The sequence below is a fragment of the Spirillospora sp. NPDC049024 genome (assembly GCF_040649235.1).
Lineage (GTDB): Bacteria > Actinomycetota > Actinomycetes > Streptosporangiales > Streptosporangiaceae > Spirillospora.
The window spans coordinates 285,274-342,944 of the sequence record NZ_JBEZFD010000005.1; the positions used below are offsets into that span (position 1 = coordinate 285,274).

The 57,671-nt window shown below is 72.3% G+C and carries 48 protein-coding genes (2 of these 48 only partly in view); 18 read left to right on the plus strand and 30 right to left on the minus strand.

Translation table 11 applies throughout. The features are described from left to right. The 6 genes from AB0C21_RS11710 to AB0C21_RS11735 form a co-directional block, all read right to left on the minus strand. On the minus strand, positions 1-695 hold the 5' portion of the coding sequence (locus AB0C21_RS11710; RefSeq protein ID WP_500203981.1) for a cytochrome P450. Its footprint begins 613 nt before the window's first position; 695 of the gene's 1,308 nt are visible here — the first part of the coding sequence; it begins with the start codon at positions 693-695; its stop codon lies beyond the left edge, outside the window. After that, a complete protein-coding gene (locus AB0C21_RS11715; protein ID WP_500203982.1) occupies positions 692-1,327 on the minus strand; it encodes a GTP-binding protein in 636 nt (211 codons plus the stop codon). The genes AB0C21_RS11710 and AB0C21_RS11715 overlap by 4 nt, the downstream gene beginning before the upstream one ends. Next, positions 1,308-1,670 carry a DUF742 domain-containing protein gene (locus AB0C21_RS11720; protein ID WP_500203983.1) on the minus strand — a complete coding sequence of 121 codons (363 nt, stop codon included), beginning with the start codon at positions 1,668-1,670 and terminating at the stop codon, positions 1,308-1,310. Before AB0C21_RS11720 ends, AB0C21_RS11715 begins: the two co-directional genes overlap by 20 nt. Continuing rightward, a complete protein-coding gene (locus AB0C21_RS11725; protein ID WP_500203984.1) occupies positions 1,667-2,071 on the minus strand; it encodes a roadblock/LC7 domain-containing protein in 405 nt (134 codons plus the stop codon). The genes AB0C21_RS11720 and AB0C21_RS11725 overlap by 4 nt, the downstream gene beginning before the upstream one ends. A 130-nt stretch (positions 2,072-2,201) precedes the next feature. Beyond that, a complete protein-coding gene (locus tag AB0C21_RS11730) occupies positions 2,202-3,854 on the minus strand; it encodes a sensor histidine kinase (protein ID WP_500203985.1) in 1,653 nt (550 codons plus the stop codon). A 242-nt stretch (positions 3,855-4,096) separates the two neighbouring features. After that, complete coding sequence (locus tag AB0C21_RS11735) at positions 4,097-5,317, minus strand: cytochrome P450 family protein (protein WP_500203986.1); 1,221 nt, start codon at positions 5,315-5,317, stop codon at positions 4,097-4,099. A gap of 354 nt (positions 5,318-5,671) precedes the next feature. Between AB0C21_RS11735 and AB0C21_RS11740 the strand changes: the two genes are divergently transcribed. From AB0C21_RS11740 to AB0C21_RS11765, 6 genes are all read left to right on the plus strand, one after another. Further along, complete coding sequence (locus tag AB0C21_RS11740) at positions 5,672-6,460, plus strand: DeoR/GlpR family DNA-binding transcription regulator (RefSeq protein ID WP_353820647.1); 789 nt, start codon at positions 5,672-5,674, stop codon at positions 6,458-6,460. A 226-nt stretch (positions 6,461-6,686) separates the two neighbouring features. Further along, a complete protein-coding gene (locus tag AB0C21_RS11745; protein ID WP_500203987.1) occupies positions 6,687-9,356 on the plus strand; it encodes an alpha-L-rhamnosidase in 2,670 nt (889 codons plus the stop codon). A 79-nt stretch (positions 9,357-9,435) separates the two neighbouring features. After that, positions 9,436-10,716, plus strand: a complete 1,281-nt coding sequence (locus AB0C21_RS11750) for an ABC transporter substrate-binding protein (RefSeq protein WP_500203988.1) — start codon at positions 9,436-9,438, stop codon at positions 10,714-10,716. Between the two features lie 3 nt (positions 10,717-10,719). Further along, positions 10,720-11,691, plus strand: coding sequence for a carbohydrate ABC transporter permease (locus tag AB0C21_RS11755; protein WP_500203989.1), 972 nt, complete (start codon positions 10,720-10,722; stop codon positions 11,689-11,691). Next, positions 11,688-12,515: a carbohydrate ABC transporter permease gene (locus tag AB0C21_RS11760; RefSeq protein ID WP_149261511.1), complete on the plus strand. Its 828-nt coding sequence runs from the start codon at positions 11,688-11,690 to the stop codon at positions 12,513-12,515. Before AB0C21_RS11755 ends, AB0C21_RS11760 begins: the two co-directional genes overlap by 4 nt. Positions 12,516-12,618: 103 nt before the next feature. Beyond that, complete coding sequence (locus AB0C21_RS11765) at positions 12,619-16,317, plus strand: glycosyl hydrolase (protein WP_500203990.1); 3,699 nt, start codon at positions 12,619-12,621, stop codon at positions 16,315-16,317. A gap of 35 nt (positions 16,318-16,352) precedes the next feature. Here the strand turns inward: AB0C21_RS11765 and AB0C21_RS11770 are convergent, their stop codons facing one another. Continuing rightward, positions 16,353-17,936: an alpha/beta hydrolase gene (locus tag AB0C21_RS11770; RefSeq protein ID WP_500203991.1), complete on the minus strand. Its 1,584-nt coding sequence runs from the start codon at positions 17,934-17,936 to the stop codon at positions 16,353-16,355. 348 nt (positions 17,937-18,284) lie between these two features. On the opposite strand from AB0C21_RS11770, the gene AB0C21_RS11775 reads away from it, so the two are divergent. Beyond that, on the plus strand, positions 18,285-20,792 hold the full coding sequence (locus tag AB0C21_RS11775; protein WP_500203992.1) for a collagenase: 2,508 nt from the start codon (positions 18,285-18,287) through the stop codon (positions 20,790-20,792). Positions 20,793-20,850: 58 nt separating this feature from the next. Here AB0C21_RS11775 and AB0C21_RS11780 read toward each other — a convergent pair whose 3' ends face one another. The 5 genes from AB0C21_RS11780 to AB0C21_RS11800 are packed head-to-tail and all read right to left on the minus strand — an operon-like array spanning position 20,851 to position 26,420. Next, positions 20,851-21,807, minus strand: a complete 957-nt coding sequence (locus AB0C21_RS11780; RefSeq protein WP_500203993.1) for an ABC transporter ATP-binding protein — start codon at positions 21,805-21,807, stop codon at positions 20,851-20,853. After that, positions 21,804-22,772 (minus strand): ABC transporter ATP-binding protein, encoded by a 969-nt coding sequence (locus tag AB0C21_RS11785; RefSeq protein ID WP_500203994.1) that lies wholly within the window; start codon positions 22,770-22,772, stop codon positions 21,804-21,806. The genes AB0C21_RS11780 and AB0C21_RS11785 overlap by 4 nt, the downstream gene beginning before the upstream one ends. 50 nt (positions 22,773-22,822) lie before the next feature. Further along, entirely contained in the window at positions 22,823-23,812 is a 990-nt protein-coding gene (locus AB0C21_RS11790; protein WP_500203995.1) for an ABC transporter permease, read from the minus strand. After that, a complete protein-coding gene (locus AB0C21_RS11795) occupies positions 23,809-24,756 on the minus strand; it encodes an ABC transporter permease (protein WP_149261516.1) in 948 nt (315 codons plus the stop codon). The genes AB0C21_RS11790 and AB0C21_RS11795 overlap by 4 nt, the downstream gene beginning before the upstream one ends. Then, positions 24,756-26,420 (minus strand): ABC transporter substrate-binding protein, encoded by a 1,665-nt coding sequence (locus tag AB0C21_RS11800; RefSeq protein WP_500203996.1) that lies wholly within the window; start codon positions 26,418-26,420, stop codon positions 24,756-24,758. Before AB0C21_RS11800 ends, AB0C21_RS11795 begins: the two co-directional genes overlap by 1 nt. Positions 26,421-26,519: 99 nt before the next feature. Here AB0C21_RS11800 and AB0C21_RS11805 point away from each other — a divergent pair, with 99 nt between their 5' ends. Then, complete coding sequence (locus AB0C21_RS11805) at positions 26,520-27,965, plus strand: aminopeptidase P family protein (RefSeq protein WP_500203997.1); 1,446 nt, start codon at positions 26,520-26,522, stop codon at positions 27,963-27,965. Positions 27,966-28,044: 79 nt separating this feature from the next. On the opposite strand, the gene AB0C21_RS11810 is transcribed toward AB0C21_RS11805, so the two are convergent. The 3 genes from AB0C21_RS11810 to AB0C21_RS11820 form a co-directional block, all read right to left on the minus strand. Then, the gene (locus AB0C21_RS11810) at positions 28,045-29,316 is read right to left on the minus strand and encodes a S1 family peptidase (RefSeq protein ID WP_500203998.1); all 1,272 of its coding nucleotides are present in this window, start codon (positions 29,314-29,316) and stop codon (positions 28,045-28,047) included. Between the two features lie 184 nt (positions 29,317-29,500). After that, complete coding sequence (locus AB0C21_RS11815; RefSeq protein ID WP_500203999.1) at positions 29,501-30,169, minus strand: GntR family transcriptional regulator; 669 nt, start codon at positions 30,167-30,169, stop codon at positions 29,501-29,503. 91 nt (positions 30,170-30,260) lie between these two features. Then, entirely contained in the window at positions 30,261-31,217 is a 957-nt protein-coding gene (locus tag AB0C21_RS11820) for a LysR family transcriptional regulator (RefSeq protein ID WP_500204000.1), read from the minus strand. A 273-nt stretch (positions 31,218-31,490) separates the two neighbouring features. Here AB0C21_RS11820 and AB0C21_RS11825 point away from each other — a divergent pair, with 273 nt between their 5' ends. Beyond that, the gene (locus AB0C21_RS11825) at positions 31,491-32,033 is read left to right on the plus strand and encodes an ATP-binding protein (RefSeq protein ID WP_500204001.1); all 543 of its coding nucleotides are present in this window, start codon (positions 31,491-31,493) and stop codon (positions 32,031-32,033) included. Positions 32,034-32,069: 36 nt separating this feature from the next. Here the strand turns inward: AB0C21_RS11825 and AB0C21_RS11830 are convergent, their stop codons facing one another. The 6 genes from AB0C21_RS11830 to gcvPA all read right to left on the minus strand — a co-directional run bounded on the left by AB0C21_RS11830 (position 32,070) and on the right by gcvPA (position 38,335). Next, positions 32,070-32,735, minus strand: coding sequence for a GntR family transcriptional regulator (locus AB0C21_RS11830; RefSeq protein WP_500204002.1), 666 nt, complete (start codon positions 32,733-32,735; stop codon positions 32,070-32,072). Between the two features lie 78 nt (positions 32,736-32,813). Next, a complete protein-coding gene (locus AB0C21_RS11835) occupies positions 32,814-33,458 on the minus strand; it encodes a GntR family transcriptional regulator (RefSeq protein WP_500204003.1) in 645 nt (214 codons plus the stop codon). Positions 33,459-33,492: 34 nt separating this feature from the next. Beyond that, entirely contained in the window at positions 33,493-34,251 is a 759-nt protein-coding gene (locus tag AB0C21_RS11840) for an SDR family NAD(P)-dependent oxidoreductase (RefSeq protein WP_500204004.1), read from the minus strand. A 25-nt stretch (positions 34,252-34,276) separates the two neighbouring features. Beyond that, the gene (locus AB0C21_RS11845) at positions 34,277-35,383 is read right to left on the minus strand and encodes an ATP-NAD kinase family protein (protein ID WP_500204005.1); all 1,107 of its coding nucleotides are present in this window, start codon (positions 35,381-35,383) and stop codon (positions 34,277-34,279) included. 10 nt (positions 35,384-35,393) lie between these two features. Continuing rightward, entirely contained in the window at positions 35,394-36,974 is a 1,581-nt protein-coding gene (gene gcvPB, locus AB0C21_RS11850) for an aminomethyl-transferring glycine dehydrogenase subunit GcvPB (protein WP_500204006.1), read from the minus strand. Further along, positions 36,971-38,335, minus strand: a complete 1,365-nt coding sequence (gene gcvPA / locus AB0C21_RS11855) for an aminomethyl-transferring glycine dehydrogenase subunit GcvPA (RefSeq protein WP_500204007.1) — start codon at positions 38,333-38,335, stop codon at positions 36,971-36,973. The genes gcvPB and gcvPA overlap by 4 nt, the downstream gene beginning before the upstream one ends. Before the next feature lie 98 nt (positions 38,336-38,433). Here gcvPA and AB0C21_RS11860 point away from each other — a divergent pair, with 98 nt between their 5' ends. From AB0C21_RS11860 to AB0C21_RS11880, 5 genes are all read left to right on the plus strand, one after another. Beyond that, entirely contained in the window at positions 38,434-39,783 is a 1,350-nt protein-coding gene (locus AB0C21_RS11860) for an ABC transporter substrate-binding protein (RefSeq protein ID WP_500204008.1), read from the plus strand. 4 nt (positions 39,784-39,787) lie between these two features. Further along, positions 39,788-40,732, plus strand: a complete 945-nt coding sequence (locus AB0C21_RS11865) for a carbohydrate ABC transporter permease (protein ID WP_353820635.1) — start codon at positions 39,788-39,790, stop codon at positions 40,730-40,732. After that, positions 40,729-41,574 (plus strand): carbohydrate ABC transporter permease, encoded by an 846-nt coding sequence (locus AB0C21_RS11870; protein ID WP_500204009.1) that lies wholly within the window; start codon positions 40,729-40,731, stop codon positions 41,572-41,574. Before AB0C21_RS11865 ends, AB0C21_RS11870 begins: the two co-directional genes overlap by 4 nt. A 104-nt stretch (positions 41,575-41,678) precedes the next feature. Then, complete coding sequence (locus AB0C21_RS11875) at positions 41,679-43,688, plus strand: beta-galactosidase (RefSeq protein WP_500204010.1); 2,010 nt, start codon at positions 41,679-41,681, stop codon at positions 43,686-43,688. Positions 43,689-43,690: 2 nt separating this feature from the next. Continuing rightward, positions 43,691-45,841: an MGH1-like glycoside hydrolase domain-containing protein gene (locus tag AB0C21_RS11880; RefSeq protein ID WP_500204011.1), complete on the plus strand. Its 2,151-nt coding sequence runs from the start codon at positions 43,691-43,693 to the stop codon at positions 45,839-45,841. Between the two features lie 58 nt (positions 45,842-45,899). On the opposite strand, the gene AB0C21_RS11885 is transcribed toward AB0C21_RS11880, so the two are convergent. Next, the gene (locus AB0C21_RS11885) at positions 45,900-46,754 is read right to left on the minus strand and encodes an SAM-dependent methyltransferase (RefSeq protein WP_500204012.1); all 855 of its coding nucleotides are present in this window, start codon (positions 46,752-46,754) and stop codon (positions 45,900-45,902) included. A 289-nt stretch (positions 46,755-47,043) separates the two neighbouring features. On the opposite strand from AB0C21_RS11885, the gene AB0C21_RS11890 reads away from it, so the two are divergent. After that, positions 47,044-47,205 (plus strand): hypothetical protein, encoded by a 162-nt coding sequence (locus tag AB0C21_RS11890; RefSeq protein WP_500204013.1) that lies wholly within the window; start codon positions 47,044-47,046, stop codon positions 47,203-47,205. After that, a complete protein-coding gene (locus tag AB0C21_RS11895) occupies positions 47,202-47,924 on the plus strand; it encodes a peptidoglycan-binding protein (protein WP_500204014.1) in 723 nt (240 codons plus the stop codon). Before AB0C21_RS11890 ends, AB0C21_RS11895 begins: the two co-directional genes overlap by 4 nt. 69 nt (positions 47,925-47,993) lie before the next feature. On the opposite strand, the gene AB0C21_RS11900 is transcribed toward AB0C21_RS11895, so the two are convergent. From AB0C21_RS11900 to AB0C21_RS11930, 7 genes are all read right to left on the minus strand, one after another. Further along, positions 47,994-48,686, minus strand: coding sequence for an alpha/beta hydrolase (locus AB0C21_RS11900; RefSeq protein ID WP_500204015.1), 693 nt, complete (start codon positions 48,684-48,686; stop codon positions 47,994-47,996). An 89-nt stretch (positions 48,687-48,775) separates the two neighbouring features. Next, positions 48,776-50,263 carry an FAD-binding protein gene (locus AB0C21_RS11905; RefSeq protein ID WP_500204016.1) on the minus strand — a complete coding sequence of 496 codons (1,488 nt, stop codon included), beginning with the start codon at positions 50,261-50,263 and terminating at the stop codon, positions 48,776-48,778. A gap of 56 nt (positions 50,264-50,319) precedes the next feature. Continuing rightward, a complete protein-coding gene (locus AB0C21_RS11910) occupies positions 50,320-51,057 on the minus strand; it encodes a glucose 1-dehydrogenase (protein ID WP_500204017.1) in 738 nt (245 codons plus the stop codon). A gap of 28 nt (positions 51,058-51,085) precedes the next feature. Beyond that, on the minus strand, positions 51,086-52,183 hold the full coding sequence (locus AB0C21_RS11915) for an NAD(P)H-dependent amine dehydrogenase family protein (protein WP_500204018.1): 1,098 nt from the start codon (positions 52,181-52,183) through the stop codon (positions 51,086-51,088). Further along, positions 52,180-52,827: a nuclear transport factor 2-like protein gene (locus AB0C21_RS11920; RefSeq protein WP_500204019.1), complete on the minus strand. Its 648-nt coding sequence runs from the start codon at positions 52,825-52,827 to the stop codon at positions 52,180-52,182. Before AB0C21_RS11920 ends, AB0C21_RS11915 begins: the two co-directional genes overlap by 4 nt. Before the next feature lie 9 nt (positions 52,828-52,836). Beyond that, positions 52,837-53,034 carry a ferredoxin gene (locus tag AB0C21_RS11925; protein ID WP_500204020.1) on the minus strand — a complete coding sequence of 66 codons (198 nt, stop codon included), beginning with the start codon at positions 53,032-53,034 and terminating at the stop codon, positions 52,837-52,839. 5 nt (positions 53,035-53,039) lie between these two features. Further along, complete coding sequence (locus AB0C21_RS11930) at positions 53,040-54,434, minus strand: cytochrome P450 (protein WP_500204021.1); 1,395 nt, start codon at positions 54,432-54,434, stop codon at positions 53,040-53,042. Between the two features lie 220 nt (positions 54,435-54,654). Here AB0C21_RS11930 and AB0C21_RS11935 point away from each other — a divergent pair, with 220 nt between their 5' ends. Continuing rightward, positions 54,655-55,500 carry an LLM class F420-dependent oxidoreductase gene (locus AB0C21_RS11935; RefSeq protein ID WP_500204022.1) on the plus strand — a complete coding sequence of 282 codons (846 nt, stop codon included), beginning with the start codon at positions 54,655-54,657 and terminating at the stop codon, positions 55,498-55,500. 107 nt (positions 55,501-55,607) lie between these two features. Then, on the plus strand, positions 55,608-56,858 hold the full coding sequence (locus AB0C21_RS11940) for a hypothetical protein (protein ID WP_500204023.1): 1,251 nt from the start codon (positions 55,608-55,610) through the stop codon (positions 56,856-56,858). A gap of 29 nt (positions 56,859-56,887) precedes the next feature. Here AB0C21_RS11940 and AB0C21_RS11945 read toward each other — a convergent pair whose 3' ends face one another. Continuing rightward, positions 56,888-57,671: the 3' portion of a hypothetical protein gene (locus tag AB0C21_RS11945; protein WP_500204024.1), read on the minus strand. The gene runs 23 nt beyond the window's last position; 784 of the gene's 807 nt are visible here — the last part of the coding sequence; its start codon lies beyond the right edge, outside the window — the gene reads right to left on this strand; it ends in the stop codon at positions 56,888-56,890.

The following is a 57,671-nucleotide window of genomic DNA, read 5'->3' on the forward strand; positions in this document are numbered from 1 at the left end:
CGCGCCCTGCGGGTCTCGGCCAGCCGCCGCATGGTCTCCTGGAGCCGCCCGTAGGCCGCGACGGCGTTCTCGTCGGAGCCCGCGACGTCCTGGATGTCGCGGATCATGTCCGGCACCTCGGCGTCGGGGACGCCGAACAGCCCGACCATGACCAGCGGCGGGAGCCGGTCGGCGTACTGGGCGCCGAGGTCGGCCTCGCCGTCCCCGGCGAACTCGTCGATCAGGTGGTCGGCGACGCGCTCGCAGATGCCCGCGAGCTCGGTGCGGTCGACGGCGTCCAGCGCGTCGCTGATCGCCGCGCTGCGCCGGTGGTGCTCCTCGCCCTCGGCGAGCATCACCGAGGGGTTCCAGCCGACGAACGGCAGCAGCGACCAGTTCTCGGGGACCATGTCCCAGGCGTTCCAGCGGCGGGTGTCGCGCGCGAACAGGGCGGGGTTGCCGGTGACGTGGTTGACCTCCCGGTACCCGATGACGTACCAGGCGGGGATGTCGCCTTCGAGCAGGACGGGCACGACCGGGCCGTGCTCGCGCCGCATCCGTTCGAAGAAGTCCTTCGGCCGCTGGTCGAACTCCTCCCCGTACAGGCGGACGGCGTTCTCGTCGGCGGGCGGCCGGGTGCTCTCCTCGGACTGCCCGCTCGGCTCGGTCTCGTCGGTCGGCTCGGTCTCGTCGGTCTGCTCGGTCTCGTCGGTCACTGCGCGGCCTCCTGGAGCGCGGCGGGGTCGTGGAGGGTGGTGAGGTGCCGGACGAGCGTGATCAGCACGCTCTTGCAGGAGTCGCGGCTCCGGGCGTCGCAGTCGACCAGCGGAACGTCCGCGGACAGCGACAGCGCGTCGCGCACCAGGTCCAGCGGGGGGCGCGGCTCGGGGCCGTCGAACCGGTTGACCGCCACCACGAACGGCATCTCGTGGTGCTCCAGCCGGTCGAGCGGGTAGAAGGAGTCCTCCAGTCGGCGCGTGTCCACCAGCACGACGGCGCCCAGGCTGCCGGCGAACAGCTGGTCCCAGATGAACCAGAACCTTTGCTGGCCCGGCGCGCCGAACAGGTAGAGCACGCGGTGGGCGTCCAGGGAGATCCGGCCGAAGTCGAAGGCGACCGTGGTGGTGCGCTTGTCGGCGACGCGGCTCGGGTCGTCGATGCCGACGCCGGCCTTCGTCATGATCTCCTCGGTGCTCAGCGGGCGGATCTCGGAGATCGAGCCGACCATGGTGGTCTTCCCGACGCCGAACCCGCCCACGATCACGATCTTCAGCGCGTCCCGGACGCTGCGGCGCAGCGGCACGCCGCCCGCGGGGTCCGGTGCGCGGTCAGAGGGCTTTGAGTCCAACGAGCACCTCCTTCAGGGTCTCCAGGTCGGCGAGTTGCGTCGTCGCGGTGGCCGACGTCGGGTGGCGGACGGTGAGGTGGCCGGCGTCGCGCAGGTCGAGCACCAGGATCTTCACGACGCTGACCGGCAGCCGCAGATGGGAGGACAGCTCGACCACCGCCACCGGCTGGCGGCGGCACAGCCGCAGGATCGCGACGTGCTCGGACTGCATGCCCGGCGCCGGGTCGTTCTCGGCGACGACCAGCGTGACCAGGTCGAGGGCCGCGTCGTCGACCCGGCTGCGGCCGCCGGTCACGGTGTAGAGCCGGTCGGGGTCGTCGAGGTCCAGGGGGCGCGGCTTCATCTCGACGCGGACGTGCGCGGAGCCGCGGTCAGGTAGCCGCCGATCTGCTCCACCAGCTCGTTCATGCTGTGCCCGACCAGGCCGACGTCGGCGTCCTCGCCGGCCACGACCGCCAGGTGCGCGCCCTCCCCGGCCGGGATGATCAGCAGCAGCCCGCCGGCGAACTCCACCATCGACTGGCCGGCGCCGACGCCCCGGCCGAACTCGTGGGAGGCGGTCATGGACAGGCTCTGGATGCCCGAGGCGATGGCCGCGAGCTGGTCGGCCCTGTCGTCGTCCAGGCCGGGGGTGTGGCAGATCCTCAGCCCGTCCCGGGACAGCACCAGGACGTGCTGGACGCCGGGGGCACGCTCCGCGAGGGACGTCAGGAGCCAGTCGAGTCGGTGCTCATCGGTGCTCATCGAGATCACGGGGCGGCGTCCGCCGCAGGCGCGCGCCCCTGCCTCCTATCTGTCGATCCTGCGGTCCGGACGAGCGCCGGGACCGGTCGGCCCGGCGGCCGTCCGGGGACGGGCCGCCGAACCATGAGCCCTACTGGTCGGGGTCTTCGGTGGACGTGGTCTCGCTCCGACCGCCGCCGGACCCGGCGCCGCCGGGCATCCGGTGGCTCCCCGACGTCGACGCGCGGAACGCGGCGAACCGGGCACCCGGGTCGCGGGGCAGGGGAGGTGGCGCCTCCGGCTGCTCGACCGTCCCGGCGAGGGTGGCGCCGCGCCGGCGCTTCGGCAGGTAGGACGCGCCTTCGGAGGCGTCCGCGCCGGATGCCGCCGGTGCGGCGGACATGGCCGCCACGGGTTCGCGGGCGGGCCCGCCGGCGCTCCTCGGCCTGCCGCCGATGGACTCCGCCAGGGTGCCCGCCGCGGTCCCGCCGGGGGAGTGGGTGACGAGCTGCCGCGGGATCAGCATCACCACGCCGACGCCGCCGCGCGAGGACGGCCGGAAGCTCACCCGCAGGCCGTGCTTGCCCGCCAGCCGCCCGACCACCGCGAGGCCCAGCCGCGTGCCGGGCAGCGAGGTCAGGTCGGCGGTCTCGGAGATCAGCCGCTCGGCGCGCTCCCGCTCGCGCTGGCGCATCCCGAGCCCGCTGTCCTCGACGGTGATGACGACCCCGGCGTCCTCCTCCTCGGCGTAGACGTGCACGGCCGAGCCGTGCGGGGAGAAGTTGGCGGCGTTGTCCATCAGCTCGGCCAGCGCGTGCATGACGCCCTCGGCGGCGAACCCGGCGATGGCGGCGGTGCTGGTCGAGTGGTACTGGACGCGCTGGTAGGAGGCGATCCGCCCCATGGCGCCGCGGATGACGCTCTCCAGCTTGATGGGCTTGGTCCAGCGCCGCCCCGAGCGCCCGCCGCTGAGCAGCGCGATGCTGTCGGCCAGGCGCCCCATCTGGGAGACGTGGTGGTCGAGGTCGAGCAGGTCGCCGAAGACCTCGTCCTCGCTGTAGCGGTCCTCCAGCTCCCGGAGCCCGGCGAGCATGCGGGTCGTCTGCGCCTGGATCCGCGCCGCCGCGCTGGCGGAGGCCGCCATGGCCGCCGCCCGGGTGCGCTCCCCGCCGGCCACGTCGTCGGCGACCGAGCGGAGGAGCCGGTCGAGCGCCGGGTGCGCGGGCGCCGGGAACTCGGCCAGCACGGACGCGGCCGAGGCGCGGTCGCTCCGGATCCGCTCGACCAGGACGGGCAGCGTCGAGTCGGCCAGCCGGACGACCTCGTCCTCCAGGGCGGCCAGCTCGGCCCCGGCGCGGGCCGCGCGCCGCTCGCTCTCCGCCACGCCCTCGGCCACCCTGCGCACCAGGCGTCCCAGCAGGTGGTTCGGGACGGTCTGGAGCTCGGCGAGGGTCTCGTCCGGCGAGGCTCCGGCGTGGAGCCGCTCGATCAGTGCCGGGAGCGGTCCGTCGACCAGCTCCTGGAGCCTGCGCTCCAGGACGCCGCTCTCGGCCTCCACCCGGGCCAGCCGCTCGCGGGCGGCCCGCGCGCACTCGGCGTGGTAAGCGGCGACCCCTGCGGCGAGGCTCACCAGGAGCGCTCCCGCGCCGCCGCCCATCCCGACGACGGCGCGCGAGTTCTCGTCCACCGCCAGAAGTGCGCCCAGCCATGCGCCGCCGGTGACGATGGCTGCGATCAACCAGACCCAGAACGCGCGTTCCAGCGGGGCGCGCTCCATGCGGGCTCGATTCGCTTCTGTTGCCATCCTCGTGTCCTCGTGAGCGTCGGTGACTGGCGCGCAGGACTCCTCGACCCGTCGCACGGCGGCCATATCGGTATAAGGCGTGATAAGGATGCATCAAATCGCCTCGGCGCACAGGGGATCGCCAAAACCCGATGATCTTTGATGGCGGCGCGGCAGGTGAGCGCGTTGCGGCGGATTTCCAACGGCACGGCCGCGCGGGCTTCCGGTCCGGCGGGGCGGGCCGCCGGACCGGGGGCGGGGCGTCAGGGCCGGACGGGGCCGAGCGCGACCGGCAGGCTGAGGGGCCCGACCGTGAAGAACGAGGGCGAGTAGGGGATGTCGTCCGGGTCGATGGTGAGGGTGAGCTCCGGCAGCCGCCGGTACAGCGCGGCGAGCGCCAGCCGGCCTTCCAGGCGGGCCAGGGACGCGCCGATGCAGTAGCGGGGGCCGTGGCCGAAGCCGAGCCGCGCGCCGCGCTCACGGGTGATGTCGAACCGGTCCGCGCTTTCGCCGTGCTCCTCCGGGTCGAGGCCGCTCGCCTGGTAGACCACGCCGACCGCCTGCCCCGCAGGAATGCGGACCCCGGCGATGGTCACCTCCCGCGCGGTGAAGCGGAAGCTGGTCATCATCACCGAGTGCCGGTAGCGCAGGGTCTCCTCGACCACGTCGTCCCACCGCTCCTCGGCCCTGGCCAGTTCGAGCTGGTCGGGGTGCTGGGACAGCGCCACGATGGCGTGGCCGAGCAGGTGGACGGTGGTCTCGTGGCCGGCGACGAGCATCAGCCACAGCACGCCGACCAGCTCGTCGGTGGTGAGCCGGTCGCCCTCGTCGCCGGCCTGGACCAGGCCGGTGGTGAGGTCGTCCCCCGGCTCCGCGCGCTTCTTCTCCACCAGCCCGTGCAGGTAGGCCTGGAGGGCGTTCTGCGTCGCGAACGCCTCCTCGGGCGGGGTGGTGTGGGCGAGCAGCGCCGCGGTCCACTCGCGCACCCGGGGCCGGTCCTCGGCGGGGACGCCGAACAGCTCGCAGATCACCCACATCGGCAGCGCCTCGGTGAACGCGGGGACCAGGTCGACGCCGTCGCCCGCGGCCACGACGCCGTCGAGGAGGCCCTCCACGATCTGCCGGACGCGCGGCTCCAGCGCCTGCACCCGCGCGGGCGTGAACGCCTTGCCGACCAGCCCGCGCAGCCGCCGGTGGTCGTCGCCGTCCTTGGTGGACAGGTGGCCGCCCTGGACGATCGCGCGCAGCGGCCAGTCCTCGGGGATCGATCCGTCGTGCAGGGCGGGCCAGTGCCGCGGATCCCGCAGGAAGGTCCTGTTGTCGCCGGCGAGGATCTCCCGGACGGCATTGTGGGTCAATGCCAGGTAGGCGGGGACGCCGCCGGGGAACTCCACTTCGACCACCGGAGCGATCTCCCGCAGCCGTATGCAGGTGTCGAGCGGCGTTTCGTCCGCGGCGGGGAAGGAGGGCAGGGTCGTCGTCATTCCGTCCCATTCGAAGAGAGGCAAGTGACAGATGGCTTATCAATATCCCTTCTGATCATCACTCGGCAAGACAATCGGAAATTAGGCCATAAGCTGCTTCGTATGGTATTTGCGGTATTCGCAGGTGTTCTTGTGGGCGCTGGGCCGCGTGGGGCCCGCGGGACGGCCGCCGGAGGGCGCTGACCGGAGGAGGCCCGGCCGCGAAAAGGCCGGTCATGGTGCGGCGATCCGACGAGACGGGTCAACCCGACTGACCCTCGTGTTAACAAACCATCCGAACGTGTTACCTTGTGTGGCGCCCGGCCTCCGCCGACAGCCCCCCGTCGCGCGCGCCGGCCAGCGGGAGGTTCCGGCATGGGCAGGCAGAGCGCGGACGCGCGCGGACCTGAGCGACGCCGCCAGGACATCGCCGACATCGTCCTGTCCGCGGGCTCGGTCTCCGCCGCGGGGCTCGCCGAGCGCTTCGGCGTCAGCCTCATGACGATCCACCGCGACCTCGACGAGCTGGAGCGGCAGGGCGTCGTCCGCAAGCACCGCGGCGGGGTGACCGCGCAGCCGTCCGGGGTGTTCGAGAGCAACGTCGCCTACCGGATGAAGTCGATGCGGCCCGCCAAGGACGCCATCGCCGCGCGGGCCGCCGAGATGGTCGAGCCGGGCATGGCGGTCATGCTCGACGACTCCACCACGGCCCTGGCGCTGGCCCGCCGGCTGGCCGGGGCGGCCCCGCTGACGGTCGTCACCAACTTCCTGCAGGCCATCAACCTGCTGTCCGGCGAGCGCGACATCCGGCTGATGGCGCTCGGCGGCGACTACGACCCGCTGCACGACTCGTTCCTCGGGGTCTCGTGCGTGGACGCGATCGAGGCGCTCAACGTCGACCTGTGCTTCGTGTCGACGTCCGCGGTCTCCGGCGGGTTCGCCTACCACCAGGAGCAGCGCATCGTCTCGGTGAAGCGCGCCATGCTCGGCGCGGCCGCCCGCAGCGTGCTGCTGATCGACCACTCGAAGCTCAGCCGGGTGGCGCTCCACCGGGTCGCGCCGCTGTCGGCGTTCGACCGCGTCATCGTCGACGACGGCGCCGACGCGGACGCGCTGCGCGGGCTCGACGAGCACAAGGTGGCCTACGAGCTGGCGGCGACCTGACCGGCGCCCGCCGGTGACGGGCGCCCGCGGGGCGCCCGCGGGCCTGCCGCCGCATGCGCACATCGCTCGCATCGGCGGTGCCGAATCGGGCGGATCCAGGACCTTGACACCCTGATCAGGGCCCTTCTACTCTCAAGCTCACATTTTTCACCGTTATCTTCACAGTCCACCTTGTTGGGATTGCGATCGGAGTGGGCGAGTGGCGGGTTCCCCGAGCCGAGGCCCGGTGCCGTACGGCCTTCGCTGCGAGCACCGGGCGGAGCCGCTCGGGATCGACGAGCCCGAGCCGCTGCTGTCGTGGCGGCTGTCCTCCGGCCGGCGCGGGGACGCGCCCGGCGGGTTCCGGGTACGGGTCCGCGCCGAGGACGGCGCCCAGGTCTGGGACTCGGGCCCCGTGGACGATCCGTCCGCCGTCTCCGTCCGCTACGGAGGCCCCGCGCTGCGGCCCCGCACCCGCTACCGCTGGACGGCCGAGGTCACCGGCACGGACGGCGCCACCGCGCGGGAGGAGTCCTGGTTCGAGACCGGGATGCTGAGCCCGTCCGCATGGTCCGCCGCCTGGATCACGCACGACCCGTCCGTCCAGGACGTGGTGGACGCGCCGGAGGAGGGCGAGGTCGCCCTCGCCGACCACGGCCTCCAGCCGGCCGTCCGGCTGCGCAAGGCGTTCGAGGCCCCCGCCGCACCGGTCGCCGCGCGGCTCTACGTCACCGCGCGCGGCCTGTACGAGATCCGCGTGAACGGGACGCGGGTCGGGGACGCCGAACTCGCTCCCGGCTGGACGGACTACCGCGACCGCATCGACTACCAGGTGTACGACATCACCGGCCTGGTCCGGACCGGCGCGAACATGCTGGCCGCCACGATCGCGGACGGCTGGTGGAGCGGGTTCGTCGGCTTCGACGAGCGCCGCTCGGGCGCGCATTACGGAACGTTCCCGCAACTGCTGGCCGAGCTCCACCTCGTGCACGCCGACGGCTCCACCGACGTCGTCGCGACCGGCGGCGACTGGCAGAGCGCGCGGTCGCCCGTCCGGTACGCCGACCTGCTGATGGGGGAGTGCCACGACCTGCGCCGCGAGACCCCCGGGTGGGACCTGCCGGACGGTGGTCGCGATGGCGAAGGATGGCGGGCCGCGTGGGTCGCCGCCACCGACCGGAGCCGGCTCACGGCGTCGGTCGCGCCGCCTGTCCGCGCCGTCCGCGAGCTGCCGGCGCGGACGGTCACCCCGCTCGCGGGCGGAGGGTTCCTGGTCGACTTCGGGCAGAACTTCGCCGGCCGCGTCCGGCTCACCGCGCGCGGCCTGGCCCTCGGCGACCGGGTCGTCATCAGGCACGGCGAGGCCCTGGACGAGGCGGGCGCGCTCTACACCGCCAACCTGCGCACCGCCGACGCGACGGACGTGCTGATCGCGGGCGGGGACGCCGAGACCGTCTTCGAACCGCGCTTCACCTACCACGGGTTCCGGTACGCGGAGGTGACCGGCCTGAGCGCGCTCGACGCGGGCGACATCACCGGCGTGGTGCTGCACAGCGACACGCCCTGGGCGGGGGAGTTCACCTGCTCCGACCCCGACGTCGACCGCCTCCACGAGGCGATCTCCTGGGGGCAGCGCTCCAACTTCGTCGGCGTCCCGACCGACTGCCCGCAGCGCGACGAGCGGCTCGGCTGGCTGGCCGACGCGCAGGTCTTCCTGCCGACCGCCTGCCTCAACGCCGACGTGGCCGCCTTCTTCGACGGCTGGCTGCGCGAGGTGCGGGGCGCGCAGTCGCCGGACGGGGCGTTCGGCAACGTGGCGCCGAGGCTCGCGGGGGTGTCCGACGAGGGCGCGCCCGGCTGGGGAGACGCGGGCGTCCTCGTCCCCTGGCACCTCTACCGCGTCTACGGGGACGAGCGCTTCCTGGAGCGCAACCTCGACGCCATGTGCGCCTGGGTCGACCACGTCCACCGGCACAACCCCGACCTCGTGTGGACCAACCGCACGGGTCCGCACTTCGCCGACTGGCTCGCGCCCACCCCGACGCCGCGCGACGTCCTCGCCACCGCCTACTTCGCCCGCAGCGCCGCGCTGACGGCGCGCGCCGCCGAGGTCGTCGGCTCGGAGGAGGCCGCGGCGCGGTACGGCGCGCTCGCCGCCCACGTCCGCAAGACGTTCACCGAGCGGTTCGTGTCGGCGGACGGGCGGGTCCACGGCGACACCCAGACCGCCTACCTGCTGGCCCTCGCGTTCGAGCTCCTCCCGGACGACCTGGTCCCGGGCGCGGTGCGGCGCCTCGCCGAACTGGTCGAGGAGGCCGGGCCCGGACTCACCACCGGGTTCCTCGGCGTGGGTCTGATCGCGCCGGTCCTCGACGCGCACGGCCGCGCGGACCTCGCGCACGCGCTGCTGCGCCGCACCGACCCGCCGTCCTGGCTGTACCCGCTGCGGCACGGCGCGACCACCGTGTGGGAGCGCTGGGACGGCTACACCCCCGAGCGCGGGTTCCAGGCCGCGGCGATGAACTCCTTCAACCACTACGCGCTCGGCTCGGTCGGCGAGTGGCTGTACCGGGGCGTCGCCGGCCTCGACCAGGCGCCCGGCTCCACGGGCTACCGCGAGCTGCTGATACGGCCTAGGCCCGGCGCCCTCAGCGCGGCGAGCGCGCGGTACGAGTCGGTGCGCGGGCTCGTCTCCACCGGCTGGACCCGCCGCGACGGCGTGTTCGAACTGCGGGTGGCGGTCCCCCCGGGGGCGACCGCCACCGTCCACATCCCCACCGACGACCCGGCCGGTGTGCGGGAGGGCGGGACACCGGTGGCGGACGCCCCCGGAGTGTCGGTCGCCGGAACGGGGCCGAGGGAGCTGCGCTGCCGGATCGGCTCCGGGGACTACCGCTTCACGGCGGCCCTTCAATGACGTCCGTTCCCGCGCGGGACGGCCGCGGCCGGGACCGCCACCACCCCGGCGGTCCGCGCCGCGAACGCTAGGAGGAAAGATGACATCGTCGTTCGAGAGGGCGGCCCTCAGCCGCCGCGGATTCCTGCGGCTGTCCGGCGGGGCCGCCGCCGCGGCCGCGCTGCCGCTGGGCCTCGCCGCCTGCGGAGGGTCGTCGGGCGGCTCGGGAACCCTGCGCCTGGTGGGCGTCGCCGACCAGCAGAAGGCGCTCGACCTGCTCACCAAGGCCTACACCAAGGCCAAGTTCAGCACGTCGTTCGCGCCGACCGACCAGGTGCAGACCTCGGTGCGCACCCAGCTCGGCGCGGGCAACGCCCCCGACCTGCACGTGGTCTACCCGGGCAACGGCAGCGCCATGAGCATGGCGCAGATCGCCCAGGCCGGGCTGCTCGCCGACCTGAGCGACCAGGCGTGGACGAAGAAGATCCCGGCGAGCCTGAAGCCGGCGTTCCAGAAGGACGGCAAGACCTTCATCTACTCGGCCGGGTCGAGCGTCATCGGCGCGATCTACAACAAGAAGGCCTTCGCCAAGGCCGGAGTGGAGCCGCCGAAGACCTGGAGCGAGTTCCTCGACGTCTGCGAGAAGCTCAAGAAGAAGGGCACGGTCCCGATCGCGCTCGGCGCGCAGACCCCCTGGATCACGCAGCTGATCACCTACGCGCTGGTGCCGTCCACCGTGTACGCCAAGAACCCGCAGTTCGACGCCCAGATGCAGGCGGGCACGGCGTCCTTCGCCAAGTCCGGCTGGGTGGACGCGCTGAACATGTACCTGGACCTGCAGAAGCGCGGGTACTTCAACGACAACCCCAACGGCACCACCTTCGAGCAGGCGACGTCCATGGTCGCGACCGGCAAGGCCGCCATGGCGATCCAGGTGTCGGCCGTCCTGCCAGACTTCCGCAAGGCCGCACCGGACGCCGCCGACCTGTCGATGTTCCCGGTGCCCGCGGCGGACGACCCGGCGCAGGTGCGGATCCCCGCCGGGGTCGTCGTCGGGCTCGGCGTCAGCGCCCGCAGCAAGAACAAGGACGCCGCCGAGAAGTTCATCGAGTTCCTCGGCGAGCAGCAGAACATCAACCGCTGGGCCGAGGCCGTCGCGTGCGTCCCGCTCGTCCGCGACTCCTCCTCCAAGATCGACCCGGTGCTGGAGCCGTTCCTGCCGTACCTGGACGGCGACAGGGCCGACCCGTTCATGGACCAGGCGTGGCCGAACGCCGAGGTGCAGCCCGCCCACTTCGCGCTGGTCCAGGAGCTGCTCGCGGGCAAGACCACGGTCGCCGCGGGGCTGGCCAAGCTGGACGAGACCTACCGGAAGAAGTAGCCCGTGTCCCCGACCGCACGTCCGGCACCGGCCGCCTCGGCGGCCGGTGCCGCGGGCCCTCCCGAGCGCGGGGCCCGCCGCCCGGCGCCGTCCCGCCGCAGGCGAGGCGGCTTCCTGACCCCGCCGTGGTGGTTCGCGGCGCCCGCCCTGCTGGTGTACGCGCTGATCGTCCTCTACCCGAGCGCGAGCGGGATCGTGTACGCCTTCACCGACTGGAACGGCATCGGCGACCGGTCGTTCGTCGGCATCGACAACTTCGAGCGCCTGCTGCGGGACGACGCCGCGCGCGGCTCCCTGGTCAACACGCTGCTGCTGACGGTCGCGATCGTGTTCGTCCAGAACGGCATCGGACTGCTGCTCGCCCTGGGCGTGCACGCGCGCATCAAGTCGCGCACCGTGCTGCGGGTCGTCTTCTTCGCGCCCGCCGTCGTCAGCCCCGTGATGGTGGCGTTCCTGTGGAAGTACGTCTACAACCCGGCGCCGGACGCGGGGCTCAACGGCATCCTCGGCGCGGTGGGCCTCGGCTCGCTGCGCCAGGACTGGCTCGGCGACCCCTCGCTGGCGCTGTGGTCGGTGGCCGGCATGGTGATCTGGCAGTTCGCCGGCTACTCCATGGTCATCTTCCTCGCCGGGCTGGAGGGCGTGCCCGCGGAGCTGCACGAGGCCGCGATGATCGACGGCGCGGGACGGTTCCAGCGGTTCCGCAGCGTGACCTGGCCGCTGCTCGCCCCCGCCGTCACGATCAACGTGATGCTGTCCACGATCGGCGGGCTCAAGCTGTTCGACCAGGTCTACGCGGCCACGAGCGGCGGGCCCGGGCACGCCAGCGAGACGCTCTCGACCGTCCTGTACAAGCAGGCGTTCGTCTTCGGCAACTACGGCTACAGCACCGCGATCGCGCTGGTGCTGGCGCTGTTCGTCGCCGCGGTCTCGCTGATCCAGATCCGTTACCTGCGCGGCCGGGAGGTGGCATGAGCCTGCGCTACGGAGTGCGCACGTTCGCCCTGGAGATCGTGATGATCGCGGTCGCGGTGGCGTTCCTGTTCCCGGTGTACGCGCTCATCACGCTGTCGATGAAGGACAAGCAGCAGATCGCGTCGGCGCCGCTGTCCCCGCCGACGTCGCCGACGTTCGGCAACTACTCCGACGCCTGGTCGCGGGCGTCGCTGGGGTCGGCGCTGCTGAACAGCACCGTGATCACGGTGGCGAGCCTGGTGGCGCTCATCGCGATCGGGGCGTTCGCCGCCTACTTCCTCGCCCGCTGCGCCTCGCGGCTCGGCTACACGCTGTACGTGCTGTTCCTGCTCGGCATCGTGCTGCCGTTCCAGCTCGGGATGATCCCGCTGTTCAAGCTCGCCGACTCGGCGGGCCTGCTCGGCACCTACCAGGGAATGATCATCTTCTACACCGGCATCCAGCTGCCGTTCACGATCTTCCTGTACACCGGGTTCATCCGGGCGCTGCCGGGCGACTACGCCAACGCGGCGCTGATCGACGGCGCGGGCCACCTCCAGGCCTTCACCCGGGTCGTGTTCCCGCTGCTGCGGCCGATCACCGGCACGGTGCTGATCCTCAACGCCGTGTTCATCTGGAACGACTTCTTCACCCCGCTGCTGTACCTGGGCGGCTCGGCGCGCGAGACGGTCCCGGTGCGGATCTTCGCGTTCGTCGGCCAGTACGTCTCGGACTACGGCCTGGTCTTCGCCGGCCTGGTCCTCGCCGCCCTCCCGATCCTCGCGATCTTCCTGGTCTTGCAGAGGTATGTCATTAAGGGCTTTGCGAGCGGGCTCAAGGGATGAGCGGAGCGAACCGGGGGGTGCGGGGGGTCGTCCCCCCGCAAGGAGCAGGGATGAGCGGAGCGAACCGGGGGGTGCGGGGGGTCGTCCCCCGCAGGGAGCAGGGATGAGCGGAGCGAACCGGGGGGTGCGGGGGCTTTCGGGGCGGTTGCGGGCGGTGCTGGATGCGCCGCCGCGGGCGTTCTCGCCTGCGCCGATCTGGTGGTGGAGCGGGGAGCGACTCGATCGGCGGCGGTTGCGCGAGCAGCTCGAACGGTTCGTCGACGGCGGCGTCCACAACCTGGTCGTGCTGAACCTCGCGCCGTCCGGCCCGATGTTCGGCGCGGATGCCGACGATCCGGCGTTCTTCTCCCCCGCGTGGTGGGACCTGCTGGACGGCGTCTGCGACGACGCCGCCGAACTGGGCGTCTCGCTCTGGTTCTACGACCAGCTCGGCTTCTCCGGCGCCGATCTTCAAGCGCGCCTGGTGCGCGACGTCCCGGGGTATGCGGGACGGTGGCTCCGCCCGGACGGGACGGCGGACGTGCGCGGCTTCGACTACCTGTCGGGGGAGGCGTGCGCGGAACTCCTCGACCGCGTGCACGGCGAGTTCGCCCGGCGGCTGGGGCACCGGCTCGGCAATGTGATCGTCGGGTCGTTCCAGGACGAGCTGCCGTCGCTGCCGACCTGGTCGGAGACGTTCGCCGGCGAGTTCGAGCGGCGCCGCGGCTACGACCTGGCACCGCACCTCGGGACGTTGTGGGGGAGCGGGGACGGGGACGCCTTCCGGATCCGCCGCGACTACCACCTCACCCGCGCCGAACTGGCCGAGGAGGCGTTCTTCCGGCCGCTGGCCGAATGGCACGAGCGGTTCGGCCTGCTGCACGGCTGCGACCAGCAGGATCCGGCGCGGGCCGGGCATCCCGTGGACGGGGTCAGGCTGTACGCCGACTACGCGCGCACGCACCGCTGGTTCGGCGCCCCGGGATCCGACCACCACGGCGACGCCCGCATCCACTCCTCGCTCGCGCACCTGTACGGCCGGGACCGCACCTGGATCGAGGCGTTCCATTCCAGCGGCTGGGGCGGGACGCTGGAGGAGACGTTCGACTGGCTGCTGCCGTGGCTGCGGTCCGGGGCGACCCTCTACAACCCGCACGCCGTCTACTACACGACCAAGGCGGGCTGGTGGGAGTGGGCGCCGCCGTCCACCGACTGGCGCCAGCCCTACTGGCGGCACCACCGCGTCTTCGCGGACGCGGTCACGAGGTTGTGCTCCGCCCTCTCGCTGGGACGGCACGTGTGCGAGGTGGCGGTGCTGTTCCCGACCGCGACCGCGCAGGCCGGGACGCGGCTCGACGGCGTGGAACCGGACGCGGCCCGCGCCCAGGACGTCTACCGGGACCTGGTCGGCGACATGGCCTGGTTCCGGATGGTGCCCGGCGCGCTCGACCGGCTGGGGATCGACGCCGATGTCGTGGACGACGACTCGGTGCGGCGGGCCACGGTCGCGAAGGGGCGGCTGGAGGTCGCCGACGAGTCGTACGGGGTCGTCGTTCTCCCGTCCTGCACCGTGCTCGAAGGGGAGACGGCGCGGAGGCTGGCCGCGTTCGCCGAGCACGGCGGACGTGTCGTCGCGGTCGGCGCGCCGCCCCGCCGAGGAGTCGGGGACCTGAACGCCGATGAGGCGGTGGCCCGGCTCCGCGCCGTGCTGGAGATCGTGCCCGACGCCGGCGCTCTCGGCCAGGCCCTCGCCGGGGTGGGCCGGGTGGACGCGGCGGTGCCCGCGCTCGTCCGGGAGGTCGACGGGACCACGGTGGTGTTCCTGACGGCCGCGCCGTCGATGGCCAGCCGCGTGTCGGTGGGACGGCCCGACGAGCGCGGAGCCGACCTCGGCTGGCTCGACGTGACCTACGACTTCGATCCCGACCGGTACCTGCGGGACATGCGGGTGCGGGTCCGCGGCGTGACCGGCCCGGCGTTCGTCGCGAGTCCGTTCGGGGGCCCGCCGCGCCCGCTGGAGACGCGCGCGGTGGACGGGACGTCCGTCGAGGTGGTCGTGCCGTTCGACGACGGGCCCGCCGCGCTGCTCCTCTTCCCCGGCGGCGAGGAAGCCGCCGCCGAAGAACTGCCCGCCGCGCCCGAGGAGACCGTGCTCGATCTCGGCACGTCCTGGGCGGTGGACCTGGTCCCCACCCTCGACAACACCTGGGGCGACTTCGCCCGGCCCGCCGGAGACGACGTCCCGCTGGAGTGCTGGACCATGAGCCACCGGACGGACGAGGAGACGGAGTGGTCCGCCGCGCACGCCACGTTCGGTCCCCACGTCGTGTGGAGCAGGGAGGGGGAGGAGGAATGGCGGCCCTTCGTGTATTCCGACTCCCGGGGCATCCGCAAGGACACCTTGCACCGCGCCTTCCTCGGGCCGAAGGGGCACGTCCCTGAAGAGTTCCTCGACTTCGGCGAGGTCAAGGCCGGGGACGCGGTCGTGCTCCGGACCCGCCTGACCGTGCCCGGCGAAGGCGGCTTCGTGGCCGTGGGCGCGGCCGCCGCCAAGACGCTGCGGATCGACGGCGCCACCGTCCCGCTTGACGACCAGGGCTACCTGGCCATTGCCGAGACCCACGTTCCCGCAGGTGAACACGACGTCGAGGTCAGGCTCGTCCCCGAAGAGGACGTGCGGCTGCGCGCCCACTTCGCCGTGGTCGCCGACCGCGACCGCTATCGGCGGCCGGAGTGGATCACTGCGGCGGGCCCGTCGCGGCCCGGGGCAGAGATCACGCTCAGCGTCCCCCTCCCGGCGTCCACCGCCGGAGCGGTGCTCCAGGTCGCCTCGGCGGCGCCCTGCCGCGTCCTCGTCGACGGCGAGGAGATCGGACGGCAAGGAGGGTTCGACCCGTACGCCGAGCAGGAGGTCCCGCGCGTCGGCCGCTACCGCGTGACGGGCGGGGAACTGGCTCTCGTCCTCACCGAGGGCGGCCCGCCCCCCGCGGTCCTCGTGGACGGCCCGGTCGTGTCCGGCACCGGCTGGACCGCGGCGCGCGACGGCGTCCCCGTGCCCGTCGCGGCACGGCGCGCCCAGTACGGCGACCCCGCGTCCCTGCACCTGCACCGGCGTCCCCACCCGCTCCCCGGCGCGACGTGGCTGGAGGACGATCCGGAAACGGGCGCCGTCCTCCCGGCAACGCTTGCCATGCCGGACGCGGCGCCGCAGACGGAAAGGCTGCGTTTCGCCGTCCCGCCCGGCGCGACACGTATGCACGTCGACGTTCGCGGTGAACTTCTGGAGGCGACCCTGGACGGCGAGCCCTTGCAACCGGCCCCGGAGATGCCGCTGCCGGCTCCGGCAGCGTCACCAAGCCGGACGGCGGAACTGCGCATCCGAACGCTCCCCGGCCATCAAGCGGGCGCGGCACTCGCGGGTCCGGTGCGTTTCACGGCGGGACCGGGCACGATCGAGTTGGGCGACTGGGAGGACGCGGGACTCGCCGGGTACAGCGGCGCCGTCCGCTACCGGCGCACGCTCCGCCTTTCGGTGCCCCAGGCCGCCGCGACGCTCGACCTCGGCCGGGTGCGCGGCACCGCCGAAGCCACCGTCAACGGCACCACCGCCGGAGTGCGCATCTGCGCCCCGTACCGCTTCGACGTCGGCGCGGCCCTGCGCGAGGGCGACAACGAGATCGACATCCTCGTCTGCGGGACCCTGGCGCCCTACCTCGACGAGGTGAGCCCCACCCACTTCGTCTTCCCGGGCCAGCGGGCCTCGGGACTCTACGGCCCGGTCCGCCTTCTGCTGGAGGTACCGGCCGGCCGCGGCACCGACTGAGCGGGACGGTCGGGCCGCGGCGGCCGGTACCCGCGTCACCTCACGAACTGGCGAGGCAGGGCGTTCGCCTGCGCGCGCGTGGCCGCTGCCGGGGCAGGGGCGACCCAGACCGGCTCCGGGTCCGGGTTCTTCGCGCAGGTGCGGTCGACCAGGCCGCGGTCGGCCGGCACCTTGCCATCGCGGAGATAGTCGACCAGGAGGTCGTCGAGGCACTTGTTGCCCGAGAACGTGATGGCGTGGCTGCCGCCGCCCTTCTCCACGACCAGGCGTGCGCTCGGCAGGGCCCGCGCCATGGCGACACCGCCCTCGTACGGCGTCGCCGGATCGTCCGTCGCCTGGAACAGCAGCATGGGCGGCAGGCCCTTGCCGGTGATCCTGGTGCGGTGCCCCGCCTTGACGGGCCAGTACAGGCAGCCCGCGTTGAACCACATGTTGTTGTACGTGTAGAAGGGCGCCTTCTCGTTGACCTTCGCCTGGTCCTTCTGCCAGTACCGGAAGTCGCGCGGCCACTTGCTGTCGTTGCACATCACGGCGTTGTAGATGTCGAAGGAGTCGTCCGCCGGGTCGGGCGCCGCGTAGCGCTCGTATGCGGTGATGAGAGGGGCGGTGTCACCCGAGTTGGTGTACGCGGAGAGCACCGTCGCCAGCCGGGGCCACCGCAGGACGTCGTAGCCGCCCGCCACCTGCGTGTCGTCGAACTCGTCGGGCCCGATCCGGCCGACGGGGTGCTCGCGCAGCCGGGTGCGCATCGCGTACCACTTGGCCTCGACCCCATCGGGATCGGTGCCGAGGTGGTAGACGGCGTCGGCCTTGGCGACCCATTGGGTGAACGCCTTGAACCGCTTCTCGTGCTGGAGGTCCTGGAGGACGTTGTGGTCGTACCAGGAGACCGACGGCCCGACGATGCTGTCCAGGACGAACCGGCGGACGTGCCGCGGGTACAGCTGGGCGTACGTCGAGCCGAGCGTGGTGCCGTACGACCAGCCGAAGAAGTTGATCTTCTCGGCGCCGAGCGCGCGGCGGATCGACTCCATGTCCCGGACGTGGTCCACCGTCGACAGGTGCGGCAGCAGCGCGGAGTGCTTCTCGGTGCACTTCGCCACGTAGCCGGCGGCCTTCTCGAGCCACGCCCCCGTGGTGCCCTGGCTGACCTGGAAGTCGGGTCGCGGGCCGTCGAAGTAGTGCGGGTCGCAGGACATGCGCGGCTCGCTGTGCTGTGATCCGCGCAGGTCGAAGCCGATCCAGTCGTAGGCGGCGGCGACGTCGGGCGGCAGCTTGGCGGGGATCCAGCTCGCCATCCACAGCCCGCTGATGCCCGGCCCGCCCGGGTTGAGCAGGATCGGCCCCTGCCGCTCGCCCGGGGGAGCGGTGGCCGGCAGCCGGTTCAGCGCGATCTTGACGGTGCGCCCGTCCGGGCGGTCGTGGTCGAGCGGCACCTCGAGCATCGCGCACTGCAGCGCCGGGTTCGCGGCGTCGCCGCAGGACTTCCAGTCGAGGCGCGGCGGGTCCCCGGCCGCGGTCGCCGGCGGCGGCCCCACCAGCGCCGCGGCCGCCAGCACGCCGGCGCTCGCGACGAGCGCGGCGCCCGCGCGTCTCTTGCTCGGTCGTCTCACAGACACCTCCAGAGGATGAGTGACATTGCAGTGTACAATTTCACCTTTCTTTCGTCATTGTCCGGAATCGGCAGGGGGCGCGGCTCGCCGCCGGATACGGGGCGTCACCTCGTAGAAGTCCTTTCCGGCGGCGCCGGCAGGGATCGCCGGGGAGATCCATAACCGAGATCGATGGGGCGCTGTATGACCACGGGCCGTTTCGGGCCCACACACTGCGGGCGCACGCTTTCCCGATCCTCCGGGAGTTGGACCCCGGAGCCCTGCCATTCCGTCCGGCACCCCCACCGGACGCCCCCTGGAGGAAAATCCCCCGTGAGAAACAGACGCAGATCGACCCGGTGCCTGCTGGCGTCAATGGCGGTCGCCCTCGGTACGACGTTCCTCGTCTCGCCCGCGAGCGCCGCCCCGACGGCTCCCCCGAAGCCCCCGCCCGCCAGCACGCGCCCGGACGGCGGCGGCGAGCGCCACGTCCAGAAGGCCCCGCTCCCGGCCAAGGACCGGCCGCCGCTCTCCGCGGACAAGAACGAGCTGAAGAGCAGCCCCGACCAGCCGAAGAAGCCGGCGGAGCACAAGCGCCCGTCCATGAAGGCCGCCCCGAAGGCGACCGCCAAGGCCGCCGCCGCGGCGTGCAGTGCGAGCGATTTCACGAGCCGTTCCGGAAGCGCGCTCGTCCAGCAGATCAAGTCGTCCACGACCGACTGCATCAACTCGCTGTTCAGCCTCACCGGCAGTGACGCGTACTACGCGTTCCGCGAGTCGCAAATGGTGAGCGTCGCCTATGGACTGCGCGACAACGCGGTCTACTACCCCGGTGACAACAGCACCGGCACGGCACAACTCGTCCTTTACCTGCGCGCCGGCTACTACGTCCACTGGTACAACCAGTCGACCGTGGGGACCTACGGCCCCTCGCTGAAGACGGCGATCCAGTCGGGCCTGGACGCCTACTTCGGCAACTCCAAGTCCTCGACCGTCAGCGACGCCAACGGCGAGGTCCTCGCCGAGGCGGTCACGCTGATCGACAGCGCCGAGGAGAACGCCCGCTACATCTACGTGGTCAAGCGGCTGCTGAACGGCTACAACAGCTCCTACGACGCGTCCTGGTGGATGCTCAACGCGGTGAACAACGTCTACACGGTGCTGTTCCGCGGCCACCAGGTCCCGGAGTTCGTCTCCGCCGTCCAGGCCGACCAGAGCGTGCTCGACACGCTCAACTCCTTCGCCGCGAACCACCTGTCCCTGCTCGGCACCGACCGCAGCTACCTGGCGTCCAACGCGGGACGCGAGCTCGGCCGCTTCCTCCAGCACGCCACGCTCCAGACCAAGGTCAGGCCCCAGGCCAAGGGGCTGCTCGGGCAGAGCGCGATGACCGGGAAGACCGCGCCGCTGTGGGTCGGCGTCGCGGAGATGACCGACAGCTACGACAAGGCGAACTGCTCCTACTACGACACCTGCAACCTCTCGCAGCGGCTCGCCCAGAACGTCCTGACGATCAACTACACCTGCAGCGCCAGCATCAAGATCCGGGCGCAGGACATGACCGCCGCCCAGCTGTCGGACAGCTGCGCCAGCCTCCAGAACCAGGACGCCTACTTCCACGGCCTGGTGAAGGACGGGAACAGGCCCGTCGCCAACGACAACAACACCACGATCGAGGTCTGCGTCTTCGATTCGAGCACCGACTACCAGACCTACGCCGGAGCGATGTTCGGCATCGACACCAACAACGGCGGCATGTACCTGGAGGGCGACCCCGCCGCCGCGGGCAACCAGCCGCGGTTCATCGCCTACGAGGCCGAATGGGTGCGGCCGGCGTTCCAGATCTGGAACCTCAACCACGAGTACACGCACTACCTCGACGGCCGCTTCGACATGTACGGCGACTTCAACGCCGGTGTCACCACGCCCACCATCTGGTGGATCGAGGGGTTCGCCGAGTACGTCTCCTACTCCTACCGCAAGGAGGTGTACGACGCGGCGATCACCGAGGCCGGGCGGAACACCTACGCGCTCAGCACGCTGTTCGACACCACCTACAGCCATGACACGACCCGCATCTACCGCTGGGGCTACCTGGCGGTGCGGTACATGTTCGAGAAGCACCCGGCCGACGTCTCGACCGTCCTCGGCTACTACCGGACCGGCAACTGGAACGCCGCCCGGACGTTCCTGACCAGCACGATCGGCAGCCGCTACGACGGCGACTGGTGGACGTGGCTCGCCGCGTGCGCGTCCGGCGCCTGCGCGGGCGGCGGCGGAGGCGGCGGCAACCAGGCGCCGACCGCGGCGTTCTCCGCCTCGGCGAACGGCCTGGCGGTCTCCTTCACCGACCAGTCCACCGACTCCGACGGCACCATCGCCTCCCGGCGCTGGGACTTCGGCGACGGCGCCACCTCGACCTCGGCCAATCCGTCCCACACCTACGGCGCGGACGGCACCTACACCGTCTCCCTCACCGTCACCGACGACAAGGGCGCCGCGGGCACCTCGACCAAGCAGCTCGCGGTGTCGGCCGGGGGCGGCGGCGGAACGACCGAGTGCACCGGGACCGACACCCGCCAGCTCGGCCAGAACTGCCAGCGCAGCAACCTGTCGGCCACCCAGGGCAACCTGGCCTACCTGTACCTCTACGTGCCGGCCGGCACGCAGTCGATCAAGATCACCTCGTCCGGCGGCACCGGCGACGCGGACCTCTACTACAACCCCACCAGCTGGGCCACGTCGACGTCCTACACCCAGCGTTCCGCCAACACCGGCAACGGCGAGACCCTGACCATCACCAACCCGCCCGCGGGCTACAACTACATCAGCCTCTACGCCAAGCAGGCCTTCAGCGGAGTGACGGTGAAGTCCGAGTACTGATCCGACGTCCCGCGACATGACCGCCGGGGCCGGACCGAAAGGTCCGGCCCCGGCTTCGTCACGCCACGAGCGGGCCGGTCTCCGGGTAGTGGCAGGCGACCTGGCGGCCCTCGACCATCGTGAGGGACGGCAGGTCGGTCCGGCACCGCTCCCGCGCCTTGAAGCAGCGGGGGTGGAACGGGCAGCCCGGCGGCAGCGAGGACGGGCTCGGCGGGTCGCCGCGGAGCACGATGCGCTCCCTCGCCCGCTCGGCCACGGGGTCGGGCAGCGGGACCGCCGACAGCAGGGCCCTCGTGTAGGGGTGCGCGGGCGAGCCGTAGACCACGTCCCGCGCTCCCGTCTCCACGACGCGGCCGAGGTACATCACGGCGATCCGGTCGCACACGTGCCGGACCACCGCCAGGTCGTGGGCGATGAACACGTACGCCATGCCGAGCCGGCGCTGGAGGCCGGCCAGCAGGTTGACGATCTGGGCCTGGATCGACACGTCCAGCGCCGACACCGGCTCGTCCGCGACGACGAGGCGGGGACCGGTGACCAGGGCGCGGGCGATCCCGATCCGCTGGGCCTGCCCGCCGGAGAACTCGTGCGGGTACCGGTCGATGTGCTCGGCGCCGAGCCCGACGTACTCCAGCATCTCCTGGACGCGGGGCCGCGGGTCCCGCTCGCCCTGCACGCGCAGCGGCTCGGCCACGATGGAGCCGACCGTGTGCCGCGGATTCAGCGAGGCGAACGGGTCCTGGAAGATGATCTGCAGGTCGCGGCGGAGCGGGCGCATCGCGCGCTGGGACAGCCGCGTGATGTCCTCGCCGTCGAACACGATCCGCCCGGCCGTGGGGTCCAGGAGCCGGACGAGCATCCGCCCGGTCGTGGACTTGCCGCAGCCGGACTCGCCGACCAGGCCGAGCGTCTCCCCGGCCCGCACCTCCAGGTCCAGACCGTTCACCGCCCGCACCGCGCCGCGCCGCGTCTGGAACGTCCTGGTCAGCCCTTCCATCCGGAGCAGCGCCGTCATCCCGCGGTCTCCTTCTCTGTCGCGAACAGGTGGCAGGCCACCGGATGGGGCGTGCCGAGGAGCTCCGGACGGCTGGTCTCGCACACGGCGACGCGTTCGGCGCACCGCGGATGGAACGGGCACCCCGCCGGCGGAGACAGCGGAGACGGCGGGGTGCCCGGGATCGGGGCCAGCTCGCCGGGCGGGCCGGTGAGCCGGGGGAGGGAGCCGATGAGGCCGCGGGTGTAGGGGTGGCGGGGCACGGCGAACAGCGCGTCGGCGGACGCCCGCTCGACGGCCCGTCCCGCGTACATGACCAGGACGTCGTCGGCGACCCGCGCGACCACCCCGAGGTCATGCGTGATCATCAGGACCGCCAGCCCGCGCTCGCGCTGGATCCGCGCGATCAGCTCCAGGATCTGCGCCTGCACGGTCACGTCCAGGGCGGTGGTCGGCTCGTCGGCGACCAGCAGGTCCGGCTCGCAGGCCAGCGCCATGGCGATCATCACGCGCTGGCGCATCCCGCCGGAGAACCGGTGCGGGTGGTCGTCCGCCCGCTCGCGGGGATCGGGGATGCCGACGTCGGCGAGCAGCCGGACGGCGTCCTCGCGCGCGGCGCGGCGGGACGCGCCGAAGTGCAGCCGCCGCGCCTCGGCGATCTGCTCGCCCACGCGGTACTGCGGATGCAGCGACGACAGCGGGTCCTGGAAGATCATCGCGACCCTCCGGCCGCGCAGCGCGCGCACCCGCTCGCGGCCGGCGCCGACGACCTCGGTCCCGGCGAGCCGGATCGACCCCGTCACCCGCGCGCCGTCCAGCAGGCCCATGACCGCCAGGCTGGTCACGGACTTGCCCGACCCCGACTCGCCGACGATGCCGAGAGTGCGCCCCGCCTCCAGGGTGAACGACAGCCCGTCCACCGCGCGGATCGTCCCCTTGGCGGTAGGAAACTCGACCGCAAGATCCCGCACGCTCAGCAAGTTCATGCGTGCTCCTTGTGGGGGGCGACCCCCCACACCCCCCGGAATCGCTTCGCTCATGCGTATCTCACCTGCGGATCGATCGCCGCGTAGAGCAGATCCACGACGAGGTTGGCGAACGTGATGAAGAACGCGGCCAGCAGCGCGACGCCCATCACGACCGGCTGGTCGGACTTGTCGATCGAGTCGATGGTGAGCCGCCCGATGCCCGGCAGCCCGAACACGCTCTCGGTGATCACGGCTCCGCCGAGCAGCGCGCCGAGGTCCATCCCGAAGACGGTGAGGACGGGGGTGAGCCCGGCCCGCAGCCCGTGCTTGCCGACGACCGTCCGCTCGGGCAGGCCCTTGGCGCGTGCCGTCCGGATGTAGGGCTCGGCCATCGTCTCCACCATCGACGCCCGGGACAGCCGCGCGTACATCGCCGCGTACAGCAGCGCGAGCGCGACCCACGGCAGGACGAGGTTCTTGCCCCAGGTGACGGGGTCCTCCGCGAACGGCGCGTAGCTGGAGTAGGGGAGCAGCCCGCCGATCTGGACGACCAGGACGGTCAGCGCCATCGCCGTGAAGTAGATCGGCAGGGACGCGGAGGTGAGCGTGCCCACCATCAGCGTCCGGTCGAGCAGCGAGTCCTTGCGCAGCGCCGAGACGACGCCGACGGTCACGCCGCCGGCGAGCCACAGGACCGCCGCGCCGATCCCGATCGAGACCGTGGTCGGCAGCCGGCGCATCATCAGGTCCCAGACCGGCATGTTGTTCTGGTAGGAGAACCCGAGGCACGGAAAGTGGCACTGGACGGCCTGCGCCCCGGTGCCGTAGCTGCGGCCCGCGAAGATGCCGCCGAGGTAGTCGGCGAACTGCCGCCACAGGGGCCGGTCCAGCCCCATCTGGTGGTGGAGCATCGCGAGCCGCTCCGGCGTGCACGACTTGCCGCACGCCTGCAGCGCCGGATCGGCGGGGAGCACGTAGAAGATCGTGAAGGTCACCGCGCAGATGACGAGCAGCACCCCGGCGACCCCGGCCAGGCGCACCGCGACGTACCGGATCACCGGCCCGCCCCCTTCGGGTCGAGGGCGTCGCGGAAGGCGTCGCCGAGCAGCGTGAACGCCAGCACGGTCAGCAGCAGGCAGACGCCGGGGACCACGAAGAACGTCGGGTCCACCTGGTACCAGTCGATCGCCTTGGCCATCATCTGCCCCCATGACGCGTTCGGCGGCCGGACGCCGATCCCGAGGAACGACAGCGCCGCCTCGGTGCCGATGTTGACCGGGATGGTGAGCGTCGCGTACACCAGGACCGGCGCCAGCAGGTTGGGCATGACCTCGCGGAAGACGATCCGGTGGCGCGGCATGCCGGTGGCGCGCGCGGCCTCCACGAACTCCCGGTGGCGCAGCGAGAGCGCCTGCCCCCGGACGATGCGCCCGATGTAGGGCCAGCCGAAGAAGCCCATGACGAACACGAGCTCCAGCGTCCGGTTCCCCTCGGGCAGCACCGACACCAGAGCGATCATGAAGATGAGCTGCGGGAACGACAGCACCAGGTCCATGACGCGGCTGATCGCCGCGTCGATCCGGCCGCCGGCGAAGCCCGCGGTGAGCCCGAGGGCGGTGCCGGCCGCGGTGGCGACGCAGGTCGCCGCGACGGAGATCAGCAGCGAGATCCGGGCGCCGTAGACCATGCGGCTGAACACGTCCCTGCCGGTGCCGGGCTCGACGCCCAGCCAGAAGTCGCCGTCGATCCCGCCGAACGCCCCCTTGGGCGCCCCGGCGAGCGCCTTGTCGATCTTTTCCGGGTGGAACTCGTTCGGGCCGTGCCCGTTGAGGGCGGTGAGCAGCGGGGCGGCGAGCGCGAGCAGCACGAACAGCGCGACGATCGCCAGTCCGGCGAGGGCGGCCGGGTCGCGGCGGAGCCGCCCGCCGGCCAGCGCCCACGGCGACCGGCCGGCGGGCGCCGGCACGCCGCCCGCCGCCTCGATGAGGGGCGGGGCGGCCACTACATCACCCCGATGGTGGCGAAGTCGAACTCGCCTTCCCAGATGGCGTGGCCGAACGTGCCGGTGACCTTGGAGCCGCGCAGCAGCGGCAGCTTGTCGTGGATCAGCGGGACCATCGGCGACAGGCCCATCAGCTCCCGGTCGAGCGCCGTCCACGCGGCCGGGTCGTTCCCCTTCACCGCCGCGCCGATCTTCTCGTTGACGCCCTCGTCGTTCAGCTGCGAGACGACGGTGTTGCCCTTGGGCGCGATGTTGCGCCCGTCGAAGATCGGCGGGATGAACGAGGCCGCGGACGGGTAGTCGGCGCACCACCCGTAGAAGACGAGCTCGTCCTCCTTCGCCGTGTCGCCGATGGTGTCGTAGTAGACGCTCTTGGCGACGGAGTTGATCTTGACCTTCACCCCGACGCGGGCGAGGGACTGCTGCACCGCCTCGGCCTCGGCCTTGCCGAGCTCGCTGCTGGTCGTCGTCAGGTCGATCGAGAACCCGGCGCCCTTGCCGGCCGCGGCGAGCATCTGCTTGGCCTTGGCGGGGTCTCCGTTCGGCGGCGCCTGGTAGACGTCCTGCGCCCGCCCGCCGGTCATGGCGGGCGGGAGGTAGGAGCCGGCCAGTTCGCCGACGCCGCTGCCGCCGTGCGCGGTGCGGTAGGCCTCCTTGTCGACCGCGTACTGCATCGCCTGCCGCACCTTGGGATCGTCGAACGGCGGCTTCGAGGTGTTCATCGCCAGGAACCGGGTGCACAGGCTGGTCGCGCTGACGAACCGCTTCTTCACGTCCGGGCGGGTGAGAATGCGGGGCATGCTCGCCGCGGCGACCGAGTACAGCGTGACGGCCCGCTGGTCCTTGCCCTGGTCGGCGATGAGCCGCTGGTCGATCGTGGCCTGGGCGAGGCCCTCCTCCACCACGATCCTGTCCGGGTTGGCCTGGCGGACGCCGTCGGTGGCCCTGTCCCAGTGCGTGTTCCTGACGAGGATCAGCCGCTGGCCGCGGTCGTAGGACTCGACCTTGTAGGGACCGGAGGAGAAGGGGCGCTTGTCGAAGTTGACGCCGGTGTCCTTGGCCTTGGGGACGGGGGCGAACGTCGGCAGCGTGGTGACCTTCGGCCAGTCCATCGACGGTTCCTTCAGCCGGAACACGATCGTCCGCGCGTCCGGCGTCGAGATTGAGTCGAGGCCGCCCTTGTCCTTGTACGGCCCCTTGTAGGCGTCGCCGCCCTTCAGCATCGTCCGGGCGTACCCGGGGCCTTCCGGCAGGTCGGGCGCGAACGAGCGCTCGACCCCGTACTTGACGTCGGCGCTGGTGATGGGCGTCCCGTCCTCGAACTTCAGGCCCGGCTTGAGGCGGAAGGTCCACGTCCTGCCGTTGTCGGAGGTGGTGCCGGTGTCGGCCGCGAGGTCCGGGACGACCTTCGTGCCCTCCTGGCCCTCCTTCGCGGCGTAGGTGGTGAGCGTCCGGTAGAGGAGCCGCGTGCCGAAGTCCATCGCGAACATGACGTAGTTGCGCTGCGGGTCGAGATGGGCGAAGTCCTGCGTGTACAGGACGGTGAGGGTGCCCCCGGACCTGGCGGCGGAGGAGTCGTCGCCCGAGCCGCAGGCGGAGGCGCCGCCTGCGGCGGCCGCGAGGGAGAGGGAGAGGGCGAGGCAGGTCCTGGCCGGACGTTTCATGGCGTCTCCGTGCATCGTCGGGCGGAGTGCCATATAAAATAGTACAGTGCAATTGCACTACAAGCCCCGTTATCGAATCTCCACCTCCAGGACTTTCACATGGACGACCCTGCAGCCGGCCGTTTCGCGACGGGCAGCCACGACCTGCCCGTATCCGAGACCCTCGCCTCCTTCATGACCCGTGACTGGGCCCCGAGCGGGAAACCGCTTCCGGTGCGCCAGTCCGTGGCGCCGTACGCGGAGAAGCGCCGCGCGGCGCTGTCGGCCCTCTTTCCCGGCGAGCGGCTCGTCCTGCCCGCCGGCCCGCCGAAGGTGCGCAGCAACGACTGCGACTACCGCTACCGTCCGCACACCGCCTACGCCCATCTCACCGGGGACACCGCCAAGGACACCGGTACCGGCGTCGTCCTGGTGATGGAGCCGACGGGAAGCGGGCACGACGCCGTCCTCTACCACCGGCCCCGGTCCCCGCGCGACGACGCCGGCTTCTTCCGCGACCGCCGGCACGGGGAGTTCTGGGTCGGCCCCCGCGCCGCCCTCGCCGAGACCGAGGAGAAGCTCGGGCTCGCCTGCGCGCCGCTGGACGACCTGGCCGACGCGCTCCGCGGCTCGGTTCCGACCCGGGTGATCCGCGGAGTGGACCCCGAGGTCGACCGGGCCGTCCCGGCCCGCGCCCCTGAGGCCGACGCCGAACTGGCCGCCTGCGCCGCCGAACTCCGCCTGGTCAAGGACGACTGGGAGATCGCCCAGCTCCAGGCCGCCGTCGACCACACGGTGGACGGCTTCACCGCGGTCGCCGCCGGTCTGAAGCGCGTCACCGGGATGCCGCGCGGCGAGCGGTGGGTGGAGGGCACCTTCGAGCGCGTCGCGCGCATCAAGGGCAACGGCGTCGGATACGAGACCATCGCCGCGGCCGGCGCGCACGGGTGCGTCCTGCACTGGACGCGCAACGACGGCACGCTGCGCCTCGGCGAGATGCTCCTGCTCGACGCCGGGGTGGAGACCGACACCCTCTACACCGCCGACATCACCCGCACCCTCCCGATGAGCGGGTGGTTCACCCCGCGGCAGCGGCAGGTCTACGACCTCGTCTACCACGCGCAGGAGGCGGGGCTCGCGGCCGTCCGGCCGGGCGCCCGGTTCCGCGACTTCCACATGGCCGCGATGCGCGTCATCGCCGAGGGCCTCCAGGACTGGGGCGTGCTGCGCAGCGCGGAGGACGCGCTCGACCCCGAGTCGGGCATCTACCGCCGCTACACCCTCTGCAGCAGCGGGCACATGCTCGGCATGGACGTCCACGACTGCGCGGCGGCCCGGGCGTCCCAGTACCTCGACGGGGAGCTGCACCCCGGGCACGTGCTGACCGTGGAGCCGGGCCTCTACCTTCAGCCGGACGACCTGACGCTGCCTCCGGAACTGCGCGGCATCGGCGTCCGCATCGAGGACGACGTGCTCGTCACCGAGACCGGCGCCCGCCTGATGTCCTCCGCGCTGCCGCGCCACCCCGAGGAGATCGAGCTCTGGATGCAGTCCCTCAACGACTGACGTTCCGGCGCGCGTGTGGGGCGGTGCCGTGCCCGGATCTCCGGGCACGGCACCGCCCCTGAACGCGTGGCCGACGAGGTCAGCCGCTGAGCAGTGACACCCCGAGGCCGGACAGGGCCCGGCCGATGGGCTCGTGGATCATTCCGCACCCCGAGTTCGGGCCGCCGCTCAGGATGCCGTGGGCGTAGTTGCCGTCGAAGACCCCGCTGCCGCTGTCACCGGGGCCGTCGCACGCGGTGCTCCAGGTCATGCCGGACAGCGTCCGGTCCGGGTAGGAGACGGTGGCGTCGACCTCCGTGATCGTCCCGCAGGTGTACCCGGTGGTCGAGCCCTGCTTGCAGACGTATCCGCCGACGTAGTCGCCCTCGCTTCCGTAGATGGACGTCTGGGGGAGCACCCACCCTCTGGGCTGCCACCAGCCCGGGTCGTCGACCGACACGGCCGCGTAGTCGCCGTACCAGCCGAAGGTGTAGTCCGCGGCGCCGCCGACGTTCTGGTAGCCGTAGCTGTAGGTGGACACGTCCCACCAGTAGCCGAGTTCGGCGCAGTGGCCGGCGGTCAGCATGTAGTACCGGCTCCCCGAGTACGTCATGAACGCGCTGGTGCAGCGCGCCCCGCCGGTGAAGATGGCGAGGCCGGACCGCAGCGGCGGGTCGCAGGCGTAGTCGTCCTGGCAGTACCGGGGCACCGACTTGTGGGCGTAGGTCGACACCTGGACGGCGCCGCCGAACGTCCGCCGCGCCCAGCCGACGACGTCGCGCTGGGCCGGGGTGAGCGCGGCGCCCTTGAGGCTGCTCAGCTTGACCACGTTCCCCGACGTGACGATGCCGGTCTGCAGGCCGTTCTCCGCGCCCTTGTTGGCCTTGGCGACCCGCTTGGCCAGCGAGGCGGACACCCGCTGGAGATGCGCGAAGCCGTACCGGACCTTCTTCGTCCTGGTGGCGCCCAGTCCGGCGCTCCTCGCCTTCGACCGCACCGCGGCCGAGGCGCCGGCGCCGGTGACGCCGACGGTGAGCTCGCCGCCGTGCGCCTGGTCGATCCAGGCGCCGCCGTACGCCGCGCCGAGATCCTTGCCGAGCCGCGCGGCCAGCTTGAACTGCGCGGGCTGCCGGTCGGCCCGGCGGCGCGCCTCGGCCGCCGGGACGCCCTGGTCCTTGGCGATCTGCTTGACGAGTGTCTCCTTGGCCTCCTGCTGGATCTGGGTCTGGGACCTGCGGTCGGGGGAGGGGGCGGGGGGCGCGCCACGGCCACCGGGGGCGTCGGCGCGGGCCGGCGCGGTCAGTGAGGCCGCGGTCAGAGCGGCGGCCACGGCGACGGCCGCGGCGGCCCTTCTGCGCTTCGGGCGGACCATACGGGGGTTCCTCCTTCGCGGACGGGGGTGCCGCGGCGTCCGGCCGCGGCGTCCGCTAATACAATGTGAAATTGCACTGTAAAATGTGAAACGTCACTTGCCAAGAGTGATCGCTCCGACGAAGGCCCAGCTCGGACGAGTTGCGGCCGGATCCGGCCAAGCGCCCCGTGGACGGGGGCCGCGGTCAGCGGTGGCCGCCCCGCACGTGGTCGAGGTGGCGCGTCATGAGCTCCCGCGCCTCCTCGGCGTCGCCCGCGACCAGCGCGTCCAGCAGCGCGAGGTGCTCCTCCGCCGACGCCACCAGCGTCTCCGTCGAGGCCGGACGGATGAGGCCGTGCATCTGCGAGCGGCCGCGCAGGTCGAGGATCGTCTGGACCAGCGTCCGGTTGCCGGTGAGTTCGAGCAGTTCCGAGTGGAACCGGTGGTCGGCGTCGAGGAAGCCGATCGGGTCGCCTTCCCGCGCGGCCGCGAGGGCCTCCTCCGCGAGGGCGCGCAGGCGCGGGCGGGCCGCCTCGGGAACGGCGCCGGCCAGCCGGGCGACGGCGGGGACCTCGACCAGTTCCCTGATCTCGGTGAGTTCGGCGAGGTCGCGGGCGGACGGCCGCACGACGCGGAAGCCCCGGTTGCGCACGGCCTCGAACAGGCCGTCCCGCACCAGGTCGATCATGGCTTCGCGGACCGGCGTGGGGGAGATCCCGAACTCGTCCGCCAGGGCGGGGGCGGAGTACACGACGCCCGAGCGCAGCGTGCCCGTCGCCAGCGCCTTGCGCAGCGCCTCGGCCACCTGACCGCGCAGACTGCTCTGGCCGCCGAGGTCCGGCAGCCCGACCATGGCATCGGCCACCGGATCCATACGCCCTCCTCACCCACGATCAGAATACCGCCACGTAGACGGCCCGGAGCCCGGCCTCCCGCCCCGGCGCGGCTTGATCACATCCGCGGGTTCAGACCAGCGGGTGGACCTGGGGATGGGCGTGCCACCAGGCGCCGAAGGCCGGGTGGGTGTCGGTGTGCTCGACGTAGGCGGCCGCCAGCCCCCGGTAGAGCGCCGCGGCCTCCTCCTCGCCCAGGCGGTCGCGGCGCCAGGCCACGATCAGCCTGGCGACCTGCGGCTCCCCGGCCAGGGGCCGCACGACCGTGCCGGGCTGCGGCGGCCAGGACGGATCCACCAGCCGGACGCCGTGCCCCGCCGCGACCAGCGGGCACGCCGACCCGCTCGGCGCCTCGTAGCGCACGATCGGCTCGAAGCCGGCGGCCCGGCACGAGGCCCGCAGGGACGACAGCGAGCCGTCGTCGGCGCCCGGCGGGGCCACCCACGACTCGTCGCGCAGGTCGAACAGGTCGATCTCGTCCCGGTCGGCGAGCGGATGGTTCGCGGACAGGGTGACGAAGATCGGGTAGCGCGGCACCAGGGTGCGGGTGACCACCGGCGCCGCCAGCGGGATGTCGAACCCCTCCATGAGCCCGAGCAGCGCCGCGTCGAGATGGCCGCGGGCGAGGGCGTCGCCCAGCAGGGCGGAGGAGGGCTCGATGCGCAGCGAGATCTCGCGGTCGGGAAGCGCCTCGCCGACCCGCGCGACGATGCTCCCCACGCAGGCGAGATGGACGCACCCGAGGCCGAGGGCCTCCTGCGGTCCGCGCGGTCCGCGCAGGTCGCCGAACAGGGTGTCCATCTCCGACAGGATCGTCCGCGCCCGGCTGATGACCTGGCTCCCGAGCGGGGTCGGCTCCAGGCCGGACCGGCTGCGGGTGAACAGCGCCCCGCCGACGATCTCCTCGACCCGGCGGAGCTGGTTCGACATCGCCGGCTGGGACATCCCCATCCGGGCCGCCGCCCGGGTGACGCTCCCGGTCTCCGCCATCGCGCACACCATGCGAAGGTGACTGATGTCGAGATCCATAGCTGGAAATTATGCATCAGCCGATGACGTCCGACTCGGACCGGCCGCAATAATTCCCGTACTCCTCCACAAAGGTAGGCGATCCGGTATCAGCGGCCCCTCACCCTCGGTCTTCTGGGCCGTGATCGCGCGGATGGAAGAAGGGAGACCCCGTCTCGTCGGCCTCCAGGAGAGCCCTTCTCACCCCTTTGCCTCTCCTGGGGGCCGAACGCGCCCCCGGGAAATTCTCGTGGAAAGCGATCGCTTATGCCGGAACAGTCGCAGACAGCGGAGATGGCGGGTGCGGAACCGGCCGCCGGCGCCTTCCGGGCCTGGCCTCTGCCGCCCGGTCCCAGGGCGGCGGCGGTCGCGCGCTCCATCGCCCGGTCGGTGCTCGGTGAACTGGGCCTGCCCTCGGCCGCCGTCCGCGACGCCCAGACGGTCATCTCCGAGCTCGCCACCAACGCCGTCGTGCACGGCGACCGGGAGCGCGCCGAGGTGTGGGCGCATCTCGCCCGCCGTCCCTCCCTGCGGCTCACCTTCGAGGTGTTCGACGCCGGACCCTGGCGCGGTCCGGTCGCCACCGGGCCGGCGGACACCGACGCCCTGCTCGGTGGCGGGCCCTCAGACGCCTGCGGCGGACGCGGCCTGCTGCTCGTGAACGCGCTCACCGGAGAGGCGGGTGGACGCTGGGGCGTCCGCCCCGCCCGAGCCCGGCTCGGTCCGACCCCGGTATCCGGCAAGGCGGTCTATTTCACCCTTCCGCTGCCGGAGGGGTCGGCGGCCCTCCTGTCACCGCCGCCGCCCGGGCCGGTGCCGTCGTGGGACCTGTGCTGAGCGGGCGCCGTCACCGGCCCTCGGGCCGGTCGGCCGTCACCGGCCCTCGGGCCGGTCGGCCCAGATGCCGCGGACGTGCCGCAGGTGGTGGCGCATGAGCGCCTCGGTGGCCCGCGCGTCGCCGCTCGCCACCGCCTCGATCAGCTCCTCGTGCTCGCGCGCGGACGGTTCGAGCTCGCCCCGCTCCGCCAGCGTCGGCACGCCGTAGAGCCGCGACTTGTAGCGCAGCTCGCTCACCAGCCGGACGAGCTGGGCGTTGCCGCCGAGCCCGAGCAGGGCGAGGTGGAAGCGGTGGTCGGTGTCGATGTAGGCGAGCACGTCCCGCTTCTCGGCCGCCGCGACGATCTCCTCCGCGAGCGGCCGCAGCGCGCGGACCTCCGCGGCCCGGCCGGCCCGCGCGACCCGCACGACGGCGGGGATCTCGATCAGCGCCCGGACGTCGGTGATCTCGTCCAGCTCGTGGTCGGACAGCTCGCTGACCCGGAAGCCCTTGTTGCGGACGACCTCGACCAGCCCCTCCCGGGCCAGGTCGATCATGGCCTCCCGGACGGGGGTCGGCGACACCCCGAACCGCTCGGCGATGGCCGGAGCCGAGTAGACGACGCCGGAGCGCATCTCACCGCTGACGATCGCCGCGCGCAGCGCGTGGGCGATCTGGACCCGGACGCTCTTCCGCGGGCCGAGCGAGGGCAGGTTCAGCATCGGGTTCGCGACCCCCGGGCCTCGGTGACGGGTGGGCAGGGAGCAGAAGACTGCAGGTGAAATATGGTATTGCATTCGTCAGCGCTCGGTGAGGCGGGCGAGGATCCGGTCCTTGCCGCTCTGCCAGTTGGCCTTCAGGGCCTCGACGGCGCCCTCGACGTCCGAGGCGACCAGGCGCTCGGCGATCCGCTCGTGCTCCTCGGCCGAGCGCTCCAGGACCTCCCAGTCGCCCACCACGACGCGCTCGTAGCGGTGCATGGTGAGCTTCAGGGAGGTGATGAGGTCCATCAGGCGCTCGTTCGGGCAGCCGGAGAGCAGAAGGTCGTGCCAGGCGTCGTCGTAGCGCTCTATCACCGCGTGCTCCGCCTCGGGGACGGAGAACGCGCGGGCCTCCTCCAGCAGCCGGGGGGCGACCGAGCGCAGGAACTCGGGGTCGGTCAGCTCCACCGCCAGCGACTCCAGCGCGGCGACGATCGTGGTGAGGTCGTCGAACTCCTCGGGGCTCATCGGCGCGAACCGGAACCCCTTGCCGCGCTCGCTCACGATGATGCCCTCGCGCTCCAGCCCGATCAGCGCCTCGCGGAGCGGGGTGCGGCTGACGCCGAGGTCGGCGGCCAGCACCATCTCGTTGATCGCCTGCTCGGGGGCGAACTCGCCCTTGCCCAGCCGGTCCAGGATCTCGTCCTTGATCTGTTCGCGCAGGGGGCGGCGGTCGATCGGCATGCTGTCGTCTTCCTCTCCTGGGGTGACCGGACGGTCAGGCCGTGCCCGCGCCGTCGACGGGGATGACCGCTCCGCTGACGAACGAGGCCTGGTCGCCCGCGAGGAACGCCACCATTGCCGCGATGTCGGCGGGCCTGCCGATCCGGCCGAGGGGGCGGTCCGCCGCGTCGGCGTAGAACGCCTCCGCCGGCTCGCCGAGCTGGCGGGCCTCCTCGGCGAGCATGCCGGTGTCGGTGTCGCCGGGGCACACGCAGTTGACCCGGATGTTCTGCGGCCCGTGGTCGATCGCCATGGCCCGGGTCATGTTCACCACGGCCCCCTTGGAGGCGCAGTAGGACACCGCCCGCGCTCCCCCCTGAATGCCCCAGCCGGAGCCGGTGTTGATGATACTGCCGCCCCCGGCGGCGGCCATCAACGGTATCGCCGCCCGGCTCATCAACATGATCGATCTGACGTTGACGGCCATCACGAGGTCCCAGTCGTCCTCGCCGATCTCCAGGACGGTGGAGCGGCGGATGATGCCCGCGTTGTTGAACAGGACGTCCACCCCGCCGTAGGCGTCCCGCGCGGCGGCGACGATCCGCTCGCAGTCGGCCGCGGCGGAGACGTCCCCGCGCACGAACGCGGCCCGGCCGCCCGCGGCCCCGATCGCGGACGCCGCCTCCGCCCCCGCCTGGTCGACGTCGGCCAGGACGACCGCGGCGCCGAGCCCGGCCATCAGCTCGGCGGCGGCCCGGCCGATGCCGCCCGCGGCCCCGGTGACCACGGCGGTCTTGCCTTCGAGTGAGTTCACGTTCGCGCTGCCTTTCCTCGGGCGGTCATCGGACGGGGTACATGGCGAACCGGCCGTGGCCGGTGAGCACGGGCAGGTGGCCGCGCAGGTCGGCGTCGAGGTCCTCGTCGCCGGTGTCGACCATCAGGGGCCGGCCGCCGAGCGAGGCGAGCTTGGCCTCGGTCGCCACCACCGCGAGCCGGTCGCGGCCGGCCGCGCGCAGCACGGCGGGGGAGATCTGCTGGTTGCCCCTGCCGAACAGGAAACCCTGCCCGCCGATCGGAGTCACGGCTATCCACGCCGGGGCGGTGTCCACCAGCGCCTCCAGTTCGGCGGCGGAGACGTCCGCCGCGACGGCGGTCCCGCCGCCCGCCAGCACGTTGACGCCCATGAGGGGGACGTCGGCGCCGAGGGCGGCCGCCACGGCGCGCATGGTCGTGCCGGGCCCGAGCACCAGCAGATCGGACGGCCCGGCGCGTTCCGCGAGGCCCGCGGCGATGCCGGACACCGACGACGGGTCGGCGACCGTGCCGCCCACCTTCCGCTGCTGGATGCGCACCGGTATGTCGGGCACCCGCAGGTGTCCGTACAGGCGCGCGGAGACCCGGCCGTCCCGGACGGCGTCCTCGTCCAGGTCCAGCACCTCGGCGTCCCGGATCCGCACGCCGCCCGCGGCCATCAGGGCGGCCGCCTCCCCGGCGGCGCGGGGCGTCGCCCCGAACACCGCCGAGTGCATCTTCACGCCGGTGGGCACGCCGAGCACGGGGACCGCTGAGCCGACCGCGTCCAGCACGTCGCGCGCCGTCCCGTCGCCGCCCGCGAACAGCAGCAGGTCGACGTGCGGCGCGAGCGCGGTCGCGGCGCGCACGGTGTCGGCCGGCGTGGTCGGCTCACCGGGCTCGTACCGGACGTCGGGGACCAGCCCGGCGCCCGCGACGGCGTCCTCGCCCATGGGCCCGCCCGCCGTCGGCACCGTGAATGGGCCGCCGAGCCGGGAGCAAAGTTCCGCCAGCGCGAGCTCGGCGCGGCGCGACGCGCGCGGCGTCGCGCCGAGCGCGCGGGCCTTCTCCTGGACGTCGGCGCCGTCGCTGCCCTTGAGCCCGACCCGGCCGCCGAGCCCGGCGACCGGGTTCACCACCAGCCCGACCCTCATCGCGGCGCCCTCATTCCCCGAGGACCTTCCGGCGGTAGGCGCGCCAGGTGACCGCCCAGGTGGCCGGGTCGTCCAGGACGTCCTCGCGGGCGCGGTGCACGGTGGAGCGGTGCGGCGCGGTCCGGACGGTCTCCGGGTCCTCGTAGGCCTCCCGGGCGACCTCGGCGAGGATGGCGGCGTACTCGTCGAGGTCGGCCCTGGAGTAGGACTCGGTCGGCTCCAGCGTCATCGGCTCGGGGACGATGTAGGGGTGGTGGCTCGTCCAGTAGTGGGTGCCGAAGTCGGCCGCGCGGAGGCCGATGTCCCCGCTGTGCACGCCGGTCTCCTCGGCGAGCCGCTCCCAGCTGTAGCGGACCTGCTCGATCCGCGGCCGTCCCGGCGCGTACGGCACCGACGCCCCGCGGATCTGGAGCACCTTCGCCATCAGGTAGTTGTTGTTGAGGACGGCCGTCTCCGCGGCCTCGCGCAGCCCCTCCCCGCCCAGTGACATGATCCAGGCGTAGGCGCGGACCAGGTTCGGCACGACGCCGTAGAACGGCCGGATCTTCCCGATCGACTCGGGCCGGTCGTCGTCCAGGCGGTAGCGGGTGCCGTCGAACTCGACGGTCGGCGTCGGCAGGTAGGGGGCGAGCTCCGCGGTCACGCCGCAGGCGCCCGCGGCGGGCCCGCCGCACGCGTGCGGTGTGGAGAACGTCTTGTGCAGGTTGAAGTGGCACAGGTCGAACCCGGTGTCGCGGGCGCGGGTGATGCCGAGGATGCCGTTGGCGTTGGCCTGGTCGTAGGCGCACAGCCCGCCCGCCTCGTGCACGATCCGGACGAACTCCTCGATCCGCGGGTTGAACAGCCCGGTGTCCTCGGGGTTGGTGATGAGCAGGGCCGCGGTGCGGGGGCCGACGGCCCGCCTGAGCGCCTCGATGTCGGGGTAGCCGTCGGCGTCCGGGTACAGGGTGATGACCTTGTACCCGGCCGTCTTGGCGCAGGCCGCGTTGGAGGGGTGCGAGAAGATCGTGGTGATGACCTCGTCGCGGGTCTCGGCCTCCCCGCGCGCCGCGAAGTAGGCGCGGATCATCGCGACGTTGGTGTAGATCGCGGCGGAGCCGGCGCCCGGCTGGAGCGTGAACCGGTCCATGCCGGAGATCTCGCGCAGCAGCCCCTCCAGCCGGTACATGATCTCCAGGACGCCCTGCACGGTCCGCTCGTCCTGCAGCGGGTGGAGCCCGGCCACCTTCGGGTCGCGGACGAACCGGTCGTTGACCTTGGGGCTGTACTTCATGGTGCAGGTGCCCTGGCCGACGTCGACGTTGAGGTCGGCGCCGAGGTTCTCCTGCGACAGCCGCAGGTAGTGCCGGAGCACCTGGGGCTGCGACAGCTCCGGCAGCGCGGGCGGCGCGGCGCGGCGCAGCCCGTCCGGGAGGACGACGTCCGCGGGCACCCCCGGCGCGGGCGGCAGCACGCCGCGCTCGCCCGGGGAGCCCAGCTCGAACAGCAGCGGCTCGTCCCACCGGGCCTGGTGGAACCGGCGCAGCGGGGGCTTCGGCCCGATCTTCGCGTCGGCGGGGGTGAGGGGGGAGGGGGTCGGGCCCGTCTTCACTTGGCGATCTCCTGGAGGGTCTCGGCCAGCCGGTCGATGTCGTCCTTGGTGTGGATCTCGGTGACGCAGTACAGCGCGTCGGTCCCGGACAGGACCCTGCCGCCGAAGATCCCGTGGTCCAGCAGCGCGTCGCCGACCTCGGCGGCGGAGCGCGAACCGGTGAAGCGGAGGGTGAAGTCGGCGAAGTGGGGCGCGTCCGCGTAGGGGGCCTCCACGCCGGGCACCCGGGCCAGCCGGTCCAGCGCGTACCGGGTGTTCGCCAGGATCGTCTCCGCGACCTCCCGCATGCCCTGCGGACCCATCAGCGCCAGGAACACCCCGGCGGCGATGCCGTTCAGTGCGGCGGCCGTGCCCACCCACTCCTTGCCCTCCTCGCGGACGGCGAATGAGGTGCGCTCGTAGGCCACGTCGCCGAAGCCGTACTCGCCCTCGACACTGGTGGGCGCCAGGCCGAACAGCCGGGAGGGGAACTCGCTCACGTAGAGCTCCTCGTCCCGCGTCGCGATGAAGCCGCCGTTCATCCCGCCGTAGCTCATGGGCAGCCCGAGCGGCTGGACGTCGCCGCAGACGATGTCGGCGCCGTACTCCGCCGGCGGGGTCACCACCCCCAGGGAGATGGGGTTGCAGCCGACGACGTACTGGGCCCCGGCCTCGTGCGCGATCTCGGCCAGCGACGGCAGCGCCGGATCCAGGATCCCGGACGCCGAGGGCGCCTCCGCGAACACCGCCGCGACGTCCCCGGCCGCGAGCTCCGCCCGCACGGCGGCCGTGTCGGCCAGCCCGGTCGCCGGGTCCACCGGCACGAGCACCACGTCGTGGACGGGACGCACGTAGTCCTCGATCTTGGACAGCTTGTCCGGGTCCACGGCCGTCACCAGCAGCAGCCGCCGGGCGCCGGTGATCCGACCCGCCATGCGCAGCGCGGTGGCGGCGGCCTGGTGGCCGTCGTACACCGGCACGCTCACGACGTCCATCTCCAGCAGCTCGCCCATCAGCGACTGGTACTCCCAGAGCGCCTGGAAGCGGCCGTGGTCCTCGTACGGCTCGCCCGCGTACGCGGTGAGGAACTCGCTCCGGTTGACCACCTCGTCGACCACCGCGGGCACGTGGTGGTGGTAGCACCCGGCGCCGAGGAAGCTCAGCGACTCCTGGGCGCTGGTGTTGCGCCGCAGCAGCCCGCCGACGTGCCGGACCAGCTCGGCCTCGGAGCGCAGCGGCGGCGGCAGGTCCAGCGGGCGGTCCAGCCGGATGCGGCCGGGCACGTCCGCGTAGAAGTCCTCGACGCTCTGCGCCCCGATCGCCGCCAGCATCGCCCGCCGCACCGCCGGCGCCGAGTTCGGGATGTAGGGGTGCGCGTTCATCTCGCTCTCCTTCACATTCCTTGCCTCACCCTCTTGACGAAAACACATGATGCAGTGTGCTGTATACAGAATTATCCCGAATCTCCTGGGGAGGCAAGATGGCGACCAACCCCGAACGGTCGATCATCGGACGCCGGACCGTCCTGACCGCCGGAGTCGCCGGAGCCGTCTCGGCGCTGCTCGGCGCGAGCGGCTGCGCCACCGGAGGCGGCGCGAAGAAGGCGGGGCCCGCGCTCAGCGCGGGCGCGCAGGCCAAGATCGAAGGGAAGGTCAGCGTCTGGTCGTGGGACGTCGCGGCGAAGGCGCTGAAGCGGCTCGCCCCCGCCTTCGAGCAGCGCCATCCCGGGACGAGCGTCGACGTCGTCGACATCGGCTACGACAACGCCTACGACAAGATCACCGTGGGGCTGAAGTCGGGGAAGGGCCTGCCCGACGTCCTCACCATCGAGGGCACGCGGCTGCCCGGCTACATCGGCGCCTTCCCCGGCGGGCTGTACGACCTGACCCCGCTCGCCGGCGCCCGCGAGGCCGAGTTCGCCCGCGCCGCGTGGAAGGACGTCACCGACGGGCACGGCAAGGTCTTCGCCCTGCCCTGGGACGGCGGACCCTGCGCGCTCTACTACCGCGCCGACATGTTCGAGAAGGCCGGCGTCGACCCGGCGGGCATCGCGACCTGGGACGACTACGTCCGCGCCGGCGAGCAGATCAAGGCCAGGACCGGCAGGAAGCTCCTCGTCATGGACCCGCAGGAGGACAGCATGTTCCCGATGCTGCTCCAGCAGCAGGGGCAGGGCTACATCCGCGACGGAAAGATCGCCGTCGCCGACCGGGAGGCCGTCCGCGCCGCGACGCTGCTCAAGACGCTCGCCGACAAGGACCTCGTCGCCTTCGAGAAGGGCTGGGACGGCCTGGTCTCCGCGACCAAGGCGGGCAAGGTCGCCACCACCCCCTACGCGGTGTGGTGGTCGGGCACCCTCACCGACGAGATGCCCGAACTGAAGGGCAAGTTCGGGGTCGTGCCGCTGCCCGCGTTCGACCAGGGCGGGGTGCGGACGTCCAACGACGGCGGGTCGACGCTCGCGGTCAGCGGCCGCAGCGCGAACGCGCGGACGGCGTGGGCGTTCATCGAGTTCGCCCTCGCCGACACCGCCAACCAGGTGTCCATGCTGAAGAACGAGGGCCTGTTCCCCGCCTACCTGCCCGCGCTGAAGGACCCGTTCGTCACCGCGCCGCAGCCCTACTACGGGGACCGGCCCGTCTTCGCGACGTTCGCCGACCTCGCGAACAAGGTCCCGCCGATCGAGATCACCAAGGACGCCCCCAAGGCGCGGGACGTCGTCCTCCGCACCGTCTCCGGAATCGTGCTGCACGGGGACGACCCGGCGAAGGCCCTGGGCTCGGCGGCCAAGCAGATCGCCGCCGCGACCGGCCGGCCGATCGCCGGGTGACGCCGTGGCCGTCGACGTGACGAAACGGAAGGCCGGAGCCGCCTCGGCGGACCGGCCGGACGCGCCGCCGCCCCGGTGGCGGGAGCGGTGGCGCCGCCGGACCACGCCGTGGGTCTTCGCGGGCCCGGCGGCGGCGCTGCTGGCGTTCTTCTTCGCCTATCCGCTGCTGGCCGGCCTCTACCAGAGCTTCACCGCCGACCGCGACGGCGTGACGACCTGGGTCGGGCTCGCCCAGTACCGCCGCATGGCGGCGGACCCCGTCTTCTGGGCCGCGCTGCGCAACACCGGCCTGATCCTGCTCGTCCAGGTCCCGGTCATGATCGGGCTGGCGCTGCTGCTGGCGTTCGGGCTGAACCAGTCCTGGCTGCGGCTCCGCTCGGGCTTCCGCATCGCCTACTTCCTGCCCGCCGTCACGATGCTGGTCGCCTACTCGGTGGTGTTCCGCGTCCTGCTCAAGACCGACGGCGGCCTGGTGAACCAGCTGCTCGACGCGGTGGGCCTGCCCGCCGTCGACTGGCTGAACGGCCCCGGTTGGGCGCGGCTGGCGCTGATCGGCTCGATCACCTGGCGGTGGACGGGCTACAACGCGGTCATCCTGCTCGCCGGGCTCCAGGCGATCGGCCGGGAGCAGTACGAGGCGGCCGCCATCGACGGCGCCGGAGCCGTCACCACCTTCGTCCGGGTGGTCATGCCGCAGCTGCGCCCCGTCATCCTGTTCTGCTCGGTGACCTCGACGATCGGAACGCTCCAGCTCTTCGACGAGAACTACGTGCTGACCGGCGGCGGACCCGGCAACGCCACCACCACGCCCGTCCTCTACCTGTACAAGGTCGGCTTCGAGCAGCTCGACTTCGGCTACGCGGCCGCCATCTCCTGGGTCGTCGTCGCGGTCATCGGGCTGATCTCCTACGCCCAGTTCCGCTTCTTCGGGAAGGAGGCGTCCCGGTGAGCCCCGCCGCCCGAGGAAAGGGCCGTCCCGGGGCGGGCCGGGTGCTCGCCTCGCTGCTGCTCCTGGCCGGCGCGGTCGTCAGCGCGGCGCCGTTCTACTGGATGGTGGTCGCCTCCACCCGCGACGACTCCGAGCTGTTCGCGTCCCCGCCGCCGTTCCTGCCGGGCGGGCGCTTCCTGCACAACCTGGTGGAACTGGAGCACAGCATCGGCTTCGGCCGGGTCATGCTCAACAGCGCGGGCGTCGCCGTCGTCTACACCGTGCTCAGCTCGCTGGTCTCCGCGATGTGCGGGTACGCGCTGGCCAAGTACCGGTTCCGGGGACGGCGGCTGCTCCTCGGCGCGGTGCTGGCGACCATGATGATCCCGTTCCAGGTCCTGCTCGTCCCGCTGTTCCAGATGATGGCGAGCCTCGGATGGGTCGACACCTACCAGGCGGTCATCCTGCCGTTCCTGGCCAACTCGTTCGGCATCTTCCTGATGCGCCAGGCGTTCCTCGGCTTCCCGGACGAGCTGATCGAGTCGGCCCGCATCGACGGGGCGGGCGACCTGCACATCTTCTACCGGGTCGTCCTGCCGGTGGTCCGGCCCCAGTTCGGCGCGCTGGTCATCTTCACCTTCATGACGCAGTGGAACGCCTTCCTGTGGCCGCTGCTGATGCTGAACACCGAGGACAAGTACACCGCGCCGGTCGCGCTGTACACGCTCATCGGCCAGAGCCACGTCGACTACACGGGCCTGATCCTCGGCTCCTTCCTGGCGACGCTCCCGCTGATGGCCATCTTCTTCCTGTTCCAGAAGCAGTTCGTGTCGGGGCTCTTGGGAGGGGCGGTCAAAGGATGAGCGAAGCGAACCGGGGGGTGCGGGGGGTCGTCCCCCCGCAAGGAACAGGGATGAGCGAAGCGAACCGGGGGGTGCGGGGGGTCGTCCCCCCGCAAGGAGCAGGGGTGACTTCCATTGGGGTGCCAGGGCTGCTTTATGGCGGGGACTACAACCCCGAGCAGTGGCCCGAGGAGGTCTGGGCGGAGGACGTCCGGCTGATGAACGAGGCCGGGGTCAACCTGGTCACGGTCGGCGTGTTCTCGTGGGCGCGGCTGCAACCCGGCCCGGACGAATGGGACTTCGGGTGGCTCGACCGGCTGCTGGACCTGCTCGCCGCGCACGGCGTGGCCGCCGACCTCGCCACCGCCACCGCGTCGCCGCCCGCGTGGCTGGTGCGCGCCCATCCGGAGGTCCTGCCCGTCACGGCGGACGGGGTCCGGCTGGAGTTCGGGTCCCGGCAGCACTACTGCCCCTCCTCGCCCGTCTACCGGGAGTCGGCGGCGCGGCTGGCCCGGATGATCGCTCGGCGGTACCGCGGCCATCCGGCGGTCGTGCTGTGGCACGTCCACAACGAGTACGGCGACCACGTGACCGAGTGCTTCTGCGCGGCGTCCGCGGCCGGCTTCCGGTCCTGGCTGCGGGAGCGGTACGGCGGCGTCGCGGAGCTGAACCGCGCCTGGGCGACCGACTTCTGGTCGCAGCGCTACGGCCGGTGGGAGGAGATCGAGCCGCCGCGCACCGCGCCCGGACCGGTGAACCCGACGCAGCTGCTCGACTGGCGCCGGTTCTGCTCCGACGCCCTGCTCGGCTGCTACCTGGCGGAGAAGGCCGTCCTGGACGAGGACGGCGGGGGCCTCCCGGTGACGACGAACTTCATGTCGATGTTCAAGCCGCTGGACTACTGGAAGTGGGCGGCGCACGAGGACGTCGTGTCCGACGACGCCTATCCCGACCCGGCCGACCCGGCGGCGCACGTGAACGCCGCGATGAACTTCGACCTGATGCGCTCGCTGAAGGGCGGGCGGCCTTGGCTGCTCATGGAGCAGGCGCCGTCGGCGGTGAGCTGGCGCCCGGTCAACGTGCCGAAGCCGCCCGCGCTGGGCAGGCTGTGGTCCCTCCAGGCGGTGGCGCGCGGCGCGGACGGCGTCCTGCACTTCCAGTGGCGGGCGTCGCGCGCCGGGGCCGAGAAGTTCCACAGCGCGCTCCTGCCGCATCGCGGCACGGGCTCGCCGCAATGGGACCGGACCGTCCGCCTCGGCCGCGACCTCGCGCGGCTCGCCGAGATCGCCGGTACCCGAACCACGGCCGATGTCGCGATCGTCCTGGACTGGGAGTCCTGGTGGGCCCTGGAACTGGACGACCACCCCTCGTCCAGGCTCCGGCTCAAGGACCTGACGTTGTCCTGGTACGGGGCCGCGTACGCGCGCAATGTGACCGTCGACTTCGTCCCTCGGGGCGCGGATCTGGCGCCGTACCGGGTCGTGCTGCTGCCCAACCTCTACATGGTGAGCGACGCGACGGCCGCCTGGCTCGGCTCGTACGTCGCGGGCGGTGGCCGCCTGGTCTGCGGCTTCTTCAGCGGCATCGTCGACGACCACGACCATGTGCACCTGGGCGGCTACCCGGCACCGCTCCGGGACGTGCTCGGAGTAGTCGTCGACGAGTTCTGGCCCGTCCCTGACGGCGCGTCCGTCGATGTGGCGTGGGGCGACCGCACGTTCCAGGCAACGCTCTGGAGCGAGTGGCTGGAGACGGCCGGAGCGGAGACCGCGGCCGTCTACGGCCCCGGTGCGCTCGCCGGGCGCCCGGCCGTCACCCGCAACGCGCACGGCGCGGGCCGGGCCTGGTACGTGAGCTGCCATCTGGGCGACGGCATCGGCCACGTGCTGGACGAGGCATTCGCCGACGCCGGCGTCCGGCCGGTGCTCGACGTCCCGGCCGGGGTCGAGGCGATCCGCCGCGACGGGCCCGGCGCGTCCTACCTCTTCCTGCTCAACCACCGCGACGCCGAGACGGACGTCCCCGTCCCGGCCGGCGTCGACCTCCTGTCCGGTGCCGCCGTGCGGGACGCGCTGCGGCTGCCCCCGCTCGGGGCGGCGGTGCTCAGGACGGCCCACCCCCACCCCGAGAGGTGATCATGCGACGATCGCGCAACGTCCTGGCCGGGCTGACGCTCGGCTCCGCCCTCATCACCACCGCCGTGCCGGCGTCCGCCGCGGCGGAGACCACGGGCCCGGAAGGCTACGCCGACGTGCTCGACATGCACGGCGTCCCGGCCAACGCCCTGCCCGCGGAGGTCAACGACGTCAACGTGTTCAGCGACCGCGGCGCCTGGCACGCCTACGCCCTGCCAGGGCCAGGCGACAAGGACGCGTACGGCGGATTCTCCGGGCCGCTCTACATCGCCCAGGAATACCCGTGGTGGCTGAGCAAGGCGTTCAGCCGCATCAGCCTGCGCGCGGACGGCCGTGACCTCGACCTCGGCGCCGCCGGCGCACCCCGGCTCACCGCGCTGCCCGGGATGCTGCGCCAGGTCTACGACCTCCCCGGCCTGCGGCTCACCCTCGAACTGCGCTTCGCCTCCGGGCACAGCGCGCTCGTCCGCGCGTCCGTCGCCAACACCGGGTCCGGCACCCGGACGGTGGAGGTCGGCTGGAGCGGATCGCTCCTGCGCCCGGACGACGAGCCGATGAAGAGCGCGCCGTCCCTGCGCGCCACGCCGCGCGGAGTCGAGGTCGGCTTCGCCCGCGTCCGCGAGCAGTGGGACTACCTCACCGACGGCACCGAGCGGTTCGAGGTGACCCACGCCGAGCCGGTCCGCACCACCGTCACCGGCGACTCCTACCGCACCGGCCTGGCGCGGCCGCTCACCCTCGCGCCGCGCCGCTCGTCCACGCTGACCTGGGCCGAGACCTACACCTTCACCGCCGCCGAACGCGAACGGGAGGCCCCGGTCGTCCGCGACCTGCTGCGCCGCCCCGGCAAGGCGATCGGTCACACCGACGCCCGCTGGCGCGGGTACGTCGTGGACGTCACCGACGGCGTGCCCGCCGGGCGGCGGCGCCTCGCGGTCAAGGCGCTCGAAACCCTCGTCACCAACTGGCGCGGCCCGGCCGGGAGGCTCGAACACGGCGGCGTCACGCCGTCGATCTCCTACAAGTGGTTCACCGGCGGCTTCTGGGCCTGGGACACCTGGAAGCAGGCGGTCGGCGTGGCCCGCTTCGACCCGGTGCTCGCCGAGTCGCAGATCAGGTCGATGTTCGACCACCAGGTCACCGCGGCCTCGCGGACCCGGCCGCAGGACGCCGGCATGATCCCCGACTGCCTCTTCTACAACGACCCGGCCCGCGGGGGCGGCAACTGGAACGAGCGCAACACCAAGCCCCCGCTGGCCGCGTGGGCGGTCTGGGAGACGTACCGGCGAAGCGGCGACGTCCGGTTCCTGCGCGAGATGTACCCGAAGCTCCTCGCCTACCACGACTGGTGGTACCGCAACCGGGACCACGACCACGACGGCCTCGCCGAGTACGGCGCCACCGTCGACCCGGCCAACGACACGGGCGAGGCGCGGCGGCAGGCCGCCGCGTGGGAGAGCGGCATGGACAACGCCCCGCGCTTCGACGCCGCGCTCGGCACCGCCGTCGTCGAGAACCGGGACGCCGCCGGACGGGTCGTCGGCTACTCCCTGAACCAGGAGTCCGTCGACCTCAACTCCTACCTCGCCGCCGAGAAGGGCTACCTCGCGGCGATCGCGCGGCGGCTCGGCGACCGGGCGGCGGCCCGGCGCCTGACCGCGCAGGCGCGGACGCTGACCGCCGCGATCCGGACGCAGATGTACGACCCGGCGACCGGCTTCTTCTACGACACCGACCTCGCGTCGGGCCGGCGCCTCACCGACCGGGGCCGCGGCATCGAGGGCGCGATCCCGCTGTGGGCGGGCGTCGCGACGGGCCCGCAGGCCGCCGCCGTCCGCGGCAGGCTCACCGATCCGGACGAGTTCGCCACCCCGATGCCGTTCGCGACGGTGTCGAAGAGCTCGCCGTACTTCGCCCCGGAGAAGTACTGGCGCGGCCCCGTCTGGCTCGACCAGGCCTACTTCTCCCTGAAGGGCCTGGAGAGGTACGGCTACCGCGCCGACGCGTCCGCTCTGGCCGACCGCCTGCGCGGCTCGGCGTCGGGCCTGCTCGGAGACGGACCGATCATGGAGAACTACAACCCGCTGACGGGCGCCCCGCTGAACTCGACCAACTTCAGCTGGTCCGCCGCCCTGCTGCTGGCCCTGGAATGAGACGACCGGGCCCGGCCACCCGCGCGGGTGGCCGGGCCCGGTGGTTCTCCGCCGCCGTTCACGGCTTGCGGAGGACGCCGCCGTACTCGCAGAAGTCGCGTCCCATCTTGGAGGCCCCGACGAAGGGGGTGAGCTCCTCCGGGACGGGGGGCAGGGGCGGCTGGTCGGGGTCGGGCCGCCACTGCATCAGGTTGACCAGGCCGGGCTCGACCGGCTCCAGGCCGTCGGTCAGGAGCGCGTCGACCTCGTCGCGGGTGCGGTTCTGCCACGGGATGCCGGCCGCGCTCATCCGGGCGTTCAGGTCAGCGGCGCGGTCGGGGTCGGAGCACACGATCTGGGAGAACGCGAGGTGGCTGCCGGGCACCGCCCGGTCCATCACCGTGCGGATGATCCCGCGCGGGTCGTCGGCGTCGGTGAGGTGGTGGCCGACCGACAGGAACAGCACCGCCAGCGGCTCGTCGAAGTCGATCAGGCGCTCGACCTCGGGCTCGGCCAGGATGGCCTGCGTGTCGCGGAAGTCGGCGGTGATGACGACGGTGGACCCGTCGCCGCCCAGCAGCGCGCGGGCGTGCGCGAGCACGATGGGGTCGTGGTCGACGTAGACGACGCGGGCGTCCGGCGCGAACCGCTGGGCGACCTGGTGGACGTTGTTGTCGGTCGGCAGCCCGCACCCCATGTCCAGGAACTGCCGGATCCCGGCCTCGGCCGCCAGGTAGCGCACCGCCCGGTACAGGAACAGCCGGTTCTGCCGGGTGATGTCGATCGACTCGGGGAAGGCCGGCGCCGTCTTCAACGCGAAGTCGCGGTCGACCTGGTAGTTGTCCTTGCCGCCCAGTGCCCATCCGTACACCCGGGCGGACGCCGGGACGTCGTCGCGGATCTGGACGATCGATTCGTGCTCGTTGCCTGCCACCCTGCGCTCCCGCTCTCCCAGAGGTAGTCCGCTCACCGTAGCCGGACGCCGGGCCGCCGAAGGCACGCTTGCGATCTTTGGCCGCCGCCCCGTCGGCGCGGGCCGGCGCCGAGCCGTGGACGAGCGCAAGAACTGCTGGTCAGGCCACAGATCTGTCCCTGATCGGCTGGATGGGAACGCCCCCGCCCCGACGCAGACTCGATGTGACGGACGGTGCCGGAACCGTCACCATCGCCGCGGTCGGCGGTCTCGCGAAGCCGGACGTGCGCGAGCGAACCAGGAGACCCTCATGGACCAGGAGATAGAGCACATGGACGAGGTGGACGTGAACCCCGACGTCCACCGGGCCACCGAACCCGACGAGCAGGACGTCCTCGAAAGGCTCTACGGCCCGCCGGACCGCGACGGGTTCTTCCGCGGCCCGCCGGTCGGCGAGGAGGAGGAGCGATGACCGCGGCGAAGATGATCGCCGCGGCCCGCAAGTCGCTCGGGATGTCGGGCCGCCCGAACACGATCACGCGGGAGTACGCGGCCAGGCACGGGAACGAGTTCCTCAGGGCGTCCTGGTGCGACATGGCCATCACCTACTGGGCGCGCCACAGCGGGAACGCGAGCGCCGTCCTGCCGGGCGGGGACCGCGCCTACACCGTGTGGCACGCGCAGGACTTCCAGAAGGCCGGACGCTGGCACAGCGGGACGACCGCGAGCGTCGACCAGGCGAAGCCCGGCGACATCGTGTTCTTCGACTGGGGCGCCACCAACAGCATCGGCGCGATCGACCATGTCGGCGTCGTCGAGAAGGTCCTCGGCGGCGGGCGGCTGCAGACGATCGAGGGCAACACGAGCGACTCGGTGAGGCGCCGCGTCAGGGACTCCGGCGTCATCGCCGGTTACGGACGGCCCGCCTACGACTGGACGGAGAACATGGTGAGGAACCTCCCGATGCTCGCCAGAGGTGCCACCGGCGAGGACGTGGAGACGGTGCAGGGGCTGCTGCTGGCGCGCAGCCACCCCGAGGTCTCCATCAACGGCACGTTCGACGCCGCGACCGAGGCGGCCGTGAAGGCGGTGCAGCGCTGGGGCCATGTCGACGACGACGGGATCGTCGGGCCGAAGACCTGGCCGGTCCTCCTGCGCGTGGCAGACCGCCTGAAGCCCGCGGCCAGATGAGTCGCCGCGAACGGCCGGCCGCCGCGTGACCCGACCGGTGTTCGGGGCGGCCTGGCGACCGCGCCCTCATCATCGGGAAGCGCTCGTCCGGGGGTCGCCGTGGAGGCCCTGCTCGGCGGCGTAGGCCTCAAGGCGGTCGGCCAGTTCGCGAGGTCGGCTCAGCGCGGGTGTGTGCCCGCCGTCGATCTCGTCGGGGGTGACGCCCAGGCGCTCGCGGGCGACGCGGCGCAGGTAGCCGGCGGGGAACAGGCGGTCGTCGCGGCAGATCAGCACCCGCGTGGGGACGTCGGGCCAGGCCCGCAGCGGCGACGGTTCCCCCATGCGGGCCTCGGACTGGGACCGCGACCGCCGCATCGCCTCCTCCGCGAGCTCCGCCGGGACGTCCTGGTAGAACACGGCGATGGTGCCGTCGTAGCTCTCCCGCTCCTCCTGGCCGTATCCGGTGTTGGCCCAGTAGTCGCTGGGCGACTCCCCGGGAACCGGGATCATGGGCGCGACCAGGACGAGCATCCGAACCGCCGCCCGGTCGCAGACGAGCGGGGCAGTGAAGCCGCCGAACGACTGCGCGACCACGACCAGATCGGTCCGGTCGCCGACCGCTTCGACCACGGCGTCCGCGTACTCGACCAGGCCGACCGAGTCGTCGTCGCAGGGGAGGTCCGGCGAGACGGCCTCGTGCCCGCGCGCACGCAGCTCGGCTTCCACCAGATGCCAGTACCAGCCGACATCGCCGGCGCCGTGTACGAAGACGAACGTGGCCATCCCACCTCCCGCTGCTCGGATGCCGAGAGGTTAGGCGACGGCGCCGACATTCCCGGCCGCCTCCGGTGGCGGAGCGACCCATCTCGCCTTCATCGCGCTGTGCCGCGCCCCCGTGCGGCGGCGGCGAGTCCGGCCCTGCGTCCGAAGAACGACCCCTCGCCGAGCTGGGTCCCCGAGCAGTAGCCGGCGCCGTCCTGCGCGATGTTGGACGCGCAGGCTCCGGCCGCGTAGAGCCCGCCGATGACCGACCCGTCCTCCCGCCGCACCTCGCCGTCCACCGTCGTGGCCATGCCGCCGAGCGTGAAGCCGGCGTAGAGGGCGGTGCCCAAGGTGAGGTCGTAGACGCCCCAGGGGCCGTTGGTCTGCGGCGCCAGCCAGTCGGGGTGCTTGTGGAAGTCGGGGTCCTCGCCTCGCGCGGCGTACTCGTTGTACCGCGCCATCGTCGCGGCGAGCGAGCCGGAGGGGAGACCCAGGCCCGCCTCCATCTCCTCGATCGTCTCGTAGCCGTCCTTCAACACCACCAGGGGCATCCGCTGCTCCTCCATGTGGTCGCTGTCGGCGATCAGGTAGGCGGCGGCGTCCGGCTGCTTGAGGACGAAGTACGACGTGCGCGCGTGGTAGCCGTCCTCGGCCACGAACCGCTCGCCGCGCTTGCTGACGATGAGGCCTTTCACCAGCGAGGACGGCGGGTAGAAGGGCGCGGTGATGAAGGGCTCGTCCATGTGCTCCAGCGCGGCTCCGGCCGACTGCCCCAGCCGGATGCCGAGGCCGTCGTCATAGGTGCTGCCCAGCGTGAACAGCTTCTCGCCGAGCGCCGGCGTGTAGGCCGCGACCATGTCCGGGTTCATCACGAAGCCGCCGGCCGCGAGCACCACCGCGCCGCACGCGAGGACTCCGGACCGGTCGAAGTTCCTCCAGGCGACGCCGGTGACCGCACCGCCGCCGTCGACCACCAGGTTGGTCGCGCCGGTCTCGTAGCGGACCTCGACCCCGGCCTCCTCGACCCGGTCGCGCAGCAGGTCCATGACCATCTTCGTGCCGTCGGTGTCGCCGGGCACCGGCACCTTGTGCCCCCGGGGCGCCGGGCGGATCTCCTCGCGGAACGGCCACACCTTCTCGTTGCCGGTGAACATCAGGCCCTCGGTCCCGGGCTGGATCACCGCCTTGCCGGGGAAGTAGGACCGCTCGAACTCGAAGCCCAGCGCCTCCAGCCATTCGAAGTGGGCGACCGACCCCTCGCAGTAGGCCCGGATCTTCCCCTCGTCGGGGTCCTTGGAGGTCGCCGTCAGGTAGCGCACCATCGCCTCGACCGAGTCCTCCTGACCGGTGGCGCGCTGCACCGCGGTGCCGCCGCCGAGGTAGAAGTGCCCGCCGGACATGCTCGACGTGCCGCCGTGGACGGCGGCCCGCTCCAGCAGCAGCACCCGGGCCCCCGAGCGCGCGGCCTCCAGTGCGGCGCACCCGCCGGCCATCCCGAACCCCACCACCACGACGTCGAACCGCTCGGCGTCGTCGGGGAGATCCGCGGCGGGGACGACCTGGGGGACGGCCAGTCCGGGGGAGGTCTGTGGGTTCATCGGTCCGTCTCTGGTTTCTCGGTCCGGTCGGACGGCGGTGGAGCGCCGGCCGCGCGTCAGCTCTTGTGCGGGATCTGCTGGACGGTGCCTCCGTCGACGACGAACTCCGAGCCGGTGGCGAAGGACGACTCGTCGCCGGCGAGGAAGACGACGAAGGAGGCGACGTCCTCGGGGAGGCCGGGGCGTCCGAGCGGGATCGGGACCATGTCGTCGGGGATGCCCTCGGTGAGCGGCGTCCGGATCAGGCCCGGATGCAGCGAGTTCACCCGGACGCCGTGCGGGGCGAGCTCCACGGCGACCGACTTGGTCAGGCCGCGCAGCCCCCACTTCGAGGCCACGTAGCCGTGCGCCCAGGAGGTGCCGCGCAGGCCCTCGATGGAGGAGTTGTTGATGATCGACCCGCCCCCGGCGGCGATCAGCGCGTCGGCGGCCGCGCGGATGCCGAGGAACGGGCCGGTGAGGTTGACGTCGATGATCTGCTGCCACTTCTCCGTGCTGAACCGCTGGATCGCCGCGCCGTTGGCGATCCCCGCGTTGTTGAACAGCACGTGCAGCGCGCCGAACTCGCGGACGGCGGTCTCGACGGCCGCCGCCCAGTCCTCGGCGCTGGTCACGTCGAGGTGGACGTAGCGGCCGGCGTCGCCCAGCTCGTCCGCGACGGCCTTGCCCTCCTCGTCGAGGAGGTCGCCGATCACGACCCGGGCGCCCTCGGCGGCCAGGGCCCTGGCACTGGCCGCGCCGATGCCGCGGGCGCCCCCGCTGATCAGGGCGACCTTCCCGTCCACACGTCCCATCGCTCGTGCCCTTTCCGTCGGGGGGTGTCTAGTCGGCCAGTGCCGTCGCGAAGACGCCGCGGGCGGTGCCGAACGGCAGGTCGAGCGGCGTCCGCAGGCCCGGCGGCGCCGCGACGACCTCGGGGATCGCGTTGACGATGCGCCCGGCGCCCGCGGCGATCGCGGCGTAGTTGTGGTCGCCCTTGGCGCTGGTCGGGCAGACGTCGACGCGGTACGACGGTTCGCCGACGATCTCGAGCCGGTAGGAGCCGCCGTCCTGCGCCGGCTGCGGCCAGTCGGGGCGCAGGTCGCCGCGGAGCCTGGTCGTGTGGTCGATCACGAGGACCTCCCTGCCGCGGGCGACGCCCCGGATCTGGAACCGCACGGCCGCCATCCCGCCCGCGGGGATGTGCCCGGCGGCCACGTCGAACGCCTCCGGCGCCGGCTCCCGCTCGTACCACTCGGTGATCTCGTCGAGCTCGAAGCCGAAACCGCGGGCCAGCATCCGGAGGCTGACGCCCCACGACGCGGCCAGCATCCCCGGCCGCAGGATCTTCGGCAGGTCCGTCAGGGGGCGGCCGAAGCCCATGAAGTCGAACAGGACCGGGCCGCCGTCGTAGGTGGCGTAGTCGGCGATCTCCGAGCAGACGACCTTCTCCACCCGCTGGCAGGTGCTCGCGATCGCGAAGGGCAGCAGGTCGTTGACCCAGCCGGGGTCCACCCCGGTGACGAAGAGGCTCGTCCCGCCCGCCAGGCAGGCGTCCTCGACGGGACGGATCATGCGGTCCGGCAGCAGCCCCCAGGGGTAGATCAGCGGCACCGGCGAGGAGGCGACGATGTTGCTGCCCGCGGCGAGGATCGTCCCGATGTCGGCCAGGGCGCCGGACAGCCGGGTCTCGCCGATCGCGCAGTAGACGGTGCAGTCCGGCCGTGCGGCGAGCGCCGCCTCCAGGTCGGCGGTGGCCGCGACCCCCGTGACCGCGTCGAGGCCGGCGAGCTCGCCGGCGTCCCGCCCGACCTTCTCGGGATTCGACACGACCAGCCCGACCAGCTCGAAGCGGGGGTCCTCGATGAGCTGCCCCAGGGCGATGCGGCCGACGTTGCCGGTGGCCACGTGCAGGACGCGGACGGCCGCGGGACCGGTCACCGCGCCGCCTCCGGAGAGCCTCCCGGCTCCTGGGTGAGGTGGTCGCCGCGCTCGACCGGCGGTGGCCACAGCGTCGAGGTCAGCTCGTCGTAGCGGTAGTGGCCGGGGACGCCGTGCCCGGCCACCTTCATCCGCTTCAGCAGGGTCTCGGGCGCCTTGCCGGACTCGATGATCTGCATGAACGTGTGGGCGGTCGAGGGCATGTCGAACCAGTCGCGCTGCCAGGCGATCTTGATCTGGCCGGCGTCGGGCCCCTCGGCCCGCCGCGCCACACCGAACCAGGAGCCGCCGATCCCGAGGACCTCGTACTCCCGGCCCGTCTCGTCGTTGACGATCCCCGAGCGCTGCTTCCAGAAGCCGACGATCATCGCCTTCTTCTCGTCGATCACCGTGGCCTGGTAGTCGTAGTGCCAGCCGTCGAGGCCGTCCATCTCGATGCCGATCGCCCAGTCCCGGATCTGGTCGCGGCCGACGGCCATGAAGTGCTCGTCGGGGCTGTACATCCAGCCGTAGGTCGCGTCCTCGGCGTAGGACTCGGCCAGCACGCGCCAGTCGCCGGTCCGCTCGGCCTCGCGGTTGGCCGCCAGCCAGGAGTCCCAGAACTCCTCGATCTCGGCGCGGGTCAGGTCGCTGGAGTCGCTCACGTCGTTTCCTCAATCCTCTTCGAGAGAGAGCGCGAAGGCGGGGCAGTACTTCACGGCCGTCGCCACGTCCTTGCGGCGCGACTCGTCCGGACGCTCGACGAGGACCTCGACCACGTCGTTCTCGGCGTCGAAACCGAACACGTCGGGGGCCTCCAACTGGCAGAGCTGGTGCCCCTGGCACACGCTCGTGTCGGCGACCACGCGCATCGGCCTCACCTTCCCTCGCGCCGGCGGTACCTGACCCGGCAGGGCTGCTGGAGCTGGATCACCATCTTGGACGTGTCGTCCCGGTAGGAGTCCAGGGGCTCGACGGGCTCGAACGAGAAGTCGCGCAGGACGACGGAGAAGATCGCCTTCATCTGCATCATCGCGAACGCGTTGCCGACGCAGCGGTGCCTTCCGGCGCCGAACGGGATCCAGCTCCAGCGGTTCTGCAGGTCCTCCTGCCGGGGGTCGATGTAGCGGCCCGGGTCGAAGTCCTCGGCCTTCGGGAAGTCGGCCTCGATCCGGTTGGAGACCCGCGGGGACGCCGCGATCAGCGTCCCGGCGGGGACGGTGCTGCCGAGCACGTCGAAATCCTCGCGGACCAGCCGCATCAGGATGATCAGCGGCGGGTGCAGGCGCAGGGTCTCCTTCAGCACCGATTCCAGTACGGGGATCGACCTCAGCGCCTGGAAGGACACCTCGGTCCCGTCGGCGTAGAGCGCGTCGAGCTCCGCGACCACGTCGGCGAGGATCTCCGGGTGGCGCAGGAGCTCGATCATGGCCCAGGACGCGGTGCCGCTGGTGGTGTGGTGCCCGGCGAACATCATCGAGATGAAGATGCCGGTGATGTAGTCGGCGCTCATGTCCAGCGAGATGAGGACGTCGAGCAGGTCGCGCTGGTCCCTGGACACCTTGCCCCGCCGCTTGCGCCGGTCGATGATCCCCCCGACCAGGGCGACCAGTTCCTTGCGGGCCTCGTCCCGCCGCCGGAAGCCGTCGATCTCCGCGTACGCGTCGACGTAGGCGATGGCGTCGGTGCCGCGTTCGAGCTCGTGGTAGTGGTGCGCGAACGAGCTGTCGAGCTCCTCGCGGAACGGCCTGCCGATCAGGCACGCCGACGTGGTGTAGATGGTCAGCTCGGCGAAGAAGTCGAGGAGGTCGATCTCCCCCTCGTCGCCCCAGTCCGCGACCATTCGGCGGATCTCCGCCTCGATGGTCTGGGCGTGGCCGCGCATCATGTCGCCGCGCAGCGCCTGGTTCTTCAGCATCTGCTGGCGCTCTTCCGGGGACGCGTCGAAGACGACGCCCTTACCGAAGATCGGCGTCATGAACGGGTACGCGGCGGCCTGGTCGAGCCGGCCGTCCGGCGCCCGGAAGAACACCTCGTTCGCCTCGGCCCCGCTGACCATCACGACGTCCTTGTCGGCGAGCCGGAAGCGCCCGACGTCCCCGCACTCCTCGCGGACGCGGTGGAACAGCCCGATCGGGTCGACCCGCATCTCCGGCAGGTGCCCCGTGCCCCGGATGATCTCGGGGACCTCGGGACTCCGGTCGTCCAGGGCCATGCTCACCTCGGGGATCGCGGCGAGCGGCCCGGTCCCCCCGGTCTCGGCAGCAGTCATGACTTCTCCACGGGTGTGCACGCCCGGGGGCGCGGCTGCGTGCAAAGGGAATAGAACGCGTTACCGAGTATCGGCGCGTTCACTGGTCACCTGACTGGACATGTGTCCACCTTAGACGCGACTACGCGACCCGGCAAGAGTCCGCGGTCTCCGGGCAGGCGTCCGGACACCTGTCCAGTCACTCTTCCAGAGTAAGTGGAACGCGTTCTACTATGACGCCATGCGCAACGGAGTCGTGCTCTTCACCTCGGACCGCGGCATCACGCCGGCCGCCCTCGCGAAGGCCGCGGAGGAGCGCGGCTTCGACACCTTCTACGTGCCCGAGCACACCCACATCCCGGTGCGCCGCGAGGCGCTGCACCCCACCGGCGGCGAGGCGCTGCCCGACGACCGCTACCTGCGCACCCTCGACCCGTGGGTGTCGCTGGCGACCGCCGCCGCGGTCACCGAGCGGATCGGCCTGGCGACCGCGGTCTCGCTGCCGGTGGAGTCCGACCCGATCACCCTCGCCAAGACGCTCGCGACGCTCGACCACCTGTCCGGCGGCCGGCTGACGATCGGCGCCGGCTTCGGCTGGAACACCGACGAGCTGGCCGACCACCACGTCCCCGCGGGGAGGCGGCGCACCGTCCTCAAGGAGTACCTGGAGGCGATGCGCGCCCTGTGGACCGAGGAGGAGGCCTCCTACGACGGCGAGTTCGTGTCGTTCGGGCCGAGCTGGGCCTACCCGAAGCCGCCGCAGGGCCGCATCCCGGTGATCATCGGTGCCGGGGGCGGCCCCAAGACCATGAAGTGGATCGCCCGCAACGCCGACGGCTGGATGACCACCCCGACCGACACCGGCATCGCCGCGAAGGCCGACCTCCTGCGCAAGGAGTGGGCCGAGGCCGACCGGGCGGGCGAGCCCGACGTGCGGATCCTCGTCGCCAAGAAGCCCGCGCCTGACGACTTCGCCGACTGGGAGGCCGCTGGAGCCTCCGAACTGATCTGGGGCGTACCGGACGCCGACGAGGCGACGGTGGTCAAGTACCTGGACAGGACGGCCGCGCGGCTCGGCCTGGCCTAGCAACCGGTAGCGCGCAGGACGCGGCCCCGTCCCGCCAGACGCACCGGGCGCCGTCCGTCGCCGCCTTCCGCAACCTCCGCCCGACCGAAGACCAAGGAGATCCGCAGATGGCCCACCCGCCGGGCCGGTACGCCGGCCTGACCCGCGAGGAGCTCGCGGTCGCCGTCCCCGAACTGCTCCTGATCGGGCAGCTCATCGACCGCTCCGGGATGGCGTGGTGCATCTCCGCCTTCGGCAGGGAGGAGATGGCGCGGATCGCGATCGAGGAGTGGGCGGCATCGAGCCCGATCTACACGAGACGGATGCAGCGGGCCCTCGGCTACGCGCCCGAGGTACCCGGACAAGGCGACGTCCCGACCATCTTCAAGGGCCTCCAGCTCGACATCGGCGCTCCGCCCCAGTTCATGGACTTCCGCTACACCGTGCACGACCGGTGGCACGGCGAGTTCCACCTCGACCACTGCGGCGCCCTCATGGACGTGGAGCCGATGGGCGACGACTACGTCCGGTCCATGTGCCACGACATCGAGGACCCCACCTTCGACGCGACCGCGGTCGCGACCAATCCGAAGGCCCAGGTGCGGCCGATCCACCGGCCGCCGCGCAGCCCTGCCGACCGGCACCCCCACTGCGCGTGGACAGTGATCATCGACGAGTCGTACCCGGACGCGCAGGGCATCCCGCTCCTCGCCGACAACGAGCGCTCCCGCGCCGCGACCCTCGGCCTCGCGCCGATCGACCCGGCCGACGACGGGCTCGCCGACTACTCCGGCCCCCTGCTCTCCGACCTCGACTTCGCCGCCTTCTCCCGTTCCGCGCTGGCCCGGATCGCCGACGAGGTCTGCCTGCAGATGCACCTGCTCAACCGGGCCTTCACGCTCTCCGTGGCCAAGCGCGCCGCCGACGCCACGGAACTGCTCCGCATCCGCCGCAAGCAGCTCGCAGGCATCGCCGGAATCGCCGCGGAACGGCTCCTCCGAGCGTTGGACCTGCCGCGCGACGCGGAGGGAGCGGCCCGCCTACTCGCGCTGCACCCGATCCTTAATCCCGCGGCCTACGTCTATGCCGACCTCGACGGGGTGAATGTCGTCGTCCGTCCGTCCCCGGCACATGAGGACGGCGCCTGGATCTCCTTGTGCGGCCCCCAGTGGACGACTGCGCTCCAGACCGTCGTCCGCGCCGTGGACCCCCATCTCGACGTCGAGGTCACCGGTCTCGGCACTCAGGAGTGGCGGGCGACCGTCGTCCGCCGCGACCAGCCCGCACCGGAGGCCGACGAGGTCGCCGTCGTCCGCTTCAGCACCGGCGCCGCCTTCACCTTCCAGCCCCGCCGTTCCCTCCCGATCAGGCCCGTCTGACGGCTCGTCCTCTCCGCCGAGCCCGCGGGTCAGTCGAAGTCCTGACCGTCCAGCACCCAGGTCAGTCCGCTGAGCGGGTCCTCGATGGCCAGGTGCATGAACCAGATGTCGTCGTCGGGCCGACGCCAGGTCACGCAGCGCAGGCGGGCGACGACGTCCGCTATGGCCGCCACGTCGACGGGCTCGGCGAGGCCGCCGATCCGGGCCAGAAGCCGCCAGATGGCGACGCGTCCGCGCGCCTCCGACCACTGTCCGTAGGCCGCGCCGCCCCCGGCCATGCCGACCAGATCCGGATAGGCGGCGGCGAACTCGGTCGGCGCGCCGTACGGCTCAGCGGGCGGCTCCGGCCAGGTGGACATCGCGAACGCCGCCCCCTCCCAGGCCGTACCGCGCACCGTGATCGGGGGTTCCAGCCAGTAGGCGTCGGGGACGGGCTCGGTCTGAAGGCCCGTGTGATCCGTGCTGGCGATCGGCACGGTCAGCTCCAGGCCGTCCGGAGGGAAGGACGGCCTGGGGGAGCCGATGGCACCCTGCCCGGAGAAGTGGCGGATGGACCAGTCGAAATCCCAGCAGACGCGTTCCCACGGCTGGAGCACGAACGGGACTCCGGCGAACACCGCGGTGTCGAGGGTCGACACGCCGGTCAGGTCCTCACCGCGCAGCACCCGCGAATGCGCGACCAGATGCCGCAGTTCGCGGTGGGCCAGGTGCTCGGCGAGTTCCGCCCAAGGCCTCATGGCCAGCGCCTCGTGGAGTTCCGCCGCCTCCCAGGGGTCGACCTCGTACTCCCGGGTCACGATGCGCGCGGCGTGC

Coding starts and splice junctions, on each gene's coding strand:
- AB0C21_RS11820 (WP_500204000.1), bottom strand. CDS start 31,217: ATGGATCTCGACATCAGTCACCTTCGCATGGTGTGCGCGATGGCGGAG.
- AB0C21_RS11750 (WP_500203988.1), top strand. CDS start 9,436: ATGACATCGTCGTTCGAGAGGGCGGCCCTCAGCCGCCGCGGATTCCTG.
- AB0C21_RS11930 (WP_500204021.1), bottom strand. CDS start 54,434: ATGACTGCTGCCGAGACCGGGGGGACCGGGCCGCTCGCCGCGATCCCC.
- AB0C21_RS11800 (WP_500203996.1), bottom strand. CDS start 26,420: ATGAAACGTCCGGCCAGGACCTGCCTCGCCCTCTCCCTCTCCCTCGCG.
- AB0C21_RS11925 (WP_500204020.1), bottom strand. CDS start 53,034: ATGCGCGTGGTCGCCGACACGAGCGTGTGCCAGGGGCACCAGCTCTGC.
- AB0C21_RS11830 (WP_500204002.1), bottom strand. CDS start 32,735: ATGCTGAACCTGCCCTCGCTCGGCCCGCGGAAGAGCGTCCGGGTCCAG.
- AB0C21_RS11890 (WP_500204013.1), top strand. CDS start 47,044: ATGGACCAGGAGATAGAGCACATGGACGAGGTGGACGTGAACCCCGAC.
- AB0C21_RS11805 (WP_500203997.1), top strand. CDS start 26,520: ATGGACGACCCTGCAGCCGGCCGTTTCGCGACGGGCAGCCACGACCTG.
- AB0C21_RS11730 (WP_500203985.1), bottom strand. CDS start 3,854: ATGGCAACAGAAGCGAATCGAGCCCGCATGGAGCGCGCCCCGCTGGAA.
- AB0C21_RS11780 (WP_500203993.1), bottom strand. CDS start 21,807: ATGACGGCGCTGCTCCGGATGGAAGGGCTGACCAGGACGTTCCAGACG.
- AB0C21_RS11905 (WP_500204016.1), bottom strand. CDS start 50,263: ATGAACCCACAGACCTCCCCCGGACTGGCCGTCCCCCAGGTCGTCCCC.
- AB0C21_RS11825 (WP_500204001.1), top strand. CDS start 31,491: ATGGCGGGTGCGGAACCGGCCGCCGGCGCCTTCCGGGCCTGGCCTCTG.
- AB0C21_RS11815 (WP_500203999.1), bottom strand. CDS start 30,169: ATGGATCCGGTGGCCGATGCCATGGTCGGGCTGCCGGACCTCGGCGGC.
- AB0C21_RS11735 (WP_500203986.1), bottom strand. CDS start 5,317: ATGACGACGACCCTGCCCTCCTTCCCCGCCGCGGACGAAACGCCGCTC.
- AB0C21_RS11895 (WP_500204014.1), top strand. CDS start 47,202: ATGACCGCGGCGAAGATGATCGCCGCGGCCCGCAAGTCGCTCGGGATG.
- AB0C21_RS11900 (WP_500204015.1), bottom strand. CDS start 48,686: ATGGCCACGTTCGTCTTCGTACACGGCGCCGGCGATGTCGGCTGGTAC.
- AB0C21_RS11785 (WP_500203994.1), bottom strand. CDS start 22,772: ATGAACTTGCTGAGCGTGCGGGATCTTGCGGTCGAGTTTCCTACCGCC.
- gcvPA (WP_500204007.1), bottom strand. CDS start 38,335: ATGAACGCGCACCCCTACATCCCGAACTCGGCGCCGGCGGTGCGGCGG.
- AB0C21_RS11910 (WP_500204017.1), bottom strand. CDS start 51,057: ATGGGACGTGTGGACGGGAAGGTCGCCCTGATCAGCGGGGGCGCCCGC.
- AB0C21_RS11835 (WP_500204003.1), bottom strand. CDS start 33,458: ATGCCGATCGACCGCCGCCCCCTGCGCGAACAGATCAAGGACGAGATC.
- AB0C21_RS11775 (WP_500203992.1), top strand. CDS start 18,285: ATGGCGGTCGCCCTCGGTACGACGTTCCTCGTCTCGCCCGCGAGCGCC.
- AB0C21_RS11720 (WP_500203983.1), bottom strand. CDS start 1,670: ATGAAGCCGCGCCCCCTGGACCTCGACGACCCCGACCGGCTCTACACC.
- AB0C21_RS11725 (WP_500203984.1), bottom strand. CDS start 2,071: ATGAGCACCGATGAGCACCGACTCGACTGGCTCCTGACGTCCCTCGCG.
- AB0C21_RS11860 (WP_500204008.1), top strand. CDS start 38,434: ATGGCGACCAACCCCGAACGGTCGATCATCGGACGCCGGACCGTCCTG.
- AB0C21_RS11810 (WP_500203998.1), bottom strand. CDS start 29,316: ATGGTCCGCCCGAAGCGCAGAAGGGCCGCCGCGGCCGTCGCCGTGGCC.
- AB0C21_RS11940 (WP_500204023.1), top strand. CDS start 55,608: ATGGCCCACCCGCCGGGCCGGTACGCCGGCCTGACCCGCGAGGAGCTC.
- AB0C21_RS11935 (WP_500204022.1), top strand. CDS start 54,655: ATGCGCAACGGAGTCGTGCTCTTCACCTCGGACCGCGGCATCACGCCG.
- AB0C21_RS11740 (WP_353820647.1), top strand. CDS start 5,672: ATGGGCAGGCAGAGCGCGGACGCGCGCGGACCTGAGCGACGCCGCCAG.
- AB0C21_RS11765 (WP_500203990.1), top strand. CDS start 12,619: ATGAGCGGAGCGAACCGGGGGGTGCGGGGGCTTTCGGGGCGGTTGCGG.
- AB0C21_RS11880 (WP_500204011.1), top strand. CDS start 43,691: ATGCGACGATCGCGCAACGTCCTGGCCGGGCTGACGCTCGGCTCCGCC.
- AB0C21_RS11760 (WP_149261511.1), top strand. CDS start 11,688: ATGAGCCTGCGCTACGGAGTGCGCACGTTCGCCCTGGAGATCGTGATG.
- AB0C21_RS11845 (WP_500204005.1), bottom strand. CDS start 35,383: ATGAGGGTCGGGCTGGTGGTGAACCCGGTCGCCGGGCTCGGCGGCCGG.